At 69.3% G+C, this 45516-nt stretch carries 33 protein-coding genes, 1 tRNA gene and 7 pseudogenes; 10 read left to right on the top strand and 31 right to left on the bottom strand.

Going from position 1 to position 45516, the window contains the following annotated elements; all coding sequences use genetic code 11:
* Positions 1–138: 138 nt before the first annotated feature.
* The 11 genes and pseudogenes from A6302_RS05115 to A6302_RS26060 form a co-directional block, all read right to left on the bottom strand.
* Entirely contained in the window at positions 139–1827 is a 1689-nt protein-coding gene (locus A6302_RS05115; RefSeq protein ID WP_069306141.1) for a thiamine pyrophosphate-binding protein, read from the bottom strand.
* Positions 1828–1972: 145 nt separating this feature from the next.
* Positions 1973–2869, bottom strand: coding sequence for a sensor histidine kinase (locus A6302_RS05110; RefSeq protein ID WP_169833503.1), 897 nt, complete (start codon positions 2867–2869; stop codon positions 1973–1975).
* Positions 2866–4182: an ammonium transporter gene (locus A6302_RS05105; protein ID WP_069306139.1), complete on the bottom strand. Its 1317-nt coding sequence runs from the start codon at positions 4180–4182 to the stop codon at positions 2866–2868. The genes A6302_RS05110 and A6302_RS05105 overlap by 4 nt, the downstream gene beginning before the upstream one ends.
* Positions 4183–4382: 200 nt before the next feature.
* A complete protein-coding gene (locus A6302_RS05100) occupies positions 4383–4676 on the bottom strand; it encodes a formate dehydrogenase subunit delta (protein ID WP_083255537.1) in 294 nt (97 codons plus the stop codon).
* Entirely contained in the window at positions 4666–5511 is an 846-nt protein-coding gene (fdhD, locus tag A6302_RS05095; protein WP_069306137.1) for a formate dehydrogenase accessory sulfurtransferase FdhD, read from the bottom strand. Before fdhD ends, A6302_RS05100 begins: the two co-directional genes overlap by 11 nt.
* Before the next feature lie 4 nt (positions 5512–5515).
* Positions 5516–8384 (bottom strand): annotated as a pseudogene (gene fdhF / locus A6302_RS05090) (formate dehydrogenase subunit alpha).
* Positions 8385–8395: 11 nt separating this feature from the next.
* Positions 8396–9966 (bottom strand): annotated as a pseudogene (locus A6302_RS05085) (formate dehydrogenase beta subunit).
* Positions 9963–10433: a formate dehydrogenase subunit gamma gene (locus tag A6302_RS05080; RefSeq protein ID WP_069306136.1), complete on the bottom strand. Its 471-nt coding sequence runs from the start codon at positions 10431–10433 to the stop codon at positions 9963–9965. Before A6302_RS05080 ends, A6302_RS05085 begins: the two are co-directional and overlap by 4 nt.
* Before the next feature lie 129 nt (positions 10434–10562).
* Positions 10563–11466 (bottom strand): annotated as a pseudogene (locus A6302_RS05075) (LysR family transcriptional regulator).
* Between the two features lie 77 nt (positions 11467–11543).
* A complete protein-coding gene (locus A6302_RS25180) occupies positions 11544–11855 on the bottom strand; it encodes a hypothetical protein (protein ID WP_069306135.1) in 312 nt (103 codons plus the stop codon).
* Positions 11856–11914: 59 nt separating this feature from the next.
* Positions 11915–12121: pseudogene (locus tag A6302_RS26060) on the bottom strand (methyl-accepting chemotaxis protein); the annotation flags it as partial.
* On the opposite strand from A6302_RS26060, the gene A6302_RS26055 reads away from it, so the two are divergent.
* Positions 12045–12221: a hypothetical protein gene (locus A6302_RS26055; protein WP_169833502.1), complete on the top strand. Its 177-nt coding sequence runs from the start codon at positions 12045–12047 to the stop codon at positions 12219–12221. The pseudogene A6302_RS26060 and the gene A6302_RS26055 overlap by 77 nt on opposite strands.
* A gap of 215 nt (positions 12222–12436) precedes the next feature.
* Here the strand turns inward: A6302_RS26055 and A6302_RS26050 are convergent.
* A pseudogene (locus A6302_RS26050) lies at positions 12437–12895 on the bottom strand (protoglobin domain-containing protein); the annotation flags it as partial.
* 143 nt (positions 12896–13038) lie between these two features.
* Positions 13039–13407, bottom strand: a complete 369-nt coding sequence (locus tag A6302_RS21950; protein WP_141703419.1) for a hypothetical protein — start codon at positions 13405–13407, stop codon at positions 13039–13041.
* Between the two features lie 301 nt (positions 13408–13708).
* On the opposite strand from A6302_RS21950, the gene A6302_RS05050 reads away from it, so the two are divergent.
* A complete protein-coding gene (locus A6302_RS05050; protein ID WP_083255536.1) occupies positions 13709–14398 on the top strand; it encodes a sensor histidine kinase in 690 nt (229 codons plus the stop codon).
* Positions 14399–14889: 491 nt separating this feature from the next.
* On the opposite strand, the gene A6302_RS22700 is transcribed toward A6302_RS05050, so the two are convergent.
* The 10 genes from A6302_RS22700 to A6302_RS05005 form a co-directional block, all read right to left on the bottom strand.
* Positions 14890–15057, bottom strand: a complete 168-nt coding sequence (locus A6302_RS22700; protein WP_169833501.1) for a hypothetical protein — start codon at positions 15055–15057, stop codon at positions 14890–14892.
* Between the two features lie 20 nt (positions 15058–15077).
* A complete protein-coding gene (locus A6302_RS05045) occupies positions 15078–17297 on the bottom strand; it encodes an ATP-binding protein (protein WP_069306130.1) in 2220 nt (739 codons plus the stop codon).
* A 21-nt stretch (positions 17298–17318) separates the two neighbouring features.
* Entirely contained in the window at positions 17319–17741 is a 423-nt protein-coding gene (locus A6302_RS05040; RefSeq protein WP_069306129.1) for an MFS transporter, read from the bottom strand.
* Entirely contained in the window at positions 17669–18679 is a 1011-nt protein-coding gene (locus tag A6302_RS05035; RefSeq protein WP_069306128.1) for an MFS transporter, read from the bottom strand. The genes A6302_RS05040 and A6302_RS05035 overlap by 73 nt, the downstream gene beginning before the upstream one ends.
* 150 nt (positions 18680–18829) lie before the next feature.
* The gene (locus A6302_RS05030; RefSeq protein WP_210183266.1) at positions 18830–19684 is read right to left on the bottom strand and encodes an alpha/beta hydrolase; all 855 of its coding nucleotides are present in this window, start codon (positions 19682–19684) and stop codon (positions 18830–18832) included.
* A 41-nt stretch (positions 19685–19725) separates the two neighbouring features.
* Positions 19726–20556, bottom strand: a complete 831-nt coding sequence (locus A6302_RS05025) for an alpha/beta fold hydrolase (protein WP_069306144.1) — start codon at positions 20554–20556, stop codon at positions 19726–19728.
* Between the two features lie 137 nt (positions 20557–20693).
* Entirely contained in the window at positions 20694–21674 is a 981-nt protein-coding gene (locus tag A6302_RS05020; protein ID WP_169833500.1) for an alpha/beta fold hydrolase, read from the bottom strand.
* A gap of 77 nt (positions 21675–21751) precedes the next feature.
* Positions 21752–22576: an SDR family NAD(P)-dependent oxidoreductase gene (locus A6302_RS05015; protein ID WP_069306126.1), complete on the bottom strand. Its 825-nt coding sequence runs from the start codon at positions 22574–22576 to the stop codon at positions 21752–21754.
* Between the two features lie 105 nt (positions 22577–22681).
* Complete coding sequence (locus A6302_RS05010) at positions 22682–22891, bottom strand: hypothetical protein (RefSeq protein WP_069306125.1); 210 nt, start codon at positions 22889–22891, stop codon at positions 22682–22684.
* Positions 22892–22965: 74 nt separating this feature from the next.
* Positions 22966–23343 (bottom strand): helix-turn-helix transcriptional regulator, encoded by a 378-nt coding sequence (locus tag A6302_RS05005; protein ID WP_069306124.1) that lies wholly within the window; start codon positions 23341–23343, stop codon positions 22966–22968.
* Positions 23344–23903: 560 nt separating this feature from the next.
* On the opposite strand from A6302_RS05005, the gene A6302_RS05000 reads away from it, so the two are divergent.
* The 5 genes from A6302_RS05000 (at position 23904) to A6302_RS04980 (ending at position 33332) form a co-directional block, all read left to right on the top strand.
* Complete coding sequence (locus A6302_RS05000; RefSeq protein ID WP_083255533.1) at positions 23904–24872, top strand: helix-turn-helix domain-containing protein; 969 nt, start codon at positions 23904–23906, stop codon at positions 24870–24872.
* Between the two features lie 139 nt (positions 24873–25011).
* Positions 25012–25779, top strand: coding sequence for a beta/alpha barrel domain-containing protein (locus A6302_RS04995; RefSeq protein WP_069306122.1), 768 nt, complete (start codon positions 25012–25014; stop codon positions 25777–25779).
* Between the two features lie 141 nt (positions 25780–25920).
* The gene (locus tag A6302_RS04990; protein ID WP_069306121.1) at positions 25921–28701 is read left to right on the top strand and encodes an ATP-binding protein; all 2781 of its coding nucleotides are present in this window, start codon (positions 25921–25923) and stop codon (positions 28699–28701) included.
* 1 nt (position 28702) lies between these two features.
* Complete coding sequence (locus tag A6302_RS04985) at positions 28703–30457, top strand: GMC family oxidoreductase (RefSeq protein WP_083255531.1); 1755 nt, start codon at positions 28703–28705, stop codon at positions 30455–30457.
* 40 nt (positions 30458–30497) lie between these two features.
* The gene (locus A6302_RS04980) at positions 30498–33332 is read left to right on the top strand and encodes an ATP-binding protein (RefSeq protein ID WP_141703417.1); all 2835 of its coding nucleotides are present in this window, start codon (positions 30498–30500) and stop codon (positions 33330–33332) included.
* Positions 33333–33435: 103 nt separating this feature from the next.
* Here A6302_RS04980 and A6302_RS04975 read toward each other — a convergent pair.
* From A6302_RS04975 to A6302_RS04960, 4 genes and pseudogenes are all read right to left on the bottom strand, one after another.
* Positions 33436–34036, bottom strand: a pseudogene (locus tag A6302_RS04975) (isochorismatase family protein).
* A 371-nt stretch (positions 34037–34407) separates the two neighbouring features.
* Positions 34408–35028: a response regulator transcription factor gene (locus A6302_RS04970; RefSeq protein WP_069306119.1), complete on the bottom strand. Its 621-nt coding sequence runs from the start codon at positions 35026–35028 to the stop codon at positions 34408–34410.
* Between the two features lie 11 nt (positions 35029–35039).
* On the bottom strand, positions 35040–35399 hold the full coding sequence (locus A6302_RS04965) for a response regulator transcription factor (protein ID WP_210183264.1): 360 nt from the start codon (positions 35397–35399) through the stop codon (positions 35040–35042).
* 22 nt (positions 35400–35421) lie between these two features.
* Positions 35422–36813, bottom strand: coding sequence for a sensor histidine kinase (locus A6302_RS04960; RefSeq protein ID WP_141703416.1), 1392 nt, complete (start codon positions 36811–36813; stop codon positions 35422–35424).
* On the opposite strand from A6302_RS04960, the gene A6302_RS04955 reads away from it, so the two are divergent.
* Together A6302_RS04955 and A6302_RS04950 are read left to right on the top strand one after the other, a co-directional pair.
* The gene (locus tag A6302_RS04955; RefSeq protein ID WP_083255538.1) at positions 36746–37891 is read left to right on the top strand and encodes a helix-turn-helix domain-containing protein; all 1146 of its coding nucleotides are present in this window, start codon (positions 36746–36748) and stop codon (positions 37889–37891) included. The genes A6302_RS04960 and A6302_RS04955 overlap by 68 nt on opposite strands.
* A gap of 219 nt (positions 37892–38110) precedes the next feature.
* Positions 38111–40972 carry an ATP-binding protein gene (locus tag A6302_RS04950; RefSeq protein WP_083255529.1) on the top strand — a complete coding sequence of 954 codons (2862 nt, stop codon included), beginning with the start codon at positions 38111–38113 and terminating at the stop codon, positions 40970–40972.
* 313 nt (positions 40973–41285) lie between these two features.
* Here the strand turns inward: A6302_RS04950 and A6302_RS04945 are convergent.
* The 4 genes from A6302_RS04945 to A6302_RS22690 form a co-directional block, all read right to left on the bottom strand.
* Positions 41286–41362: transfer RNA gene (locus A6302_RS04945), tRNA-His, on the bottom strand.
* Positions 41363–41619: 257 nt separating this feature from the next.
* Positions 41620–42321: a phasin family protein gene (locus A6302_RS04940; RefSeq protein WP_210183263.1), complete on the bottom strand. Its 702-nt coding sequence runs from the start codon at positions 42319–42321 to the stop codon at positions 41620–41622.
* A 47-nt stretch (positions 42322–42368) separates the two neighbouring features.
* Positions 42369–42764, bottom strand: a complete 396-nt coding sequence (locus A6302_RS22695) for a phasin family protein (RefSeq protein ID WP_069306114.1) — start codon at positions 42762–42764, stop codon at positions 42369–42371.
* 301 nt (positions 42765–43065) lie between these two features.
* Positions 43066–43641 carry a hypothetical protein gene (locus A6302_RS22690; RefSeq protein WP_169833498.1) on the bottom strand — a complete coding sequence of 192 codons (576 nt, stop codon included), beginning with the start codon at positions 43639–43641 and terminating at the stop codon, positions 43066–43068.
* A 338-nt stretch (positions 43642–43979) separates the two neighbouring features.
* On the opposite strand from A6302_RS22690, the pseudogene A6302_RS04930 reads away from it, so the two are divergent.
* Positions 43980–45516 (top strand): annotated as a pseudogene (locus A6302_RS04930) (hypothetical protein); the annotation flags it as partial.

Here is a 45516-nt window from a genome sequence, read left to right as displayed (position 1 = left end):
GCGCGGTCAATATTGCAAACTCCGGAGACACTCCGCGCCGAGTCGCACCGAATAACTTCAGCGCCTCATCAAATACAAATTTCGAGAACAGCGTATATAAAATGACTGATATCAAAATTCGGGCGACGATTTTCCATCTCATGACTGCGTCTCGAGATCTGTCTTCCGCGCCGCCGCCCGCAGCCCCGTGATCGTCGCCGTCGGCGTGATCGCTTCCGGGTCGGTGAGGAGGTGGATCAGCGCGGGCTTGCCGGCCGCCATCGCGCGGTCGAGGGCGCCCGCAAACTCGGCGGTTTCGCGGACCGTCTCGCCGTGGCCGCCGTAGGCGCGGGCAAGGGCGGCGAAGTCGGGGTTGACCAGGGTCGTCGCGCTGATCCGCTCGGGGTAATTGCGCTCCTGATGCATGCGGATGGTGCCGTAGATGCCGTTGTCGACGACGAGCACGATCACGTTGGCGCCCGCCTGCACGGCCGTGCCGAACTCCTGACAGGTCATCTGGAAACAGCCGTCGCCGGCCAGGCAGATCACCTGTGCCTCCGGCCTTTCCAGCTTGCCGGCGATCGCCGCCGGCAGGCCGTAGCCCATCGAGCCGGAGGTGGGGGCGAGCTGGGTGCCGAAGCGGCGGAAGCGCCAGAAGCGGTGGATCCAGGTGGCGTAGTTGCCGGCGCCGTTGGTCAGCACCGCGTCGTCGGCGAGCACGTCGCGCAGCGTTTCGATCACCTCGCCCATCTGCACCGCGCCCGGCGTTGCCGGCAACGTGTCGGACCAGGCATGGTAGGCGGCGTTGGCCGCAACGGTCTCGGCGCGCCAGACGATCTCGTTCGGCGGCTGCAGGCCTTCCGCGGCGGCGGCAAAGCCGGCCGGCGAGGCGTTGATCGCGATCTCGGCGTGATAGACCCGGCCAAGCTCCTCCGGATCGGCGTGGACATGCACCAGCGGCTGTTCCGGCTCGGGAATCGCGAACAGCTCGTAGCCCTGGCTCGGCATTTCCGACATCCGCCCGCCGACGAGCAGCACGAGGTCGGAGGCACGGATGCGGGCGACCAGCGCCGGGTTGGCGCCGATGCCGATGTCGCCGGCATAGTTGGGATGGAGGTGGTCGAACAGCATCTGCCGGCGGAAGGAGCAGGCGACCGGCAGGTCGAAGCGCTCGGCAAAGCGGCGGAAGGCGGCCACCGCCGCCTCGGTCCAGCCCGAGCCGCCGAGGATGGCGATCGGCCGCTCGGCCGCCCAGAGCTTCTTCTGCAGGCGGATCATCATGTTGAGGCCGGGATTGACCGGCACCGCCTCGCGCGGGCGCAGGGCCGGCAGCGGCGCGGCCTCGTGCAGCATGTCTTCGGGCAGCGCCACGACCACCGGCCCCGGCCGGCCGTTCATCGCCACCTGGAAGGCCCGGCCGACGATCTCGGCGGTGCGGGCCGGATCGTCGATCTCCACCACCCATTTGGCGATCGAGCCGAAGACGGCGCGGTAGTCGAGCTCCTGGAAGGCCTCGCGGCCCTTCATGTCGCGGCCGACCTGGCCGACGAACAGGATCATCGGCGAGGAATCCTGCGCGGCGATGTGCAGGCCGGCGGCGGCGTTGGTGGCGCCGGGGCCGCGGGTGACGAAGGCGATGCCCGGCCGGCCGGTCAGCTTGCCGGTCGCCTCGGCCATCATCGCCGCCCCGCCCTCCTGACGGCAGACCACGGTGTCGATGTCCGAATCATGCAGGGCATCCAGCACCGCCAGATAGCTTTCGCCCGGCACGCAGAAGACGCGGCGCACCCCCTGCAGTTCGAGAAGGCGGACGATGACGCGGGCGGCGGTCGGATCGGTGGTCGGCATCGGCGGGTCCGGACAGGCGGAGACGACAGTGGGGCCGCGGGCGGCCCCGGTTCCCTGCCTCTATAGCATCGCGGCGACGAAAAGCTTCAATCGGAAGCGCCCGGGAGGCGGCGCCGGGGGAAACGGACGGGTCCCCGGCGTGCCGTCAGGCCACCCTGCCGAGGCGGCTGTCGGCCATCGCGATCGGCAACAGCACATGGAGCCGGGTGCCGACACCGCGCTGGGTCTTCACCTCGAGACGGCCGCCGGACAGCCGGGCAAGGCGCGCGGCGAGCGCCAGCGACAGGCCGTAGTGCTCCTTGTCGTCGCCGGAGAAGACGAAGGGCTTCTCGATGCGGCGAATCTCGTCGTCGTCCATTCCAAGGCCGGAATCGGTGATCTCGATCGCGACCTGGCCAACCCCGTGGCGCTGCATGGCGACCTGAACGATGCCGCCGTCGCGGTTGAACTGCAGGGCATTCTCCACCACCGTCGTCACGATGCGGCGCAGCCGCGCCGACTTCACCCGGATCATCGCCGCATCGGGCGATACCGAAACGGCCAGCAGCACGTTGTAGAGCTCGGCCTGCGGCCGGAAGCCCTCGATCAGCGCCCGGATCATCTCGCCGCCGTCGACGGCCACCGCATCGACCTCCTCTGCCGCCGACGTCGCCGCGTCGCAATAGTCGGCCAGCGTCTCGACCCGGCGACAGAAGGTGCGGGCCCGCTCGCGGGCCGTCTCCACGAAGCCGAAGATCATCGCCCGGTCGGTCTCCTGCCGCATGCGGGCGGTCAGGCTTTCGATGTCGCGCACGAAGTTGGCGGTCAGCAGGTTGAGGATGCGGGCAGCGCCGAGCTTGTCGCTGTCCGCGCCGAGGGTGAAGAACTCGGAGGCGAGCGCCTGCGAGACGAGGAGATAGGCCTCCTCCATGGCGTAGCGCAGGTCCTGGTCCATCCGCTCGACCACGGCCGCGGCACTGCGGCGCTGCTCGGTGGTGCCCTCGTTGGGTGCGGTGGTGATCTGCCAGCGCCGCGCCGCCAGCACGTCGCGAAAACCGGTCACCGCCTGCACCACCGGATCGAGCAGATCGAGCGAGGCAACGTCGTCGCCTGGTCGAACAGGTCGCGCAGGCCGTGGCGCTGGCCGAGCGCGCCGAAGCGGCCGATGAGATGGGCCATGTCGGTGACGACGCCGTGTTCGGCGACGTTGAGGCCGCGGCGCTCCATCTGCACCTCCACCCGCAACGGGATGAACAGGCCGAGCAGGCGCAGCGCGACGAACACGCCGCCGAAGCTCCAGACCGCGCAGACGGCGACGCCGAGAAACTGGATGCCGACGGCGTGGATCAGGGCGTCGAAGGTTGGCGGCGCATCGGCGATGTCGACGAAGGGCACCGCCAGCGTTCCGAGGATGCCGGGCGCCAGATGGGCCGGAACGGCGCCGACCGCGTCGTCGATTTCCGCGCGATCCAGCATGATGCGCACGGGCACCACCATGGCGGCCCCGAGGAAGCCGAGCGCGACGGCGGCCACCGGCGTTGCGACGTCGGCGGAGGCGGTGATGGCCACCAGGCCGGCGATGCAGCCGTTGCCGATGTCGAAGATGCTGGCCGGGCGGCCGGGCAGCATGTGCAGCAGCGTGAGCATCATGCCGCCGGTGCAGCCGGCCAGCATGGTGTTGAGGATGATCTGCGGCACGCTGTCGTCGAAGCGCAGCGTGCTGCCGCCGTTGAAGCCGATCCAGCCGATGAAGATCAGGAAGACCCCGAACATGGTGAAGGGCACGCCCTGGGCCTGCACGGGAAAGCGGCTGCCATCGAAGCGGCCGACGCGCGGACCGATCACGAGGATGGTCGCCAGCGCCGCCCAGCCGCCCACCGAGTGGACGACCGTGGAGCCGGCAAAATCGTGGAAGCCGAGCTGCCGCAGCCAGCCGCTGCCGCTCTCGAAGGGCGCTGCCCCCCAGGCCCAGTGGCCGTAGACCGGGTAGAAGCAGACCGCCATCAGGATGACGAGCGCCAGATAGGCGACAAACGTGATGCGCTCGGCCACCGCCCCGGAGACGATCGTCGCCGAGGTGGAGCAGAACATCACCTGGAAGAACAGGAAGGCGGCGGAAAATCCGTCCAGCGGACGGAAGAAGACGCCGGTGGACCCGAACCAGCCATTGTGGCTCGCCCCGAACATCAGGCCGAAGCCGACAGCCCAGAAGCAGAGCGCGGAAAAACAGAAGTCCGTGAAGTTCTTCGCCGCAACGTTGACGTTGTTCTTCGCCCGCACGGAGCCGCCTTCAAGGCCAAGAAAGCCGGGCTGCATGAACAGCACCAGCGTTCCGGCCACGACCAGCCAAAAAGTGTCGAGCGTAGCTTGCACCATCCACCTTCGGGAAGCGGCCACCTTGCTTGAAAGGTCATATCACCTGCCGCTTACGAGGAGGTTAACCAAGCCCCGGGAATTCCAACCGGATTTCCGCCGAGCGATTGCCACAGCAGTGACGGGAGACAACGCAAAAGGCCCGGCAATGCCGGGCCCTGCTCGTCGCTGTCCTGATCCGGTGAAGCAAGCCCGCAGGCTGTTCAGTCGGTGCCGCCATCCACGGACGAGGCGTCCATCGGGAACTTCGTGCCCGCCTGGTCCGCCTCGCGGTGCGGGTGCTTGACGTCTTCCTTCAGCGCCGCATAGGCGAAGGGATGCAGGCCCTGTCCACCGGCAGAGATGATCTCGTCCATGCCCCTGCGCATCCGCGGGTCCCAGAACAGGTGAATGTGCTCGCGGATCTGCGGCAGGGCACGCGCCTCGCCCTGGGGCTCGAAGGCCTTGGCGATCTGGTTCGCCATCATCACCAGCTTTTCCGAAACGCTATGCGACATGACCAAAACTCTCCGATCGGTTCTTCTCGTTGCCATCGACAGCAATGCGATGGGGATGGGTGAATATCTCGAAGGCATCATCCCGCGCCACGGCGACCACCGTGATACCGGCCGCCTCCGCCGTCCGGAGCGCAAGCGACGTCGGCGCCGACACGGCAAGCAGGATGGACGCGCCGAGGCGCGCCGTCTTCTGCACCAGTTCCACCGACACCCGGCTCGTCAGGACCACCATGCCGTCTGCGCCGTTGCCGCCGCTGCGCAGGATCGAACCGACCACCTTGTCGAGGGCATTGTGCCGCCCGACATCCTCGCGCACGGCAACCAGACCCTCGCCCCTGCGCCAGAAGGCCGCCGCGTGCACCGCCCGCGTCTCGCGGCCGATCACCTGCAACGGCCCCAGGGCGTCGAGGGCAGCGTGAATCTCGGAAGGACTGACCGTGATGCCGGCCCCCACCACCGGCAGGTCCGGTGCCGCGCCCTCGAGGCTCTCGACCCCGCAGAGCCCGCAGCCGGTCGGGCCGAGGATGCGTCGGCGCCGCGCGACGAGCTGGCGTGACGGATCGGGCGTGAGCCACATCCGCACTTCCAACCCGTCGTCATGCTCGACGATTTCGAGATCCCGAATGTCGGCAGCAGATTTCACGACACCTTCGGTGAAGCTGAATCCGATCCCGTAGTCTTCCAGATCGACCGGGCTTGCCAGCATGACGGCGTAACTGGAACCATCATGGGTCAGCGCCACCGGCACCTCGGCAGGCACCGCCCGGAGCACCTCCTCCGTGCCGCCCTTGCGGGCGACACGGATCGAGGTCACACGACTTGCCGCCTCCGGCATCGTCTTACTCGGCCGCTTCCGCGATCCGGCGCGACTGCCTGGTGAACTCGTCGTATTCCTCCTGGTAGCGGGTCGGACCGTTCGACGGCGACACCTGCACCGCCGTCACCTTGTACTCGGGGCAGTTGGTCGCCCAGTCCGAGAAGTCGGTGGTGATGACGTTCGCCTGCGTCAGCGGGTGGTGGAACGTGGTGTAGACCACGCCCGGGGCCACGCGGTCGGTGACCAGCGCATGAAGCGCCGTCTCGCCCGCCCGGCTCTGGATCTTCACCCAGTCGCCGTCCTTGACGCCGCGCTGCTCGGCATCGTGCGGATGGATCTCGAGGACGTCTTCCTCATGCCACAGCACGTTCTCGGTGCGCCGCGTCTGGGCACCGACATTGTACTGGCTGAGGATCCGGCCCGTGGTCAGGATCAGCGGGAAGCGCGCGCCGATCCGCTCGTCGGTCGGCACATACTCGGTGAGGACGAACTGGCCCTTGCCACGCACGAAGTGATCGATGTGCATGATCGGCGTGCCTTCGGGGTTCTCCTCGTTGCACGGCCACTGCACCGAACCGACCTCGTCGAGCAGCTTGTAGCTGACGTTGGCGAAGGTCGGGGTCAGCGCGGCGATCTCGTCCATGATCTCCGACGGATGGCTGTAGTTCCAGTTGAGGCCAAGCGCGTTGGCGATCAGCTGGGTGACTTCCCAGTCGGCATAGCCGTTGGTCGGCGACATCACGCGGCGGATGCGCTGAATGCGGCGCTCCGCATTGGTGAAGGTGCGTCCTTCTCGAGGAAGGTGCAGCCCGGCAGGAAGACGTGGGCGTAGTTCGCGGTCTCGTTCAGGAACAGGTCCTGCACGATCACGAGTTCCATCGCCTCGAGGCCGGCGGCGACATGGTGCGTGTCCGGATCGGACTGCAGGATGTCTTCACCCTCGATGTAGATCGCCTTGAACGTGCCGTCGACGGCCGCGTCCAGCATGTTGTTGATGCGCAGGCCCGGATCCTTGTCGAGCGTGACGCCCCAGGCCTTCTCGAACAGCGCGCGGGTATCCTCGTCGGAGATGTGACGATAGCCCGTGAGTTCGTGCGGGAAGGAGCCCATGTCACAGGCGCCCTGCACGTTGTTCTGACCGCGCAGCGGGTTCACGCCCACGCCCGGACGACCGATGTTGCCGGTCGCCATCGCGAGGTTGGCGATCGCCATGACCGTGGTCGAACCCTGGCTGTGCTCGGTGACGCCGAGGCCGTAGTAGATCGACGAGTTGCCGCCGGTCGCATACAGACGGGCCGCCTTGCGCAGCATTTCGGCCGGAACGCCGGTGAAGGCTTCGGTCGTCTCCGGCGAGTGGCGCGGATCGGCGACGAAGGCCGCCCATTCGCGGTACTCGAGCAGGTCGCAGCGCTCGGCGATGAACGCCTCGTCGGCCAGCCCTTCGGTGATGACCACGTGGGCCATCGAGGTGACGACGGCGACGTTGGTGCCCGGCTTCAGCGGCAGGTGGTATTCCGCCTTGATGTGGGGGCTGCGGACGAGGTCGATCCGGCGCGGATCGACCACGATCAGCTTGGCACCCTCGCGCAGGCGCTTCTTCATGCGGCTGCCGAACACCGGGTGGCCGTCGGTCGGGTTCGCACCGATCACGAGGATCACGTCGGTGTCTTCGACCGAGTCGAAGTCCTGCGTGCCGGCCGAGGTGCCGAAGGTGGTCTTCAGGCCGTAGCCGGTCGGCGAATGACAGACGCGGGCGCAGGTGTCGACGTTGTTGGTGCCGAAGCCGGCGCGGATCAGCTTCTGGACGAGGTAGCTTTCCTCGTTGGTGCAGCGCGAGGACGTGATGCCGCCGACGGCGCTGCGGCCATACTGACCCTGGATCCGGCCGAGATCGACCTTGATCTTGTCCAGCGCCTCGTCCCAGGACACTTCACGCCACGGATCGGTGATCTTGTCGCGGATCATCGGCTTGGTGATGCGGTCGCGGTGCGACGCGTAGCCCCAGGCGAAGCGGCCCTTGACGCAGGAGTGACCACGGTTGGCCTTGCCATCCTTCCACGGCACGAGGCGGACGACTTCCTCGCCGCGCATCTCGGCCTTGAAGGTGCAGCCGACGCCGCAGTAGGCGCAGGTGGTGACGACCGAATGCTCCGGCTGGCCGATCTCGATGACCTTGTTCTCGGTCAGCGTCGCGGTCGGGCAGGCCTGGACACAGCGCCGCAGGACACGCACTCGCTCTCGAGGAAGTTCTCGTTCATGCCGGCCGAGACGCGGCTGTCGAAACCGCGGCCGGAGATGGTCAGCGCGAAGGTGCCCTGAACCTCCTCACACGCGCGAACGCAGCGATTGCAGACGATGCACTTCGACGGCTCGTAGGTGAAGTAGGGGTTGGACTGGTCCTTCGGCATCCAGTGGTCGTTGGCGACGCCATCGGCCTTGGCGAAGACGTGGTTCTCGCCCTCGTAGCCGTAGCGCACGTCGCGCAGGCCGACCGCACCGGCCATGTCCTGCAGCTCGCAGTCGCCGTTGGCCGCACAGGTCAGGCAGTCGAGCGGATGGTCCGAGATGTAGAGTTCCATCACGCCCTTGCGGATCGTCTTGAGACGCTCCGTCTGGGTGTGGACGACCATGCCTTCCATCACCGGCGTGGTGCAGGAGGCGGGCGTGCCGTTGCGGCCCTCGACCTCGACGAGGCAGAGGCGGCAGGAGCCGAAGGCGTCGAGCATGTCGGTGGCGCAGAGCTTGGGGATGGCAGTCCCCATCTCCATGGCCGCGCGCATGATCGAGGTGCCTTCCGGAACCTGGACGCTGATGCCGTCGATGGTCAGGCTGACGGACTTCTCGGAACGGGAAGCCGGGGTACCGTAGTCGGTTTCGACGATGAGGCTCATGGGTCTCTCCTTCACTCGGCCGCCAGGGGAAGCTGCCGCGTGCGCCGGAAGTCTTCCGGGAAATGGGTGAACGCGCTCATCACCGGATAGGGTGTGAAGCCACCGAGAGCGCAGAGCGAGCCGAACTTCATGGTGTTCGACAGGTCGGCCATGATCGCGAGATTCTTCTCGACATCGATGCCGGCCATGATCTTCTCGACCGTTTCCTTGCCGCGGGTCGAGCCGATGCGGCAAGGCGTGCACTTGCCACAGCTTTCGACGGAACAGAATTCGAAGGCGAAGCGCGCCATGACCGCCATGTCGGCCGTGTCATCGAACACGACAATGCCGCCGTGGCCGATCAGCGCGTCCTTCTTGGTGAATTCCTCGTAGTCGAAGGGCGTATCAAACTGAGATGGCGGAAGATAGGCGCCGAGCGGGCCACCGACCTGAACCGCCTTGACCGGGCGGCCCGACAGCGTACCGCCGCCGATCTTCTCGACCAGATCGCCGAGCGCGATGCCGAAGGCGGTCTCGAACAGGCCGCCATACTTGACGTTGCCGGCGATCTGGATCGGCATCGTGCCGCGCGAGCGGCCCATGCCGTAGTTCGCATAGCGTCCGCGCCGTCGGCGAGGATGTGCGGCACGGCCGTCAGCGACAGCACGTTGTTGATGATCGTCGGCTTGCCGAACAGGCCGACGTGGGCCGGGAGCGGCGGCTTGGCCCGCACGAGGCCGCGCTTGCCTTCGAGGCTCTCCAGCAGCGAGGTCTCCTCGCCGCAGACATAGGCGCCGGCGCCCTCACGCACTTCCAGTTCGAAGGCGAACTCGGTGCCATTGACCTTAGGGCCAAGGTAGCCGTTGGCGCGGGCCGTGCCGATGGCCGCCCGCAGCGTGCTGATCGCATGCGGATATTCCGACCGGCAGTAGATGTAGCCGCGGGTCGCGCCGACGGCGATGCCGGCGATCGTCATGCCCTCGATCAGTTCGAAGGGGTCGCCTTCCATGATCATGCGGTCGGCGAAGGTGCCGGAGTCGCCCTCGTCGGCGTTGCAGACGATGTATTTCTGCGTGCCCTTGGCGTCGTGGACGGTCTTCCACTTGATGCCGGTCGGGAAGCCCGCGCCGCCGCGGCCGCGCAGGCCCGACTTGGTGACTTCCGCGACGATGCCGGCCGAGCCGAGCTCGAGCGCGCGGGCCAGACCCTTGTAGCCGCCATGGGCGAGATAGTCGTCGAGCGAGCGCGGATCGGTGATGCCGCAGCGCGCGAAGGTCAGGCGCTGCTGGGCGGTCAGGAACGGATGCTCGGACACGACGCCGATGGCGAGGTCGTGGGAGACCGACGCCGGGGCCGTGAACAGGCCGGCGGCGACCAGCGCCGCGACGTCGCGCTTGCGCACCGGGCCGAAGCCGTAGCGCACGCCGTCGGCCTCGACCTCGACGAGAGGCTCCAGCCACAGCATGCCGCGCGAGCCGTTGCGCACCAGCTTGATCTCGACGCCGGCCTTGCCGGCTTCGCTGAGGATGGCCTCGGCGACCGAGTCGGCGCCGCAGGCGATCGCCGCGGCGTCACAGGGAACGAAAACCTTGATCGCGCTCATCGGTCAACCTCCGCAACGATCTCGTCGATCGCTTCCATGTCGAGCCGGCCGATGATCCGGCCGTCGACCATGGCGGCCGGCGCACAGGCGCACAGGCCGAGACAATAAATCGGTTCAAGCGTGACGCGGCCGTCCGGACTGGTCTCGCCCATCGACACGCCGAGCGACCGCTCCGCATGGGCCACGAGAGTCTCGACGCCCACGGACTGGCAGGCTTCCGCCCGGCAGATCTTGACCACATGGCGGCCATGGGGCGCGCGATTGAAGTCGTGGTAGAAGGTGACGACACCGTGAACCTCGGCGCGGCTGAGGTTCAATTCCTCCGCAATCACGGGGACGGCCGCCTCGGGCACGTATCCGAACGTCTCCCGCACGGCGTGCAGAATCGGCAGCAGCGGCCCCTCGAGGCCGAGATGCGAGGACACGATTTCCCGTGTGCGTTCATTGCTGAATGTCTCGTGACGCATCGAAACGGCGCCTCCCTAGCTTTTAATTCCTATAAGGATGGGCCGTTTTCGACGGAGATTCAATAAAGCCGTTCCGTCTAACGATAGAAAAATCGAATGACGGGGAAAGTTTCGCTTAAAGAACCCTGATCAATCCGCCGCGCCCGCGCCATAGCGCTTGCCGATCGTGCGGGCCTCCGCAACGAGATGCGCGACCAGCGGCGGCAACGGCTCGCGCTGGGTGGTGACGAGGCCGATCGTGTGGGAGACCGTGGGCTCGACGATGGGAATCGCCTGCATCAGGCCGGGGTGGTCGATGGTGTCGGCAAAGCGGGCCGGCATGATCGTCGCCCATTTTCCCGACCGCACGTGGGTGTGCAGCACGATCAGGGAATTGGATTCCAGACGCGGCACGACCTCGACGCCCGCCTCGCGCAGGTGACGCTCGACGATGCGGCGGTGCTGCATGTCGGGGGTCAGCAGGCAGAGCGGCATCTGAGCCGCCTCCTTCCAGTCAATGGTCTCGCGATCTTTCAGCGGCCCGTCCGGGGCGACCAGGAGGCAGTAGCGCTCCTCGTAGAGCGGCACGCCGGCAAAGCGCGTGAGCACCGCGTCCTCCAGATAGGAGACGCCGGCGTCGATTTCGAGATTCTCGATGCCCTTGAGGATCTGGTCGGCGGTCATCGACAGCACGGTGAGCCGGACGCGTCGTAGCGGGTGGCGATCGGGGTCACCACCTCCTGGACGAAGGGCAGCGCCGAGGGCACGGCGGCGAGCCGGATATGGCCGACGAGGCCCTTCTTCAGGGCGTGGACCTCCTCGCGCATGGTGCGGGCGTCGGAGACGAGACGGCGCGCCCAGATCAGGATCCGCTCGCCTTCCGGCGTGAAGCCTGGAAGCGCGAGCCGCGCTCGACCAGCAACACGCCGAGCTGGTCCTCGAGGCTCTTGACCGCCGAGGACAGCGTCGGCTGCGTCACGCCCACGCTTTCGGCGGCCCGTCCGAAATGGCGTTCCCGCGCGAGGGCGAGCAGAAGTTCGAGCTTGTCCAGCATGCGGCCAGCTATGCACGGCCCGGGGCGGGAATTCAACTCCGCCCGGGCCGGCTTGTGCTGCCTTCAGAGACCGCGGCTCAGGCCGCGCGCGTGGCCTGGTTGCGCAGGTCCTCGACGAAGGACCGGATCTCGTTGGCGAGGCTGATTGCCTGCGACGACAGTTCCTCGGAGGCGCCGGCAAATCCCTGCGCGGTGGTCCGCGTGGTCCGGATCGCGCCGGCGACATCGTCCACGGTACGCGACAGCGCGGTCGTTCCGTCGGCCGCGCGGCTGACGCTGGAGGCGATCTCCTCGGTGACGGCTTCCTGCTCCTCGATCGCGGAGGCAATCGCCGTGGTGATGCGGCTGACCTCCTCCATGATCTTGGCAATCTCGCCAACGGCGACCACCGCCTTCTGGGTCTCGCTCTGGATGCCCGCGACCTGGCGGGAAATGTCGTCGGTGGCTTGGCGGTCTGGCCGGCGAGCGCCTTCACCTCCGAGGCGACCACCGCAAAGCCGCGGCCGGCCTCCCCGGCGCGGGCGGCCTCGATGGTGGCGTTGAGGGCGAGGAGGTTGGTCTGCTCGGCAATGTCCTGGATGAGGGAGACGACAACGCCGATTTCCTGGCCCGAGGTGGACAGCCGGCCGATGGCGTTGGTCGAGTTCAGCGCCATCTCGTTGGCCTTGCCGATCGTGCCGGCGGTCTCGGTCAGACGGCCGGAGATCTCGCGGATCGAGGCCGCAAGCTCCTCCGCCGCGGTCGCAAGCGCCTGAACCGACTGGCGCGTGCCGTCCGACGACGAGACGGCGGCTTCTGCCTGTGTCGCCGCCCCCGAGGCCACGCCGCCGAGATTGGCGGCCTCCTTCTTCATCACGCCGGCCGTCTGCTCGACCTTGCCGACGAGACCCTCGGTGGCGATCCGGAACTTGTCGATCGCCGTGTTGATGTGGCCCTCGCGCGCCGCGCGCACCTCGATGCCGGCCTGCTCGTAGGTGGAGACGGCAAAATCGAGATCCAGCAGCACGGCCTTGTTGAAGGCGACCAGCCAGCGCTCCAGCTTGCGGCGCGAGAAGCGGCTCTTCGCGATCAGCATCGGCTGGAGCTCGTTCATCACATACTGGTAGCCGCCGATGTACCAGCTCGGCTCGAGGCCGATGCGGCAATGGACGCGGCCGATCTTCACGGCGCTGGCGACGTAGGAGTCGTTGAAGTCGCCGCTGAACAGATGACGCCAATGCTGCTTCTGCGCATCCGCGAGCCGGGCGTCCTGCGTCCCGATCATCCCGGCCATCTTCGGAAAGCCCTTGAGGTGGCTGTAGAAGCGGGACAGCGTGCCGGTCAGGCCCGGCTCGATGATTGCCCAGACCTCGCGCAGGGCCGCGCGATCATCCGCCGTGATCCGGGCGAAGGCGAGACGTTCCTGCAGGCTTGCCCCGTGTAGTTCCATGGTCGTCCCCTGATATCCGGCCGCCGGCGCCCTTCCGACTGACACGATCGTCGCACCGGTTCCCCGGGCGCATCTGAGACGGCCACGCCGAGAAGACTGTCGCGACTCCGTGAACAAATCGTTAAAACCGTGTAATTCTGGGCTTAAACTGATGATTCCGGATCGAGAATTGCTCCGAATGGTCCGATTCTATGTAATTTTCCCCATTGATGAATATACTTACTCTTTAATTCCTCACTCTGATTTTCCAGTTTACGCCGACCTTTCTCCAGCCCGAAGTCCTCGAAAATCGACATTCGTATGACATCTGCCAAACCACAAGTCGATGCGCCGATGCCCAGCCGCATGGAGGGCGTATGTCGACCGATGGGGCGGCGTGCACCGGCCGGGTCGGCTGCGGCGGGATGGCAGCGGGAGGGGGCATGCCAGGCGGCCGCAGGATCCGGAGGCGCCGGAAGCGGCTGGCCGAACCGACGCGCCACGAGGGCGACGTCTTCGACCGCCGCGATCATGCGGTCGACCCCGGCGCGGAAGATGGCGTCGATCTGGTCCTCGCTGTCATCGCGGCGGCCGGCGAGAGAAGGTCAGAATCGAGGCGGAGATTCAATCGCCTCTGCGGTGGTCGAACTGCCGGAGCGGCACCGTGATCCGGGCGCGGAGTTGGCGGCCCGATCGCACCCGGCGCGTGAACCTGATGCAAATCATCCGCCACGCTGACGTCGCGGCCGTTTCGTCCAATTACGCCGTGACGGTTATAGAAACGCGGCCCTGCTTGCACTCTTCTGTCATCGTCAACCATCCGAGGGACGTGTGATGGATCTTACCCAGCCGACCATGTTCCGTGACTGTGTAGCAGAGACCGATGATGACCGGATCGCGGAACTTGCACACGACCTACGCAACATGTTGTCTTGCGCACTTCTGCATCTCGAACTGCTGCCGGAAACCTTGCCGGCCGCGCTGCGCTCGCGAGTCGAGAAGAGCATGGCGGCAATCGAACGGGCGCGCTTGACGATGCAGCAGGCGGTTGATGCCGCCGACCTCCGCGCGACGCTCAAGCTCACCCGGTTCGACGTCGCCAACCTCGCCGACGCGATCGCGTCGGAAATGTCGGTGCGCGGCGGTACCGAGATCACCGTGGCGGTCGCCGCCGGGACCGAGACGTCGCTGGTTTCCTGCCCCGCCCGGCTAACCCGCATCCTGCACAACCTGATCTTCAACGCGATTTCCGCCATGGGTCCCGGCGGGCGACGCGTCGACGTCACGGTCCGGCGGGCATCGTCGGGCGTGGTCGAGATCACGATCGCCGACCAGGGTCCGGGACTTCCCGAGGCGATCCGAGCGCGGCTCGGCGGTCATCGGCTGCCAAGCGAAAGAGGCGGCGGCCTCGGACTCTCCGCCGCCGTCCGCATGGCGGACCTGCTCGGCGGCGGCTTGGCCGTCGCCGCCAGCGGACCGACCGGCACCGTGTTCTCGCTCACCATCCGCGACTTCGGGTCGTGAACCTCCCCGCCGCAGCCGTCGGGTTGCGGCGAACGCGGATCGCGGCGATCGCCGGCCACGCGGCCTGACCCTCCTCCAGAGCCGCGGACTGGCGCGGGATCCATCAATCCTCCCGTGGATCCCGCGCCTCTTTTCATCACCGCATCTCGCGTCCGAAGTCCGATCGCCACCGTTCCGGCCTTGCACAAGCCGGTTCGGTCCGTCGCGCCGGCTGACGACGCCCGGCGAAGCCGATTTCCGGATCGAGGGAAGACCGTCATGTCCGATGAGATCGACGTGCACGGAGCCCGCCATCGGATCGGCGCCGGTGGCTGCAGCCCCCTGCCCGCGGTCGTGCGCTTGAAGGCGGCACCTTGTCCCGGACCCTGGGCTGCCTTTCGCCGTCCGTGGTCGCAGGGCCACCGGCACGACCGGCGCTTCCGCGTCGTGCTCGCCGAAAGACCGAGGCCGGGTTTTCCCGCAGCTGCCCCCAGTTCGATGTCGTCAGGAGGTCAAGCCGGGCCGTGGTCGGACTGCGCGGCGACGTCCGACAATGATCGCGCGATGCGACCAAGCCAGAGAGCCGCGCCCTGCGCCCGTGCTACCGCCGCAGCCTCGCGCAGGCGGCGAACCGCCTCGTAGGGTGCAACGGGGGCAATCGCGACGGCTTCGATCCGCATGATCTCCGCCGCGTTCCATTTCACCTCACCCGATTCGACGCGCTCCCGGGCCCTGGGGGTGAGCAGATCCGGCGAGAAGGTCGGTAACATGTCGAGCATGGTCGGGCCGACCGTCGCCGCCGATCCCGCTTCAGGCGACGGCGGCCCGGGTTTTCCGAACGCACGGTCCATTCCGAAGGCGAGATCGTTCGCCATCGTGTACCAGAAGCCGAGGCCGTTCCGCTCGGAGACCTCGGCGATCTCCGAGTGCCAGGCCCGCGCCGCGCCTCGTCGCCAAGCCAGATGGCGACCGGAATGGCTCCGAGGCCGAGGGCGAGACAACGGGAATGGACGTTGTCGTCGCGGCCCTGGCGGATAGCCTCCTCGACCCAGCCGCGCGCCTCGTCGTCCGCCCGCTCCACGGCGGCGCAGCGGGCGAGCACGACCCGCATCGACACCCTGTGACTGTTCACCGAAAAGGGCAGGAACTCGAAGGGACTGTCGATCACCCGGCGAGCGAGACGCCGAGCTTCCGGGAAATCTCCGAGAAAATGATGGGCCAGCGCGGCGACGCGGTGCCCGAGCATGGCGAGCGCCGGCTCGTCGCGCTCCGCGGCAAGCTCCCCGATCTCTCCCGCGATGGCGAGCGCTTCGGCATAGCGGCCCTCGATCAAGGCATGGCCGAACTGCGCCGCGAGAACCTCCGGGAGCCGCACGCCCATCTCGGTCTGGAGCAAGGCGGCACTGGTGGCGGTCTTTCGACTGTTCTGGAGATCGCCGCGAAGATGCAGTTGCATGTGCGCCAGCGGCAGGCTCATCCGGAGCATCTCCGGTCGGATCCGCGCTTCGCCCGCCTCGAGCCGGTGGACGGCGGCCTCGAGCTGGAGGATGTAGTCCGCCTTCATGAACAGCTGTTCGCCGAGCGGCGCAGCCGCCGCGACCAGGGTGAGGGCGATCGCGGCGTCACCGTCCTGCGAATGCGTCCAGTCGAGCGCGGCCTGCACGTCGGCGACGAGCCCGCCGTAGCGGTGGGTCCAGACCTCGCGGCGCATGAGCAGCAGGTCCTTGGCCGCGCCGGCGAGGAGATCGGTGCAGACCATGGCATGCCGCCTCAGCACGTCGCGGCGGAACGGAGCGTCGACAAGCTTCCGCCAGCCGTACTGCCGGGTTGTTTCCAGGAAGCGGTAGGTCATGACGCCGCGGTCGGGCAGCGGGACCAGCATCGACTTGGCGGCGAGATCGGCGACCGAGGCAATCAGGTCGCTTGCGGACAGGCCGTCGCGGCCGGCGACGGCGATTGCCGAGGAAAGCGAGAAGGCACCACGGAAGCAGGACAGGCGGATGAGTGCCTCTCGCGCCGCCGGCGAAAGGGTTTCGTAGCTCCAGTCCAGCGCGGCGAGGAGGGTACGATGGCGCGGCAAGGCCGTCCGTCGGCCCTCCCCGAGGATCGCGAAGCGGTCGTCGAGGCGAGCTGCGAGCTCCCGGAGCCCGAAGAGGTCGACCCGGGCGGCGGCGAGTTCGATGGCAAGCGGGATGCCGTCGAGCCGCCGGCAGATCTCGACCACGAAGGGCACGTCGGCGTCCTCGACGACAAGGTCGCCGACTACGGCCGCCGCCCTCTCGAAGAACAGCGCGACGGACGGGAATTCCAGCGCCTCGGCGGCGCTCGACGTCTCGTTTGACGGGACTTCGAGGCTCGGCAAGCGGAACACGCGTTCGCCGGAGATCCGCAAAGCCTCGCGGCTGGTGGCGATCAGGCGCAGATGCGGCGCCCCGTCGAGAAAAGTCGCGGCGAGATCGGCAACCGCGTCGACCATGTGCTCGCAATTGTCGAGAACGAGGAGCATCGGCCGGTCGCCGCTGGCCGCGGCAAGGCCGGCGACGTCGAGCGGCTTGGCCGGCGGCAGGTCGAGCGCGCCGGTGACGTAGGCGAACAGTTGCTCCGGTCCGGCGCAGAGGGCGAGGTCGAGAACCTGGACGACGCCGCCGTGCCGGCCGATTTCTTCTTCGGCGAGAGCGAGCGCGACCGTGCTCTTGCCGACGCCGCCTGGACCGACGATGGAAACGAGCCGATGATCGACGAGCGCGGACCGCAGCACGTTGATCACCACCTGACGGCCGATCACCCGATGGAGCCGCAGCGGCAGCCGGTCGCCCGCCCGGGGCGCGCGGACGTCGCCGCGCGGCGGCGGCGATCGCCGGCCGGGGCAGGCCGGGGCCGGCGGGCGATTCTGTTCGCGATGATCGCCACCCGGCTCCATGCCCGCCGCCCCTCCCGCGCGTCAGTCGACCGACCGTCCCGCCCGGCCGTTCGGCGCCATGGCCACGAGGCCGATGCCGACAAGGAGAGCGACGATCACGAGCAGGTACATCGGCCAGACGCCCTGGCTCTTCATGAGCGGCAGGAGGATGAGCGGCGCGAGGGCGGACGCGACCCGATTGATAGACCAGGCGGCCGCTGAGGTCCGACCGCGGTGGCTCGTCGGAAACAGCTCGGCCGCGTAGATGGTCAGCGTCGGCACGTGAAGCAAGGCCATGATCTGGAAGGCGAGCGCCGCGATCATGATCCACAACGGCTGCGTAGTGACGGCGAAAGCGACGACGGCGGCGATCATTCCGATCGAGAAGGCGATCAACGCCGCGCGCCGCTCGACCCGATCGAGGTAGACGCCGGCGAGAATGCTGGCGAGGACCGGGCCGGCCATCGAGACGCGACGTAGAAGAGGCTGTCGGACAGCTTGAAACCCCTCTCGATCAGGACCGCGCCCATCAGCACCGGGAAGGCCACTGTCGCCCACGGGGCAGCGAAATAGATGAAGCCGAGCCTGCTGAAGCGCGGCCAGTCGAAGGGTGTATCCTCGATGCGCTCCGGCGATGCGCCGGATGCGGCCGGCAGGGGACATTCCGCAGCGCCGATCGGCCGTGCGTGACGGAAGCGGGCGAGCGCCGCCTCCGCTTCGGCGGCGCGCCCCTTGGCCGACAGCCAGCGCGGCGACTCGGGCAGGTAGAAGAAGGCGATCGCGACGACGAGGGAGCCGGCGGAACCGAGCAGGAAGGCCCATCGCCAGGCCTCGATGCCCAGCGGCTCGATCGGCGTCAGCCAGCGGACGAGGAAGATCATCGCCATCGGGCCGGTGGCGGCGAGGCCGGACACGGTCATGATGAGGAGACCGCGCCGACGTGCCGGCATCAGATCGGTCAGAAAGGCGATGATGAGCGGCGGATAGGCGCCGAGGGCGAGGCCGGAGGCCATGCGGGCGACGATGAGTTCCTCGATGCCCCGGCTGGCCGCCGCGGCGATCGAGGTGGTGGCGAGGAGGAGCAGCACCGCCACGAGCACCGTCCTGCGCCCGAAACGATCGGCGAACCATCCGGCCGACAGGGCGCCGGGAATGGCGCCGACATACATGGCAGAGAGGAGGAGCGAGAGCTCGCCGGGAGCCACCGAATAGGGCGGCGCGGAGAAGACGGCGGAGAGCACGTTGCCGAGCGCGACCTCCATCATGTCGAAGGCAAAGCCGAAGGCGGCGATGACGACCACCACCAGGTGGAGCGCCGTCAACGGCAGTACGTCCATACCGATACCCACCGGCGCCGCCGCGGACTGCGGCAGCGTCCGCGCCGCCGGGGTCCTGAGATCCATGGCTCCTGTCGCCGCCGTCATCGCCCGCTCCTCCGTCAGGTTCAGAGCGAGATTACGGAGGGGGCGATGCGGTGTCGTGTTAATCGGTGCTAATCGTGGTGGTCAGGGTCGGCGGTGCGAGCGTCGTCCTTGCACAGACGGTGGCGCAGTTCACGCGGAGGCGCGGGTCCCCCTGTTGGCAGCTGCCGACAGCCGGACCTGGATCCAGCCGAGGATGTCCGCCGCGACCGTCTCCCGACCGACGTCGGCGAGGAGGTCGTGGAAATGGCCTTCGTAGAGTTTCAGCCGCTTGTCGGCGCTGCCCGTCCGCTCGAAGAACTGCCGGCTGCCGGACGGGAGCGTCGCCCGGTCGGCAGTGCCGTGCAGGATGAGAACCGGCAGCGTGATCCGCTCGAATTCCCGGCGGATGCGGTCACCGGCGCGGGCCAGCGCGGCGACCGTGGCCGCCGGCTGGATCTCGTTCGCCGTCAGCGGGTCGGTGTTCAGCGCCGCGACGACGTTCGGGTCGCGGGAAAAATCCTCGTTCTTCAGGCGGAATACCGGCAGCCGCGGGAGCACCGCTGCGATCCCCTTGAGCACCGTCAGCACCGACCGGGGTGCCGGTATGTCGAGGGCGTAGCTCTCGCAGATGAAGCCGGCGAGTTCGTGCTGATTGTCGAGAACGTAGGTCGTCGCGGTGACGCCGCCCGCGCTGTGGCCGAGCAGAAATACCGGTAGACCCGGGTGCTCGGCCCTGGCCAGGCGGACAAGGTCGGCGAGATCCTCGACATACTCGTCGATGTGCCGAACGAACCAGCGCCGGCCCTCGGACCGCCCCCGGCCGCGGAGATCGAGGGCATGGACCGCGAACCCTTCGGCCGCGGCCGTCCCGGCGAACCATGCGTACTGGCCGCCGTGCGAGTTCAGGCCGTGACAGAGGGCCAGGACCGCCTTGGGCGGTCCCGGCGGCAGCCATGACCGCACGTGAATCCGCAGGCCCGAGCGGCCCTTCAGATCCTGTTCCATGGTCGTATGGCGAACAGACATGGCGTGCCTCCGTGAGAAGGTCAGGCTTCGATGAAGGCAAGGAGATCGGCGTTCACGCGGTCCGCATCGGTCGTGCAGAGTCCGTGGCCGAGACCCTCGTAGATCTTCAGCGTCGGTTTCCTGAGGAGTTCGGCCGACTTCGGGGCGGAGGCGACGATCGGGACGATCTGGTCGTCGTCGCCGTGCATCACCAGCGTCGGCACTGTCACCGCCTTCAAGTCGTCGGTGAAGTCGGTTTCAGAGAAGGCCTTGATGCCGTCGTAGTGGGCCTTGGCGCCGCCGATCATGCCCTGACGCCACCAGTTCCGGATGACGCCGTCGGACGGCGTCGCGCCGGGACGGTTGTAGCCGTAGAACGGGCCGCTCGGCACGTCGAGGAAGAACTGTGCGCGGTTGGCTGCAAGGGCGGCGCGGAAGCCGTCGAACACCTCGATCGGCAGCCCCTCCGGGTTCGCCGCGGTTCTGACCATCAATGGCGGCACTGCGCCGATCAGCACCAGCTTCGCGACCCGGTCCTTGCCGTGGCGGGCGGTATAGTGGAGCGCCTCGCCGCCGCCGGTCGAATGGCCGACGTGGATCGCGTCGCGCAGGTCGAGCGCCTCGACCACCGCCGCGAGGTCGGCGGCGTAATGGTCCATGTCGTGGCCGTCGAAGACCTGGGTGGAACGACCGTGGCCGCGGCGGTCGTGGGCGATCACCCGGTAACCCTTGCTCAGGAAGAACAGCAGTTGCGGATCCCAGTCGTCCGAGGAGAGCGGCCAGCCGTGGTGGAAGACGATCGGCTGGGCGTCCTTCGGCCCCCAGTCCTTGTAGAAGATCTCGACGCCGTCGCGGGTGCGGACGCTGGGCATGGTGCTGTCTCCGGTTTCGGTGGTTGTTTCGGCCCGGACGGGCTCGAGGAAGGAGCCCGCGGCAAGGCCGAGGGCGAGGGCGACCGACGAGGTGACGAGCACCTCGCGGCGGGACGGACGAAGGTCGGTCGGGCGGCTCATCGCACGGACTCCGCCGAGAGGAAGCGGTCGACGTCGGCGGCGAATTCGGCCACGTGCTGGAACAGGAAGGCGTGGCCGGAGTCGGGGTAGACGATCAGCTTTGCGTTCGGCAGCGCCCTGGCCAGCGCGAAGGACTGCAGCGTCGGGATCATCGCGTCCTCGATCCCGTTGGCGACAAGCACCGGCACGGTGATCGCGGGCGCCCGCAGGAGCAGCGACGTTTCCGGCGTACCGACGTCGCTCCCGGCTGACAGCATCGCCTGCCAGCTCTCCGGTGCGACCAGGGCCGCGTGGGCATCGGCTCGCGCTTCCAGGCGATCGAGATAGGCGCGGCCCGCTGCCTGGCTGGTGGGGGTGTCGCGGAAGAACAGGAAGAGAAAGTCCTCGTCGGCGTTCACGGGTTTCGTCGCCACCTCGATCGCCTTCGGCGACAGATTGGCACCCTCCACGTAGCCGGCGCCGCTGCCGACGATCACCAGGCGGCGGACGAGATCCTGGTGGCGCAGCGTCAACTCCTGCGCGACGAGGCCGCCGAAGGAGAAGCCGAGGAGATCGACCGGCCCGTCGGTCAGCGTCCTGACGATCGCCGCCGCGTCGTCTGCCCAGCCGGCAAGCCGCGGCGACGAGCGGCCACCGCTGCGGGCGACGCCGACGTTGTCGAACAGGATGACCGGCCGCGACGCCGCCACCCGGTCGAGGAAGGCCGGGTCCCAGTCGTCCATCGTACCGCGGAAGCGGTTGAGGAGGACAAGTGGCACGCCTTCGGCCGGACCGAGCCGGCGGTAGGCGATTCGGTTCCCGTCGACGTCCACAGAGAGCGTGTCGACACAGGCGGCGCCGCAGACCGGCGCCACGGGGCGCGGCGTCGGCTGGGCATCCTCGCTGGCAAACGTGCCGGTGGCGCTGGAAAGAAGCAGCAGTGCGGCGACGGCAGCGAGATACGGGCGGCTGCGGTGCGGTGGCGAAAGGAATGGCATCGGTCGGGTCCTCCGAATTCGGCGGGGGAGTAGCAGACGAGTGGATTGGAGGCGCGAGGCCCGCACGGAAGTCGCCATCAGGTGCGGGCCGGTTCCGCGGCGGAGCCCGGTCGGCGGTAGCGGTCTGCTGGGCGGGAGCGGGAGAGGTTCGGTTGCAGCCGCGCCCGTGCTTCGGTGAGAGCCGTCCATTCGGCCGCGTCCGGCAAAGCCGGTATGGTGACGATCTCGCCCAATGCGAGCCCGGCGAGCGCGGCATCGACCATGTCGCCGGCTTCCATGACGATCTCGTCGGGAAGCGATCCGAGGTCGATGCCCGTGAGTTCCCAGATCGGCGTGCGCGTCACGCCGGGGAGCACCGCCTGGATGCGGACGCCGGACGACGCCAGTTCCGGCGCAAGCCCTTCCGTGAGAGCGAGGACGAAGGCCTTGGTCGCGGTGTAGCCGGCGCTGATGCGGGGGGATTCGCCGGAGAGCGCGGCGACCGAGGCGACGTTGACGATCGTGCCGTGGCCGCGGGCGCTCATTGCGACAGCTGCCGCACGGGTGAGCTCGGCCACCGCCGTCACGTTGAGGTGGAGCATGGTCCGGAAGCGGGCTGGATCGGTCGCGGCGAGCGGGCCGGTGAGGGCGATGCCGGCATTGTTGACCAGCAAACCCACGTCGGCAGCCCCGACGCGGCCGGCCACCACGGCGAGACCGGCAGGCGTGGAGAGGTCCGCCGCGACGACCTCGACGCGGCGGCCGGTCGGGGTCGGCAATCGCGCGGCGACCGCCCGCAGGCGATTCTCGTCGCGCGCCACCAGGACTAGATCGTGACCGCGGGCGGCGAGGCGATCGGCATAGACCGCGCCGATGCCGGTGGAGGCCCCGGTGACGACGGCGGTGTTCGATGAAGCGGTCATGGCAGGCTCCTTTGAAGGGAACGCGGGGGCGAGCCGTTCCCGGTCGGATTGGCGAAGCGGCAAGGATTCGAAAGATCGCCGCCGGTCCTCGGCCGGTACCGGTTCTCAGGACCCCAAGGCGTGCCGCGGCAGCTTCAGGATCTCGCGATCGCGACCGGTGAGACCCGGGTCGTAGAGGGCAGTCCTCCACCGCTCCGGCACGGCACCGTTTGCGATGTCGCGGAAGTCCTTCGCAGTGGCGGTGCCGCCGACGCGAGTGCCGGACGCGAATGTCGTGAACGTCGAGAGAGCGGCAATGAAGACGAAGGCTTTCATGCCATGTTCCTTTCTCGTCCTTGCGACTGCGTTGCTCTGCAGATCTGCCGATATTCCAACGAGGCGCAGCCGACTTATTTCACCGAAGCATCGCGTTTTGGACGATCCCGGCGACGATCGCCCGTCCTCGCGGGGTCGGCATGGATCCGCCGGTAGATCAGCGGCGTCACTCCGACCTCGCGCCCGAACAGGCGCGTGAAGTGCGACTGGTCAGCCGTGCCGCAGGCGAGTGCGACCTGCGCGATCGGCTCGACGCTCTCTGCGAGCAGGGTCTTGGCGCGATCGATCCGCCGCTCCAGCACGTAGCGCGCAAAGGTCAGGCCGAAGCTGATGCGGAAGGCCCGCGAGAAGTGGGAGGCGCTGAGCCTGACCGTGGCTGCCGCGGCCTCGACGGTGATGCTGCGGTCGATGCTGTCCGCGACGAAGGCGAGGACAGCCCTGCGCTGCCACACGGCGAGCGCCGGGAGAGACCGGCGGCGCGACCGGGGCGGCGAGCCTCAGCGCCTCCTGAAGCCGCAACCGCGCGGCCGCTTGATCGTCGCCGAGGAGAGACAGGGCCTCGCCGATGAGGCCGGCGACGGATTGCCGGGCGTCCCTGGACGCCGCTGCGACTGTCGACATGTTGTCCTCGCGTGTCGTGGTGCCAATGGACCGATGCTGCGACGTGGCGGGGCCGAGGGGGAGTTAAGACCCGTCAGTTGCACGGGCGAGGCCGTTAATCGGTGTTAAGCGGGATCGCGCGAGAGGCCACGGCAACGCCGGGCGCCGAGTCCGCCACAAGACCCGCATCGTCCGGCCGACGTGCGGGAACGGCATGCTCGGTGGCGCAAGGCGCAGGCTGCGTGGCGTAAAGCGGCCGTAGAGACGCGTAAATCCGTGAGCGTCGGCGACGCCCTGGCCGGCGCGCGCGGGCAATGCTCCAATTCTATGCAACTGATATCGCTCGATTATTCATGCTCCGCCATCCGCGTGTCCCTCGTTTGCAACACGCTGCATCGCTTAACTCGCTTCCATGATCCCGCAACGCCACCGTGGCATCACCAACGAGGAGCGATGCCATGGACATGATCAGCAAAACCCGGTGGACGGCTCATCCCGCGTCTCCGCCGGCACCGCATCCAACGTGGCGCCGCGGCGGTCGCAGCCGACGGTGCACTACCCCCGCGGGACGGTGCTCCGGCGGTCGGCCGGGTCGTTCGGCGCGGCCGAGGCGATGCTCTTCGAGGTGCGCTCGGCCGGCGGGATCGAGGTCGAGATCGAAGCGGATTTCGACGCGGTGTGCCTGTCGATGATCGTTGAGGAGGTCGGCGGTTCCCTGCGCCTGCGCTGCGACCGGGCGGACCGGCCCCGCGTTCCCGCGCACACGGCCGGTCCGGTCCTGCTGCCGGCCGGGGCGACCGCCCGTGGCCGCGGCGAGGCCCTGCGCTTCCTCCGCCATCTCGTGATCGCCGTGCCGGTCGCGGCGTGCGGCGGGGCGCCGCGACGTCAAGGCATGCTGGACGACGCGGTTCTCGCGCGGCTGTGCCACCTCGTCGCCGACGCGCTCGCCGGCGACGACGACGACGTCCCGACGGTCTATGCGGCCGGCCTCGGCGCAGGCCTGACGAAACGCTTCGCCGAACTCTTCAGTACGAGCGCCGAGCCGACCAGGGGCGGCCTCGCGCCGCGCCAGCTCCGTCGGGTCCTCGACCATATGGTCGCCAACCTCGCCGAGGACCTGGCGATCGAGGACATGGCGGACGTCGCAGGCCTCTCGGCCTCCCATTTCAGTCGTGCGTTCAAGGTGGCGACCGGACTGCCACCGCATCGCTGGATGCTCGCCGCGCGGTGCGAGAAGGCGAAGGAGTTGCTGATCTCCTCCGACCTGCCGCTCGCCGAACTGGCGCTCGACATCGGCTTCTGCGACCAGGCGCATTTCTGCCGCTCGTTCACCCGCATCATCGGGACCAGCCCAGGCGCATTCCGCCGCGCCCACGCGTGAGGCGGCGCACGATCAAAACCGACAAGACGGGACTTTCGATCGTCCGCATCCTCGACCGACGACGTCGTCCGCCGGCGGAATTCGCCGAACCGGTGCGCTTCGCCCGCGACCGCGCGGAACAGGCCTGAAGGGAGCGCGCTTGAACCGGATCCTCACCCCCATCAACATCGGCGCCTTCGAACTCGCCAACCGACGGGTCCATTCGGCCGACGAGGATGATACGGCAGCCGCCCTGCCGGGCTCGCTCCACTTCGCCCCACTCGTCGTCGCCCGCGACGATCGTCGCAGTCCCGAATCCGCCGCCGCTCCGGATGCCCCGCCGTTCGGCGAGATGGTCGGCGCGATCCGCGCCCGCAAGGGCATCGCGGTGAGCCGGCTGGCGCAGTCCGGGAGAGCCGCCGACGAACCGCCCATCCCACCGGTCGGTCTCGATCGGCTGCTCGCCGCCTTCGCGACGGCGGCGCGCCGCTCGATCGGCGCGGGCTTCGCCGGCGTCGAGATCGACGGCACCGACCTCTGCACCCATGTCGCGGGCATGGAGGCGGGTTCCCAGCTCCTGGTCGAGATCGTCGAGGCGGTCGCGGCCGAATGTCCGCGCGAGCGTCTCGGCGTCCGCCTGGCGCCCCTGGCCTGCGGCGCCAACGGTGCCGTGGACATCGTCGCGCTCCACGTCGCGCTGCTCGGCGCGCTCAACGACCTCGAGATCGCCTTTGTCCACCTTCGGCTCCCCCCGCAGGCGCGGACGTCGACCTCGTTCTTCCCCGGTGATTCCGATGGCCGGTTCCGATCGGCCTTCCGCAATTCGCTGATCCTGTCCGGCGGACTCGATGCGAGGTCGGCCGAAGAGGCGCTCGCCCGCCGCTTCGCGGATGCGGTCGGTTTCGCCGGCGAACCGGTCGACACCTGACCACGGCACCGCCGAATGAATGTCCGCGGCTCCCCTTCGTCATGACCGGATCCGCCGAAACGGCGCATGGATCGTCCATACGCGGCGGCCGGCGGCGCCCAGGCTGCCGGAGACCCTCCGTCCACAGGAGACCGGCGCCCGATGGCGTCCCGCCACGTGACCTTCGGCCGCTTCACCTTCGATCTGGACGCACGGACGCTTGCCGCCGACGGCGCGCCGATCCCGCTCGGCGGACGCGCGCTTGCGATCCTCTCCGTACTCGTCGAGGCGGACGGAGCGCTGGTTCCCGCGGCGTCGCTGATCGCCCGCGTGTGGCCGGAACGCCCCGTCGACGCCGCCAACCTTCGCGTCCATATCGCGGCGTTGCGCACCGCCCTCGGGGCCGACGCGCGCGGCGTCGAGGCGATCCAGAACGTGCCCGGCCGCGGCTATCGGATCGGCATGGAGACAAAGCGGGTCGAAGACGCCGGGCCGTCGAGGCTGCCGGCGCCTTCCCGCCTCCTCGGCCGCGACGGCGATCTGTCGGCACTGTCGGAGAAGCTGCGAAGTCGACGCTTCGTCACCGTCGTGGGTCCCGGCGGCATCGGCAAGACGAGCCTCGTCAAGGCCTTGGCAGCCCTCCTGCGCGACGAGTACCGCGACGGGGTGCTCTTCGTCGACCTCGGCGCCGTGACCACCGGGGACGGCATGCTCCGGGCGATCGGCGCTGCCGTCGACGGCGGCCGGGCCGAGGAGGCGACCGAGGAGAGCGTCGCCGCCGCGCTGGCCGGACGCGACCTCCTCCTCGTCCTCGACACATGCGAGGGTGTGGTGGATGCGGCCGCGAGCCTCACCGAACGGATACGTCGCGCGGCGCCGGGGGTCGACCTCGCCTGCACCAGCCGCGAGGGCCTGAGGGCCGAGGGCGAGTGGCTCTACCGGCTGTCGCCGCTGGCGGTGCCGGACGACGCCGGACCGCCCCCGGAGGACATCTCCCGGTTCCCCGCGCTCGACCTCTTCCTGCAGCGCTCGCGCGCGGTCGCGGGCGACCTCACCCTCGACCCGGCGACGCTCGCCGACGCCTCGGCCGTCTGCCGCGCTCTCGACGGTATCCCGCTGGCACTGGAACTGGCCGCGGCCACCGTCGGGGTGTTCGGCATCGCCGACCTCAGGATCCGCCTCGACGATCGTCTGGCCCTCCTCAACCGCGGGCGGCGCACGGCGGCGCCGCGCCACCGAACCCTCCGAGCGACCCTCGACCACAGCTACGACCTCCTTTCGGCCGACGAGAAGGCGCTCTTCGATCGTCTCGGCGTCCTCGCGGGGGCCTTTTCGCTGTCGGCGGTCGTCGCTCTCTCCCCGTTCGGACCGGCCGGGACGGAGGCGCTGCTCGGCGCTCTCGAGGCGAAATCGCTGATTGCCCGCGACGACGGCTCAGCCGGAGCGACTCTCGGCACGCCGCCCCATTTCCGCCTTCTGGAGACCACGGCCCTCTACGCCCGCGAGAGGCTTCTCGCCCGCCAGGACGTCGACGCCATCCTGTGCCGTCAGCTCGAGTTGCTCCGCGCCCGCCTCGCGGAGGCAGAGACCGCGCCCGTGCCGCCGCCGGCCGCCCGCCGCGGGCTCCAGGCCAACGTGGAGACGGCGCTCGGCCTCGCCTTCGAGCGCTCGGCTTGCGTGCCGGCCGCGGTCGCGCTGACGGCCGCCGCGGTCGGGTTCTGGATGCGAACCGCCGTCCTCGTCGGACAGCGCCCGGCGATGGAACGGGCCTTGCGGCTGATGGGCGACGCCCCCGACGTCGGGCCGCTCCGCGCGCTCGACCTCCGCACCGCCCTCGGGCTCGCCGAATACTACGAGCACGGCCCGACGGCGGACGCGGTTCGCTACCTGACGTCTGCCCTGACGCTTGCCGAGGCGCTCGGGGAGCAGGAGCGCCGGCTCGACATCCTGTGGATGATCTTCGGAATCACCGGCAACGCGGGCGACTATCCGGCCGAAGCGGACCTGGCGAATGCCTATAGGGCCGCACTGCGGGACGACGCTCCGTCGGCGGCGCGATACCGCGGCTTCCGGATGACCGGCCGGGCGCTGCACGACCTCGGCCGCCATTCGGAGGCGGAGGCGTCGCTCCTCCACGGCCTGTCCGCCGAGCGCGGTCGGGACCGGGCGATCCGCTTCACCGCCTACCACAACGACCACTGGACCGCCTCGCGGTCGAACCTCGCCCGCCTCCTGTGGATCACCGGACGGGCCGATGCCGCGTGTGCCGCCGCGGACGAATGCCTGGAGGAGGCAATCGCGCTCGACCATGCCCAGTCGCTGTGCTGGGCGCTCGCCTTCAACCTCGTTCCCATCGCCATCTGGTGCGGCAACCTCGACCGGGCCGGACGCGACGTCGATCTTCTCCTCCATCATTCCCGGCGCACCTTCCAGCATTGGCACCAGTGGGGCCGGCGCTATGCCCTGGTGCTCGGCGTCCTGTCGGGCGGCAGCGAGGCGGAGGCGCTGCGCATCCCGACGACGACGGCCGCCGAGGCGGACCTCTTCGCCACCTTTCATCCAATCTTCCTGCGCCACGATCCCGAAGCCCGGGTCCGCAGCGGCCGCATCGACTGGTGCACGGCCGAGCACCTGCGCGCGGCCGTCGAGCGCTCCCCGCGGGGAACGCAGGGGCTCGGCGACCGGCTCGCCGCAGCCATCGCCGTGGCGAACGGCCAGGGCGCCCGCGCCTTCGCCCTTCGGGCAGCCACGAGCTTCGCCCGCGTCCGTGCCGAGGAGGGGCGGCCGGCGGAGGGCGCCGACGCCCTGCGCGCGGCGCTGGCACAGCTCCACGAGGGTGACGGAACCGCCGACCACCGCGCCGCGGTCGCCCTCCTGCAAACCCTCGGTCCGCCAAAACCGCCGGGCGCCGCCAGCGCCGCGCCGGCCAATCCGGGAGAGTGACATGGTCCTCCGATCCGACGCCGCCCATCCTTCGTTCTGGTCCCTTGCCGCGGTCCTCCGCCGGGGCGGGATCGACCGACGCACCTTCCTCCGGCAGGCCGCCGCGCTCGGCATCGGCGCCGGCCTTGCCGGAGCCCTGGCCAGCGCCTGGTCGAGCGAGGGTCACGCCGCTTCGACGACCGAAACGGCGCCGCCGACGGGTGACTTCGACTACGTGGTCGTGGGCGCCGGCTCCGCCGGCGCCGTCTGTGCGGCACGCCTCGCCACCTCGAGCGAGGCGCGCGTCCTCGTCCTGGAGGCCGGCTGTAGCGACGACCTGCCGGAGATCCACGACCCCACGCGCTGGCTGGCCGCCATCGGTACCCGCGCCGCCAAGGTCTTCACGACGGTGCCGCAGGCACACACCGCCGGCCGACGCCACGTCTGGCCGCGCGGAAACGTGCTCGGCGGATCGTCCAGCGTGAACGCGATGATCTTCGCGCGCGGCCACCGCTCCGACTTCGACGCCTGGGCCTATGCCGGCTGCACGGGCTGGAGCTATGCCGACGTCCTGCCGATCTTCCGGGCGATGGAGGACTATTCAGGGGGAGCCGACGCCTTCCGCGGCACCGGCGGGCCGCTGCATGTATCGCGTCCCACGCCCGATCAAAGGCACGAGGGTGCCGTCGCCTTCGTCGAGGCGGGGCGCGCCCTCGGCTTTCCGGGCAACGACGACTTCAACGGCGCCGAACTCGACGGAATCGGCTTCGTCGATCTCTCCATCTCCGACGCCGGCCGCCAGTCGAGCGCCGTCGCTTTCCTGAAGCCCGCAATGGCAAGGGCGAACCTCACCGTGCTGACGGACGCGCCGGTGCTCGACGTCGTCGTCGAAGGCGGCCGCTGCACCGGCGTCCGCTATCTTCACGCCGGCGTTCCCCGCACCGTGCGGGCGGCGATCGAGGTGATCGTCGCCGCGGGGGCGCTCGATACGCCGCGCATCCTCATGCTCTCCGGCATCGGACCGGCGGCGGACCTCGTTCGCCTCGGCATCGAAGTGGCGGCCGATCTGCCTGTCGGCCTCGGCCTGCAGGACCACGTGCTCGGCGCCGGCGTCAACTACGAGGCCCGCGGGCCGGTGCCGCCGTCGAAGACCAACAGCTCGGAAGCCTATCTCTGGCATCGCACCGACTCCCGCCTGCTCGGTCCGGACGTGGTGACGCTGCACGTCTCGATCCCCTACGCCACCGACGCCTTCGCGCTGAACCACGCGCACGGCTACGCGATCCTGTCCGGCGTCTCGCGGCCGGTGTCGCGCGGATCGCTCCGGCTCGCCTCGTCCGATCCGCGCGACGCCCCGCTGATCGACCCCGCCTATCTCACCGAGGAGGCGGACCGGCGCGCATTCCGCACCGCGACGGAGATCGCCTGCGAGATCGGCGCCGCGGCGGCCTTCGACCGCTTCCGCGCCCGCGAGGTGCTGCCCGGCGATCTGCGCTCGCACAGGGAGTGGGACGACTTCCTGGCGAAATCGGCGAGCACCTTCTTCCACCCGACCTCGACGTGCCGGATGGGAACCGGACCGGAGGCCGTGGTGGATCCGGAGCTGAGGGTGCGCGGGATCGAGGGGCTTCGTGTCGCGGACGCCTCGATCATGCCGCAGGTGGTGACAACCAACACCAATCCCGCGTCGCTGATGATCGGCTGGCGTGCGGCCGACCTCGTCCTCGGCATCGGCAGCGCGGAGCGCCGGCCGGTCGTCGCCGGTCCGTCGCCGTGACCGCAAGGTCCGCGGCACCTCGCGAACGCGCCCGGATCGCATGACCGAGACCTTCCACTTCGACCGCTTCGTCCTCATCCCGGATCGGCGCGAACTCGCCGAGGACGGGCGGATGCTGAAGGTCGGTTCGCGCGCCTTCGACCTCCTCTGCCTGCTGGTCACCCGCGCCGGCGAGCTCGTCTCGCGCGACGAGGCCATGGCGCACGTCTGGCCGGGGCTCCACGTCGACGAGGGCGGTCTGCGGGTTCACATGGCGGCCCTCCGCAAGCTCCTCGGCGACGGTTCCGACGGGCGCCGTTTCATCGTCAACGAGCCGGGACGCGGCTATCGCTTCGTGGCGCCGGTGACCCGAGGCAGCGATGCCTACCGCCGGCGCGCAGCGCCACCCGGCCGCCTGCCGCCGCCCTCCCCCGCACTGCCCGCGCCGCGGTCCCGGCTGATCGGCCGGGTCGACACGGTCGGCGACGTCGACCACCTTCTCGCCCGCTATCCTCTGGTGACGATCGCCGGACCCGGGGGGATCGGCAAGACGACGGTCGCGCTCGCCTACGCCGAACGCGCCGCCGCGTCGGCCGCGGTGGACGTGATCGACTTCGGCGGCGTCGCCGACCCGGCCGGCGTGCCGAACACCGTCGCCGCCGCCATCGGTCTGCCCGTCCGCAGCCCCGACGAGACGGCCGCCATCGTCCGTGCGCTCCAGGCGGGGCCCCGCCTCCTCGTCCTGGACTGCTGCGAGCACGTGATCGACGCGGTCGCGGCCCTCGCCGAGCGGATCCTCGACGCGACCCCCGGCGTCCGCCTTCTCGCCACCAGCCGCGAGCCGCTGCGCATCTCCGGCGAATATGTCCATCGGCTGGGGCCGCTCGCGGTGCCGCCCGTTGGTATCGTCCTCACCCGGGAGACGGTCGTCGACTTCCCGGCCGCCGACCTCTTCCTCGAACGGACGATCGCCGCGACCGGGGACGACGCCTTCACGGCGGAGGATCTCGACGCCGTGACGGCGATCTGCCGCCGGCTCGACGGCGTCGCCCTGGCGCTGGAGCTCGCGGCCGCCGCCGTTCCGCTCTACGGCGTCCGAGGCCTTGCGGAGCGGCTCGCGGAGAGCTTCTCCGTGCTGACGCGGGGGCGGCGCACCGCGCTCCCCCGTCATCGGACACTCAGGCTCACCATCGCCTGGAGCGTGGACCTCCTGGCGGCGGAGGAGCGGGGCCTGCTCGCCCGCCTCTCGGTCATTCCGGCTTCCTTCGACCGACTTGCGGCAGCCCACATCGGCGGCGACGAGCATGGTGGCGTCGACCGCCTGGCCGGGCTCGTCGAGAAATCGCTGCTGATCGTCGACCCCGCCGCAGCCGGGCCGCGCTACCGGATGCTGGACAGCACGCGCGCCTTCGCCCGCGAACTGCTCGTCGCCTCCGGCGAGGAGCGGACCTGCCTCGTCCGCCTCGCGGAGCACTGGTCGAACCGTCTCGGAAATTTCCAGCGGGAGCACCCCTCGGAACCGCTGACGTCCTTTCGTCCGGACCTGGAGGCGGTCCGCGCCGCGCTCCACTTCGCGGTCTCTCCTGACGGCTATCGTTCGATCGCCATTCGCCTGGCGGCTGCCGCCGCGCCGCTCTTCCTCGACCTCTCGCTGCTCGTCGAATGCACCCGCTGGGCCGAGACGGCGCTCGCGCTCGTGACGGCGGACGACCCGCCCGAAACGATCCTGACGCTCCGGACGGCCTTCGCCGCGCCGCGCCTCTACACCCACGGCAACCTCGCTGAGGTCCGCGCCTCGCTGGAAGAGGCGCTCGCGAGCGCGGCGGCGGCCGGCGATCCGTCGATGGAAGTCCACATCCTCGACGTGCTCTACGTATTCCACCTGCGCGTCGCCGACTTCAGGGGAATCCGGGAGATCGCCGACCGCACGGCCGCCGTCATCGAACGTGCGCATGGCCTCTCCGGGATCGAGGCGAACTGGATGGCCGGGCTCGCCGCCTACTTCGCCGGCGAGCATGCGGCGGCAACGCCGCACCTGCGTCGCTCTCTCGACATCCTGTCGCCGACGCGTCGGGTCGACGTGTTCCGTTACGGCAGCGATCGGCGGGTCCATGCCCACAACGCCCTCGCCCGCTCGCTCTGGATGCAGGGCTATCCAGACGACGCCCGTCGTCTCGCCGCCCGCAACCTGGCCGAGGCCGCGGACATAGGACACCCGGTCGGCCACAGCATCGCGCTGATGTGGATGACGCCGATCTTCCTGTGGACCGGCGAACACGCGATCGCCGAGGCCTGCGCCCGCGATCTCATTGCCCTCGCGCGCCGCTCCTCGCAGCGCCCGGCCGAACTGGTGGGCGAGGCATTCCTCGGGATCCTCGACGGCCGTCACGGCGCTCCGGATCGGGCCGTCACCGCGATCGCGTCCAGCATCGACGGGCTGCTCGCGGTGAACAACCGCCTGCTGCACGTGATCCTGCTCGGCCATCTCGCCGAGGCGCATCTCCTCGCCGGGCGCGCCGGCGACGCGCTCGCAACTGTGGAGGAGGCCGTTGCCCGCGCGGCGGCGAGTGGTGATCTCGTGACCATGCCGTGGTTGAAGATCCTCTCTGCGCGGGCTCTCGCCCTTGCCGCGCCCGCCGGCTCCGGGCTTGCCGGGGCGCTCGACGACGCGCTCGCCTGGGCCCGCCGACAGGGGGCCCGCGCCTACCTGCTGGAAATCGCCACGCTCCGGGCAGAACTCGGGCTCCCGCCCACGGTGGATCGCGAGGAAGGTCTGGAGGCGCTGCTCGGCAGCTTCGAACAGGGACGGGACACCGAGCCGTTGCGGCGGGCAACGCGGGTTGCGGCCGCCCGGTCGGGACGATCGGCCGGCGGTGAAGCGGGCCCGGCGCCCTGATGCGAAACGGTCCGGCCCGGGACCCGATCGGGGTCGCCGGACCGGACCTTCGCATCGCGACCGGGGGCCGCCGTTGAGTTCCGCCCCCGGTCCCTGCGGTCCGTCAGTTGGTGCCGCCGAAGACCTCCTCGGCCTTGCGGTAGCTTTCCGCCACCGCCGCGTAGTTCGGCGCCACCAGGCCATAGAGCGCGGCAAGTTCCGCGGCCTCCGGACGGTTCCAGGTGCGGTGGAGTTCGGAAAGGATGGCGTTCGTCGTGGTGGGAACGACGCCGGCCTGAGCGAAGCGGGCGACCGACGTGCGCGAGGCCATCTCGCTCGGATCGCCCGAGGCGTCGATCACGGTGTAGACGTTGTAGCCGGCGCTTGGCATCGAGCGCCGGGAACATCACGCAGACGCTGGTCCAGACGCCGGCCATGATCAGCGTCTTGCGTCCGGTCGCCTCGACCGCGGCGACGAAGTCCGCGTTGTCCCAGGCATTCACCTCCCCCTTGCGGGCGATGTAACGGGCGTGGGGCGCGAAGGCGTGGATCTCCGGCATCAGCGGGCCGTTGGGACCATTCGGTTCCGAAGCGGTGGTGAGAACCGGGATGTCGAGGAGGTCTGCAAGCTTGGCCAGCATCTCGACGTTGCGTCGGAGGTCGTCGACGTCGATGTCCTTCACCGTCTGGAACAGGCCGGACTGGTGGTCGAGAAAGAGGATCATCGTGTCGGCGGGGTCGAGCAGCGCCCGTCCTCCCCCGGTCGGCAGGACGCTCGACTTGCCGACCGTCTCCGCCGAGGCGAGGGGAGCCGGGAGCACGACGAGGAGGAGAAGGAGGGCGGCAAAGGCCCGCTTCAGCAGAAGAATCATCGGGGGTTACCTTTCGAGGTGGAGTGGGGGCTTGACCCTGCCGGGGCCGCGGATGCGCGAACGCCCCGACGGGTCGTCGGCGGACCGCGGCCGGACGACCCGTCGGGATGACGATGGATAGACCGTCCGCGGTCCGGTCCTCTTGCTCCGGCCGATCGCGATTTGGAGATACGCACCGCCGGGCGGCGGGGCTTGCGGCGGGCGGCGGCTGGGCGCGCAGCGCCTCAGCGATGCCGGCGGGTCGCGATGCCGAGCTGTTCGGCCATGCGCACGAGGTCGGGAAGCGAGCGGGCGCCCATCTTCTCCATGACGCGGCGCTTGTGGACCTTCGCCGTGATCTCGGCGAGCCCGAGTTCGCCGGCGATCTGCTTGTTCATGAGGCCGCCGATCACATAGCCCATGACGTCTCGCTCGCGGTCGTTGAGCGAGGCATACCGTTCGGTGAGCGCCAGATGCGCGCGCTTTCCTTCGACGCTGACGCGATCGATCTCGATCGCCCGCTGCACGGCGTCGATGAGGACGTGATCCTCCACCGGCTTGGTGAGGAACTCCACCGCACCGCCGCGCATGGCCCGCACCGTCATCGGAATCGTGCCGTTGCCGGTCAGGAAGACGACGGGAACGTCGCTGCCCGCGTTCCGCAGCGCGTCCTGGACGGCGAGGCCGTTCTCGCCCGACAGCCGGACGTCGAGGACAATGCATGCGGGTCGCCGGACCAGGGTCGCGTCCGCGAGCCCCGCCGCGTCGGCGTGCTCCACGGCCGCCAGGCCCTCGGCCCGGCAGAGCCGCGCCAGCGCTGTGCGCACGGCGGGATCGTCGTCCACGATATGAACGGTCGCTTCCATTCCGGACACACTCATCCGTCCCGTTTCGCCACGATCTGCGCAAGATAGGTCTCGAGCAGGTCGACGTCGAACGGCTTCGTGAGGTAGGCGGTTGCACCAGCGCGGAGCGCCCTTTGCCGGACGGCGTCGTTCGGGAAGGCGGTCATCGCGACGACGGGCAACGCGGGAACGCGCGCGGCGACGACCTCGATCAAGTCGATACCGTCCATGCCCGGCATCTGAAGGTCGATCAGCACGCAGCAAGGCGGCTCGCCGGTACTCGTTGCGAGGAAGGCGGCGGCGCTCTCGTACAGCCGCGTCTGGTATCCGAGCGTGCGCGTCAGCCGCCCGAGGCCGGCGAGGACATCGGGATCGTCGTCGACGATCGCCACGACAAAGACCATCCCCAACTCCTCAGTCCGCGGCGATCGGCAGCGTGAAGGTGAAGAGCGCCCCGCCGCCCGGAGCGGTGTCGACCCGGATCTCTCCTCCGTGCGCCTCGACGAAGTTGCGGCAGATCGCCAGACCGAGACCCATCCCGTCGGACCTGGTCGAGTGGAAAGGCTCGAAAATTCGGGCACGGCTCTCGGCCGGTACCCCGGGCCCGTTGTCGGCAACCTCCACCACGACCGCCTCGTCGGCCCCCCGCATGCTCACGGTGATGTCGCAGGCGCCCTGGCGTCCTGCCATGGCTTGGGCGGCATTGAGCAGGAGGTTGACGAAGACCTGTTGGACCTGGATGAGGTCGGCCGCCACGGATGGAAGATCCTCCTCGACTGCCAGATGAACCACCGCGCCGAGCCGCCTGAGGTCGGCTTCGACCAGCATGTTCGCTGTGCGGGCCGCGTGCACGACGTCGACGGGCGAGACCTGCGGCGGCGACCTGTTGAAGTGCGCCGTGAGGCGCGCGACGACGTCACGCGCCCGCGTCGCCTGGGAGACGATATCCCTCAGGGCCGCGCCGACCTCCTCCACGTCGAGTGCTGCCGGCCGCAGGAGGCGCTGGGCCGCCTGGGCGTTGGCGAGGATGGCGGCGAGCGGGGAGTTCACCTCGTGAGCGATCGACGCGGTCAGCGCATTGGCGGTGGCGATCCGGGAATTGCGCGCCGCATCCGCCTCCGCTGTCATCAGCCCGGCCTGAGCCTGCCGATAGTGTGTGATGTCGAGCGACGTCACGACGATATCGGCGAACTCGGCGACGTTGCCCGGCAGCATCGCCGTGAATAGCGTGTCCCGCTCGGTGCCGTCCGCGGCGATGACGTGAGCCTCGGAGCGGAAGAAGCGGTCGCCCCGGGCAAAGGCCACCAGCCACTGCACGAAGGTCTGATCGGTATCCGGAAGCAGCCGGCTCAGCGGCCCGACGTATGCCTCCTTGCCGGAGGCGCCGGTCTCTTCCAGCGTGAAGCCGTTGACGTCCTTGATGAACACCTTAGCCTTGAGGGCGCGGAGTTCATCCGGCCGCGCCGCGAAGTGGCTCTCCATGTCGGCCACGCCGGCTCGGCGAAGTTCGGCGACCGACTCGGCGACGGCCGTCCAGTCCTCGCGCCACATCGAGATACCGGCCCGCTCGAAAATGGCGCGGTAGCGGGCCTCGCCGTGGCGCACCCGCATCGTCGACACGAAGCGGATCGCGACGACGGCGAGGAGAATCGCCGCCGCACCCGCCACGGCGGCGCCGCTTGCCGATCCGCCCGCAAGGAGGTGCGCGGCGACCGCGGCGGCCAGGGCCGGGGCGAGGATGCAGGCGGCCGAGATCGCCAGGTCGCGCGCGACGCCGGCGCCGCGTCGGGGGGCCGGCGCAGTCATCCAGGCCGGCAGATCGCCGGACCGAGGCACGTCGTCCATCGTCGTCGCCTGGCTCGGCCAACGCGAGAAAACCGTCTGCATGCCATCGTCTCCCGGGCGACAGGACCTTAACGGCGGCGCTCGCCGCCGTCGCCGATACGGACGTATACTGGTCAAACCCGGCGGGGCGGCCGAGACTGGTGCCATGGATCTCTATCATCACGGTTCTCGCAAATTCCCGAAAGCCGGACTCGTGGCGACGTCCTTCGCGCGCGGATGGCGGGGAGTGGCCGCCGAGTTGCGCAGCCATCCCGCCGGGGAGCTCCCGGCGATCGTTCCGACGCAGATGGAGATCACGCTGGCGACACGCCGGAGCCCTGGCGCTTTCGTGGCGCGCAAAGGCGCTGGCGTCCGCCAGCGGACGGCTGTCGAGGAGGGCACGATCTGGCTCTGCCCCGTCGGTGTCGGCGAGGACGACATCAGCATCTCCGCGCCGCTCGAGGAAATCCTGCACATCTATCTTCCGACGGACCGGTTCGCGGCACTTGCGGACCTCTACGGCGACTCCCGGATCAGCGCCCATGACGTTCACTATCTGGCGGACCTCCGCGATCCGCTGATCCGTCAGATCGGTCTGGCGATCCGGTTCGAACTGATGCGCGAGACGTCCGCCGGACGCATGATGGTGGAAACGGCCGCCATGACCCTCACCGCCCGCGTCGTGCAGGCCTATGGGTCTGACCGTCCCACGTCGGGCGACAACCCGAACGAAGTGGATTGTCCGAAGCGCATCCAGCGGGCGATCGACTACATCCGCGACAACCTCGAACGCGACATCTCGATTTCCGACCTTGCCGAGATCGCATGCCTCAGCCCCTTCCACTTCGCCCGCATGTTCAAGCGCGTGACGGGACGCACGCCGCACGGCTTCGTCAGTGCCGAGCGATTCGACCTCGCCCGCAAGCTGCTCGCGGACCCGGAGGTGTCGCTCGTGACGGTCGCTCACCGAACCGGCTTTTCCACGCAGGCGGCCTTCGGCACGGCCTTCAAGCGCGCCACCGGGAGTACCCCCGGCGACTATCGCCGACAGATCACCTGAGCGGCGACGGCCGGGCCGCAGGATCGCGCTAGACGTCGCAGTCTCGCGAAAGACGGAACTGCCGGCATCGGTCAGAGTAGTGGCGTTCGAGTCCGGGTACCGGGCTGGAACAGTGGTCCCGCTGGATCTGACAGGCGTGGCCGCGGCCGATCCAGCGCGATCGGTCGCTGCCCGGTTCCGCAGGTTCGGCAAACGTGGTGCCGGCGGCATGGGGCGACCATGACAGCCCATGGTTTTGAAAAGGATCTGCGATCCGAACCTGCAGCGAGGGCACCAACCCCGGGCGGGGGCACTGCCGCCTATGCGTTCGGCCCCTTTCGCCTCTCGCTCGTGCGCCAGGAACTCAGCCGGGACGGCGAGCCGATCCGCCTCGGCGGCCGCGCCATCGCGATCCTCGGAGCCCTGGTCGAGCATCACGGAAGACTGCTGTCGAAGGCCGAGCTCATGGCACTCGCCTGGCCGGACATATTCGTCGAAGAGGGCAACCTCCGCGTCCACATCACCGCGCTGCGTCGCGCCCTCGACGACAGCACGGCCTCGCCGGCCTACATCGTCAACGTCGCCGGGCGCGGATACCAGTTCATCGCTCCCGTCGAACGGGTGGTGGACCGGGCCGGCCTGCAACCGGCCTTGCCGACGACCGGTCACCGGACGAGCGTTGCCCTGCCTCGGCTCCCCTCACGGGTCGTCGGCCGGGAGGCCGAGATCGCCGCCCTCGACCGCCTCCTGGAGGAGTCGCGCATCGTGACGGTCACCGGGACGGGCGGAATCGGCAAGACGACCCTCGCCCTCGTCGCGGCGCATCGGCACGCCGCGGCTGGTGGCTCTCCCGTTTTCTTCGTCGATCTCTCGGCAGTCCGCGAAGCCGACCTGGTGCCTTACACCGTCGCCGCGGCGGTCCAGGTCGCCGTGGAGTCCCATCAGCCGCGGGAGAGTCTGGTCGGCCGGCTCGCCCAGATGGAGGCGCTGCTCGTCTTCGACAACTGCGAACATGTCATCGACTGCGCCGCCGAGCTCGCTGAGAGCCTCCTGAAGGGCGCTCCCGCCATCCGGATCCTGGCGACCAGCCACGAACCGCTCCGAATCGAGGGAGAGCGGGTGCTCCGCCTGATGCCGTTCGAGCTGCCGGCAGAGAGCGCCGGCTGGACGCTGGACGAAGCCCTCCATCTGCCGGCGGTCGGCCTGTTCGTGGAGCATGCACAGGCGAGCGACGACACTTTGTTCATGGGCGACGAGGACGTGCCGTTCATCGTCGAGATCTGCCGGCGGCTCGACGGCCTGCCGCTTGCCATCGAGATCGCCGCTGCACGGGTCAGCGTGCTTGGCGTCGCGGAGCTCGCGCAGCGCCTTGACGACCGGTTCAGCATTTTGCTGGCGGGGCGCCGCAACGGTGTCCCGCGCCACCAGACGCTGCGCAGCATGTTGGATTGGAGCTTCGACAACCTGTCCGATCTCGATCGCCTCGTCCTGCGCCGACTATCGGTCTTCGCCGCCGCATTCACGCTCGACGCCGCCTGCCAGGTCGCCGGAGACGATCGGCTCGCGCCGTCGGTCGTCGTGGACTGCGTGGCCAACCTTCTCCGCCGGTCGTTGCTGATGTCCGAACGACGGGAGGGTGCGACCCTGTTCCGGCTCCTGGACAGCACGCGGCTCTATGCGGCAGAGAAGCTCGAGGAAGCCGGCGAGGCGGCGCGGGTGCGGCGCCTCCACGCCGACTATCTCTGCGGGCTCCTGAACCAGGCCGAGCAGGACTGGATTGTCATCGACCGCCGCCGGTGGCTCGACCGCTACGGCCCGGTGGTCGACGATGTGCGGGCGGCCGTCGGCTGGTCCTTCTCGGGTGCCGGCGATCCGGTCCCCGGCGTGATGCTGACGAGGCTCGCCGTTCCCGTCATGCTGCTGAGGGGGCTGGTGGCCGAGCTTCGGGAACTGGTGATCGCCGCCATCGCCAAGGCGGAAGGCCTCGCCCCCGCTCTCCCCGTCGAGGAGATGCGGCTTCAGGTCTCGTGTGCGTCGCTGCTCTACAATCAATCAATGGACTACCAACCCCACATCGACCGGGCGATGGAGCTCGCCGAGAGGATCGGAACCGACCGCGCCCGGATCGAGCCGCTGATCGTCCTGTCGGTGTTCAACCTCTCGAAGGGCAATTATGCGCTCGCCCTGTCGCAGGCCGAGACGGCACATGCGCTCGGGGCGCGGATCGGCGACGACTTCGCCCTGCTCGCCGCCAACCGCGTCCGTGCCCAGGCGATGCACTTCGTCGGGCGGCAGGACGACGCGATTGCCATCGCCACCGACGTGCTCCGCTTCCCGGTGGCGCAGATCCCGCTCAACTACGGTTTCGTCCACTCCGACCGGCGAATCTCGATGCGCGTCGTTCTCGCTCGGGCGTTGTGGATCACCGGATATGCGGATCGGGCCAAGGCCGTTGCCGATGAGGCGCTGGCGATCGCACAGGACGTGGATGCCCTCGCCGGAGCGCAGATCTTGTCTCTTGCGGCCGTACCGATCCTCCTCTGGCGCGGTGATTTCGAGGCAGCCAAACCCCTCGTGGCAGAACTGCGGGAACAGACGACTCGGTTCGCCCTCGGCCAATGGCTTGACTGGGCGCACCTGTTCGACCACGTGCTGGCGCTGCGGGACGGTCGGACGAGCAACCACAAGCCGAACGGAGAACTCGCGAGCCAGATGTTGGCAACCTTTGTCGGAGATGCGGCCGAGCCGCCGGCCCGGTTCGAAGACGGGACCTGGTGTAGTCCGGAACTCCACCGCATTCGCGGCGAGCGCCTCATCCGAGCCGGCGATCTAAAGGCCGGCGAAGCTGCGATCCGGCATGCGCTCGAGCTCGCGCGGCGCCAGCAGGCGATCGCGTGGGAGCTTCGATGTGCCGTCAGCCTCGTCCGCCTTTCGAGGACGCACGAAATAGAGAAGGACGCCGCAGCCGTCCTAAGGGACGTACTGGGCCGTCTGCCGGAGGGACACCGGACCGAAGAGCCATCGGTGGCACAGGCGCTGCTCGACGCTTTCGATCCCCTCGGAATGCTGGCAGCACCCCGCCGGCAAGCGGGCCGGCCGTAGCGCCGACGCCGCATACCAGGGATCCTGCCGCCCGGTACCTGTGGGTAAGCCGTCAAGTGGCGACGGTAACTGGCATCTGGACGGCAGCAAGCACCAACCGAGGGCCGCGAGCTATTTCTCGCACGGACTGGGCTCATGCGGCAGCGGTGTGCCGAACCGTAGGTTTCACGGGCTCCGGCTGCCGTTCGTCGATGGGGCCGGCATGGAGCTCGTGGGTACAGAGTATCAAAGGGCAGTTGGTATGAAGGCGGTATAATGAAGACGAGCGGCGCCCACGGCACCGCCACCACTACCGCCAGGTCGTTGAGAAGAATGGTACAGCTGCCCGGGCTCGAACCGGGGACCTTCGGAGCCACAATCCGACGCTCTAACCAACTGAGCTACAGCTGCGTGAAATCGTGGCGGAAGCTAGTGGCAAGCCGCCTGCATTGCAAGCCCGATGACGCGGGGCCTGCCAAGAAAATCGCCGGGGTGGTCCGCCGCCGGCAAAATGCCCGTGCGCGGACAGGTCGATAGGCCGTCCCGCGACGCCCGATCCCCGGCAGGCAACCGCCGCGGGATGCAGAAAGGCGCGGCCCTTTCAGGTCGCGCCACGGCTGCAGACCGAAGGCAGGGTCAGGCCGGCAGTCAGCCGATCTTGACGTCCTTCAGGGCCTTTTCATAGGCGCCTTGGCCGGCTCGCTGACTTCGCTCGCGAACTTTGCGACGAGCTCCTGGATTTCCTTGGCATTGGCCGAGGCGATCTCGAACTGCTCGCGGGCAAAGGCCGACTGCATGGCGATCACGTCGGAAATCGACTTGGCACTCATCACGTCGGTCGCGAACTTGAAGGTGGCGTCGGCGGTCGCCTTGGCGGCGGAGATGGCCTTGACGTTGATCGCGACGAGACCGGTGCGGGTCGTCTCGAACTGGTCTTCCATCATGTCCGTCGCCTCTTCGGCGGCGGTGCGCATCTTCTCGTAGCCATCCTTGGCCTGCTTCACGGACTTTTCCGCCATGTCGCGGAAAGCTTCGGGCATCTCGATATTGGGCATGGAAAAGGCCTCGAATGTTTCGGTGGGCTTGGCGGCAGGCTTGGCCGCCGGCTTGGACTTGGGAGCCGGCGCCGGCGCCGGCGTCGCTGCCATGATCTTTTCGGCTTCGTTCATCGGTGTCTCCTTCGGCCAGCGGGCCGGCAGCGCGGCCGGAAGGCACGCACCGCCGTGGTCGCGAAGGATGCGCTGCACAGCTCCCTCGCCGGGGGCAGCGCCGGGCGCCGCCCTTGCCGCGCGATGGGCTCGCCGTGCCATCGTCGCAAGGCGTATATAAGCCAGTTTATGTTGCATTGCAACATCAATGTTGCAGTGCAACAAATTTATGACCGACCCCGCCCTGCCCGATGTCCGCCGGCCGGGACTCAGCTCTCGAAGGGGCGGGTCAGATCCTGCGCGGCCTTCATCGTGTTCTCGCCGAGGCTGCGCGCCCGGGTGCCGAGGCGTTCCATCTGGCCCTGCATGAACTTCTGCTGGATCTCGACCAGTTCCTGCGGACTGCCGGCGCGCATCATCGCCTCGATCATCGAGAAGGAGGCCTCCACGGTCTCCTCGGCAAAGTCGAGCGAGCCGCGGCTGACGTCCCGCATGTGGCCCTGCAGGGTCGACGTGCTGGTCTCCAGTCCCTCGATCGACTTCTGGGCGACACCCATCATCTCGTCGAAGGCCTTTCGGGCATTCGCGAGACCCTGCTCGGTCGCGGCCTTCATCTGGTCGGTGTATTCCTCGGCCTTCGGGCCGGCGGCGGGCTTCTTCACCATGGTCGCTTCTCCGCTTCGGATGCGCCCGGGTCGTGCCGGCGCATGTGGGCCCGGCACATGCGGGGCCCGGCGCATGTCGGCCATGCCGGGCCAGGCACGTGGCCGCGTCCGGCCGGGCGGTCGCCTTCGGGCGTATTTGACCATGGCCGCCTGACCGGTGCAATGCGGCACCCTACCTAGCCCCCGCTTTCCACCGCCTGCGCCGCGGCGCCCTGCGGCCGTTAACTCTGGCGCCAGATGGACCGGCTCCCACGGCCCTCCATGCTGGCAGCAGGCGCCGATCCGCGATATTAACGAGCTGTTAAGCATGGGTTGGCGCAGCCGTCCGGCGGCACGGGAACGCCCCGCCGCGGAACGGCGCGGGAGATGGAGGCCTGCCTCCGGCTCCGCCCGCCACCCCTTCGAGCAATCCGTCCGCCGCACCTGTCGCCAGGCCGGCGACAGCCGGGCGACCATCGCCGGAGATCCTTGCGCCATGGCCGAATTTGCGGACGCCTTCAGGATGCACGACGCCGATCCGGCGGTCGCAGCCTTCCGCGGCGATTCCCTGCCCGCCTTCGCGGTCGATCGCACCGGCCGCCGCGTGCTGTGGGCCAATGCCGCCGGCTTCGCCTTTCTCGGCGCGGGCTCGCTGGAAGACCTCCTGTCGCGGGACCTGCCGGCCACCTCGCCGCTCGCCGCACGGGCGCCGCAGCTGGCCGGCACGCTGGCGCCGGGCCGGCCGCGGCTCGAGCGGCTCCGCCTGCGGACCAATGCCCGCGCCCTGCCGTCCACCTGCCAGATCACCCTGCTGAAGACCGGCGGCGGCAAGTCGCTGCTGGTTCGCCTCCTCGACGCCGCGCCGCTTCCCGGCACTGCGGACGAGCTTCGCGCCCACCTTGATGCGCTGACCGGCGAGGAAGCCGCCGCGGCGAACGCGGCAGGCGCCTCTGCCGCGTCGGAACCCGCCGCCATTTTCGCTCCGGTCGTGGCGACGCCGGCTGTCGCCGAGGTCGAGACCCCGGACGAGGTCGAGACGCCCGACGAGGCCGAGACACCTGACGAGATCGAGACGCCCGACAAGATCGAGACGCCCGACGAGATCGAGACGCCCGACGAAATCGAGACGCCCGATCAGGTCGTGACGGCTGCGTCCGACGCCGACACAGACGCTGCCTCCCGGCCTTCGTCCGAAGATGTCGCGCCCGGATTCCTGTCGAGGAGGCCTCGCCCGCCGTGGACGACGCGGCCGGGGCCACCGTGCCCGACGCCCCGCCGACCTTCGTCTTCCCCGGCGGCGACCTGCCCGTCCGCTTCCTGTTCGAGCTCGACGAGACCGCCCGGTTCGGCTTCGTCTCGCCGGAACTTGCCGGCGCCGTCGGCCCGCTGGCCGCGGCGCAGGCCGGCGAGACCTGGGACGCGGCCGCCGCACGCCTCGACCTCGATCCGTCCGGGCGGGTCGGCAACGCCCTGCGTCGGCGCGACACCTTCACCGGCGCCGAGGTGCTCTGGCCGGTGCAGGACGCCGCGCTGCGCCTGCCGGTCGGCCTGTCCGGCATGCCGGTGTTTGCCCGCGACCGCAGCTTCCGCGGCTATCGCGGCTTCGGCGTCTGCCGGCTCGATTCCCCCCAATCCGCCGAGCCGCTTGTCCGCACGACGCCGGAACCCGTCGAGGGGCCGGTGCCTGCCGAGGGGGATGAGCGCGCCCCCGAGGCCATGCCCTCCGCGCGTGCGGCCGAGGTGTCGTCCGGCACCGATGCAATGCCCGTCGAGCCCGTCGCGGACGCCGCCGTCCTCGAACCTGCGGATGACGCCGGTCCGCGTGACGCCGAGCCGGACGTTGCCGCCTCCGAGGCTCAGGACCCTGCCACCGACGACATCGTCGCGGCGGACGTGAGCGGGCCGGAGGGTGAGGCCCCGGGTGCGGCTGAGCCCGCCGCGCCGGAAGACGCTCTCGCCGCCCTGCCCGAAGCCGAGGCTGACGTCGCCCTCGCAGCCCTGCCCGAGGCCGAGGCGGAGATCCTCGAGGTCGCTGAACCGGCTCCCGCCGGCGAGACGACCGATCCCCTATCCGCGACCGAGGTCGTCGCCGCGGGCGCGAGCCTGGACGAGGGTGTCGCGGGTTCCAAGACCGACAACGCCGGGTCTGAGCCGGCGGTCGCCCTGGCCGAACCGGCCGACGCAGAGCCCGCACGGCCTGACGCCGAGGCGGTCCCGGCCGGTGCCAGCCCGGCCGACTTCGTGCTCGGCTCGATGCCCTTCGAGGCCGCCCGGTCGGTGGCTGCCGCCGGCAACGCGCCGATGGCCGACGCTCCGGCAGCCGACCTGCCCGACGTCGACGTCCCCCCGGTGGATGTCCCGGATGTGGGCGCGCCGGACGTGGACGAACCCGAGATCGACGTGCCTCCGGCCGACCTGCCGGACATCGGGCCGCCGCAGGTCGACACGCCCGAGGTGGACGTTCCGCCGATCGACGTGCCCGACATCGATGTCCCCGACACCGACGTCCCGGACGACGACCTCCCCGACCCCGAGGTCGAGCCGCCGGAGACCGACATGCCCGACATCGACCTGCCCGTGATCGACATTCCTCCGCCGCCCGCGCCGCCGCCGCCCGCGATGATCGCCGCGACCGCGTCGCTCGCGGTGCCGCAGGATCGGCCAAGCGCCGAGATCATCCGATCGCCGATGATCGCCCGGCCCGTGCCGGCCGACCAGCAGCGGCCGGGCCGCGTCCTGTCGCGGCCCGAGCGCGAGGCCTTCCGCCAGATCG

The sequence above is a fragment of the Methylobrevis pamukkalensis genome (genome assembly GCF_001720135.1).
GTDB lineage: Bacteria > Pseudomonadota > Alphaproteobacteria > Rhizobiales > Pleomorphomonadaceae > Methylobrevis > Methylobrevis pamukkalensis.
This window is presented reverse-complemented; position numbering and strand designations above follow the sequence as displayed.

Excerpts from the sequence above, each read along its gene's own strand:
- A6302_RS04960 (WP_141703416.1), bottom strand. The coding sequence starts at position 36,813 with ATGACTGCGCCGGCCCCCCGACGCGGCGCCGGCGTCGCGCGCGACCTG.
- A6302_RS05080 (WP_069306136.1), bottom strand. The coding sequence starts at position 10,433 with ATGCGTCACGAGACATTCAGCAATGAACGCACACGGGAAATCGTGTCC.
- A6302_RS04985 (WP_083255531.1), top strand. The coding sequence starts at position 28,703 with ATGGTCCTCCGATCCGACGCCGCCCATCCTTCGTTCTGGTCCCTTGCC.
- A6302_RS05000 (WP_083255533.1), top strand. The coding sequence starts at position 23,904 with ATGATCCCGCAACGCCACCGTGGCATCACCAACGAGGAGCGATGCCAT.
- A6302_RS04970 (WP_069306119.1), bottom strand. The coding sequence starts at position 35,028 with ATGGAAGCGACCGTTCATATCGTGGACGACGATCCCGCCGTGCGCACA.
- A6302_RS04980 (WP_141703417.1), top strand. The coding sequence starts at position 30,498 with ATGACCGAGACCTTCCACTTCGACCGCTTCGTCCTCATCCCGGATCGG.
- A6302_RS22695 (WP_069306114.1), bottom strand. The coding sequence starts at position 42,764 with ATGGTGAAGAAGCCCGCCGCCGGCCCGAAGGCCGAGGAATACACCGAC.
- A6302_RS05025 (WP_069306144.1), bottom strand. The coding sequence starts at position 20,556 with ATGCCCAGCGTCCGCACCCGCGACGGCGTCGAGATCTTCTACAAGGAC.
- A6302_RS05105 (WP_069306139.1), bottom strand. The coding sequence starts at position 4,182 with ATGGTGCAAGCTACGCTCGACACTTTTTGGCTGGTCGTGGCCGGAACG.
- A6302_RS21950 (WP_141703419.1), bottom strand. The coding sequence starts at position 13,407 with ATGATCGCGGCGGTCGAAGACGTCGCCCTCGTGGCGCGTCGGTTCGGC.
- fdhD (WP_069306137.1), bottom strand. The coding sequence starts at position 5,511 with ATGCCGGAGGCGGCAAGTCGTGTGACCTCGATCCGTGTCGCCCGCAAG.
- A6302_RS05020 (WP_169833500.1), bottom strand. The coding sequence starts at position 21,674 with ATGCCATTCCTTTCGCCACCGCACCGCAGCCGCCCGTATCTCGCTGCC.
- A6302_RS05040 (WP_069306129.1), bottom strand. The coding sequence starts at position 17,741 with ATGGCCGGCCCGGTCCTCGCCAGCATTCTCGCCGGCGTCTACCTCGAT.
- A6302_RS05045 (WP_069306130.1), bottom strand. The coding sequence starts at position 17,297 with ATGGAGCCGGGTGGCGATCATCGCGAACAGAATCGCCCGCCGGCCCCG.
- A6302_RS04950 (WP_083255529.1), top strand. The coding sequence starts at position 38,111 with ATGACAGCCCATGGTTTTGAAAAGGATCTGCGATCCGAACCTGCAGCG.
- A6302_RS05050 (WP_083255536.1), top strand. The coding sequence starts at position 13,709 with ATGGATCTTACCCAGCCGACCATGTTCCGTGACTGTGTAGCAGAGACC.
- A6302_RS05115 (WP_069306141.1), bottom strand. The coding sequence starts at position 1,827 with ATGCCGACCACCGATCCGACCGCCGCCCGCGTCATCGTCCGCCTTCTC.
- A6302_RS05010 (WP_069306125.1), bottom strand. The coding sequence starts at position 22,891 with ATGAAAGCCTTCGTCTTCATTGCCGCTCTCTCGACGTTCACGACATTC.
- A6302_RS04990 (WP_069306121.1), top strand. The coding sequence starts at position 25,921 with ATGGCGTCCCGCCACGTGACCTTCGGCCGCTTCACCTTCGATCTGGAC.
- A6302_RS04955 (WP_083255538.1), top strand. The coding sequence starts at position 36,746 with ATGCAGGCGGCCGAGATCGCCAGGTCGCGCGCGACGCCGGCGCCGCGT.
- A6302_RS22700 (WP_169833501.1), bottom strand. The coding sequence starts at position 15,057 with ATGCGGATCGAAGCCGTCGCGATTGCCCCCGTTGCACCCTACGAGGCG.
- A6302_RS05035 (WP_069306128.1), bottom strand. The coding sequence starts at position 18,679 with ATGGATCTCAGGACCCCGGCGGCGCGGACGCTGCCGCAGTCCGCGGCG.
- A6302_RS26055 (WP_169833502.1), top strand. The coding sequence starts at position 12,045 with ATGAGGGAGACGACAACGCCGATTTCCTGGCCCGAGGTGGACAGCCGG.
- A6302_RS05015 (WP_069306126.1), bottom strand. The coding sequence starts at position 22,576 with ATGACCGCTTCATCGAACACCGCCGTCGTCACCGGGGCCTCCACCGGC.
- A6302_RS05100 (WP_083255537.1), bottom strand. The coding sequence starts at position 4,676 with ATGTCGCATAGCGTTTCGGAAAAGCTGGTGATGATGGCGAACCAGATC.
- A6302_RS05030 (WP_210183266.1), bottom strand. The coding sequence starts at position 19,684 with ATGGAACAGGATCTGAAGGGCCGCTCGGGCCTGCGGATTCACGTGCGG.